Origin of the sequence: Streptomyces sp. NBC_01116, assembly GCF_041435495.1 — a bacterium.
Lineage (GTDB): Bacteria > Actinomycetota > Actinomycetes > Streptomycetales > Streptomycetaceae > Streptomyces.
The window spans coordinates 5,320,405-5,378,075 of sequence record NZ_CP108644.1 but is presented as its reverse complement, the minus strand read 5'-3'; the positions used below and the strand labels follow the sequence as shown (position 1 = coordinate 5,378,075).

At 72.5% G+C, this 57,671-nt stretch carries 48 protein-coding genes and 1 riboswitch (2 of these 49 only partly in view); of the genes, 21 read left to right on the top strand and 27 right to left on the bottom strand.

What is annotated here, in order from left to right; translation table 11 throughout:
* From OG245_RS23765 to OG245_RS23730, 8 genes are all read left to right on the top strand, one after another.
* Positions 1-73: the final stretch of a 2-oxo-4-hydroxy-4-carboxy-5-ureidoimidazoline decarboxylase gene (locus OG245_RS23765; RefSeq protein ID WP_371625475.1), read on the top strand. It extends 488 nt beyond the left edge of the window; 73 of the gene's 561 nt are visible here — the last part of the coding sequence; its start codon lies beyond the left edge, outside the window; its stop codon occupies positions 71-73.
* Between the two features lie 166 nt (positions 74-239).
* Entirely contained in the window at positions 240-620 is a 381-nt protein-coding gene (sdhC, locus tag OG245_RS23760; protein ID WP_371625474.1) for a succinate dehydrogenase, cytochrome b556 subunit, read from the top strand.
* Positions 621-625: 5 nt separating this feature from the next.
* A complete protein-coding gene (locus OG245_RS23755; protein WP_371625473.1) occupies positions 626-1,108 on the top strand; it encodes a succinate dehydrogenase hydrophobic membrane anchor subunit in 483 nt (160 codons plus the stop codon).
* A 30-nt stretch (positions 1,109-1,138) separates the two neighbouring features.
* Positions 1,139-2,893, top strand: a complete 1,755-nt coding sequence (sdhA, locus tag OG245_RS23750; protein ID WP_371625472.1) for a succinate dehydrogenase flavoprotein subunit — start codon at positions 1,139-1,141, stop codon at positions 2,891-2,893.
* A complete protein-coding gene (locus OG245_RS23745; RefSeq protein ID WP_371625471.1) occupies positions 2,893-3,660 on the top strand; it encodes a succinate dehydrogenase iron-sulfur subunit in 768 nt (255 codons plus the stop codon). The genes sdhA and OG245_RS23745 overlap by 1 nt, the downstream gene beginning before the upstream one ends.
* A 141-nt stretch (positions 3,661-3,801) precedes the next feature.
* Positions 3,802-4,404 (top strand): hypothetical protein, encoded by a 603-nt coding sequence (locus OG245_RS23740; RefSeq protein WP_371625470.1) that lies wholly within the window; start codon positions 3,802-3,804, stop codon positions 4,402-4,404.
* Positions 4,405-4,517: 113 nt separating this feature from the next.
* A complete protein-coding gene (locus OG245_RS23735) occupies positions 4,518-4,958 on the top strand; it encodes a hypothetical protein (RefSeq protein ID WP_371625469.1) in 441 nt (146 codons plus the stop codon).
* 100 nt (positions 4,959-5,058) lie between these two features.
* The gene (locus OG245_RS23730) at positions 5,059-5,805 is read left to right on the top strand and encodes a TetR family transcriptional regulator (RefSeq protein ID WP_371625468.1); all 747 of its coding nucleotides are present in this window, start codon (positions 5,059-5,061) and stop codon (positions 5,803-5,805) included.
* Between the two features lie 10 nt (positions 5,806-5,815).
* On the opposite strand, the gene OG245_RS23725 is transcribed toward OG245_RS23730, so the two are convergent.
* From OG245_RS23725 to OG245_RS23715, 3 genes are all read right to left on the bottom strand, one after another.
* Entirely contained in the window at positions 5,816-7,369 is a 1,554-nt protein-coding gene (locus OG245_RS23725) for an ABC transporter substrate-binding protein (RefSeq protein WP_371627971.1), read from the bottom strand.
* Positions 7,370-7,641: 272 nt separating this feature from the next.
* Positions 7,642-9,015, bottom strand: a complete 1,374-nt coding sequence (locus tag OG245_RS23720) for a metallophosphoesterase (protein WP_371627970.1) — start codon at positions 9,013-9,015, stop codon at positions 7,642-7,644.
* 33 nt (positions 9,016-9,048) lie between these two features.
* Entirely contained in the window at positions 9,049-9,294 is a 246-nt protein-coding gene (locus OG245_RS23715) for an SCO4848 family membrane protein (RefSeq protein ID WP_371625467.1), read from the bottom strand.
* Positions 9,295-9,427: 133 nt separating this feature from the next.
* Here OG245_RS23715 and OG245_RS23710 point away from each other — a divergent pair, with 133 nt between their 5' ends.
* Positions 9,428-10,798: a D-alanyl-D-alanine carboxypeptidase family protein gene (locus OG245_RS23710; RefSeq protein ID WP_371625466.1), complete on the top strand. Its 1,371-nt coding sequence runs from the start codon at positions 9,428-9,430 to the stop codon at positions 10,796-10,798.
* A gap of 428 nt (positions 10,799-11,226) precedes the next feature.
* Here the strand turns inward: OG245_RS23710 and OG245_RS23705 are convergent, their stop codons facing one another.
* Positions 11,227-12,174: a YihY/virulence factor BrkB family protein gene (locus OG245_RS23705; protein ID WP_371625465.1), complete on the bottom strand. Its 948-nt coding sequence runs from the start codon at positions 12,172-12,174 to the stop codon at positions 11,227-11,229.
* Between the two features lie 172 nt (positions 12,175-12,346).
* Here OG245_RS23705 and OG245_RS23700 point away from each other — a divergent pair, with 172 nt between their 5' ends.
* Together OG245_RS23700 and OG245_RS23695 are read left to right on the top strand one after the other, a co-directional pair.
* Complete coding sequence (locus OG245_RS23700; RefSeq protein WP_371625464.1) at positions 12,347-13,711, top strand: FAD-binding protein; 1,365 nt, start codon at positions 12,347-12,349, stop codon at positions 13,709-13,711.
* A gap of 50 nt (positions 13,712-13,761) precedes the next feature.
* Entirely contained in the window at positions 13,762-14,517 is a 756-nt protein-coding gene (locus OG245_RS23695) for a decaprenylphospho-beta-D-erythro-pentofuranosid-2-ulose 2-reductase (protein WP_371625463.1), read from the top strand.
* Between the two features lie 11 nt (positions 14,518-14,528).
* Here OG245_RS23695 and OG245_RS23690 read toward each other — a convergent pair whose 3' ends face one another.
* Positions 14,529-15,128: a 2'-5' RNA ligase family protein gene (locus tag OG245_RS23690; protein WP_371625462.1), complete on the bottom strand. Its 600-nt coding sequence runs from the start codon at positions 15,126-15,128 to the stop codon at positions 14,529-14,531.
* Positions 15,129-15,252: 124 nt separating this feature from the next.
* Positions 15,253-16,245, bottom strand: coding sequence for a tryptophan--tRNA ligase (trpS, locus tag OG245_RS23685; protein ID WP_371627969.1), 993 nt, complete (start codon positions 16,243-16,245; stop codon positions 15,253-15,255).
* A 311-nt stretch (positions 16,246-16,556) separates the two neighbouring features.
* Here trpS and rocD point away from each other — a divergent pair, with 311 nt between their 5' ends.
* Positions 16,557-17,762, top strand: coding sequence for an ornithine--oxo-acid transaminase (gene rocD / locus OG245_RS23680; RefSeq protein WP_371625461.1), 1,206 nt, complete (start codon positions 16,557-16,559; stop codon positions 17,760-17,762).
* Positions 17,763-17,802: 40 nt separating this feature from the next.
* Here the strand turns inward: rocD and OG245_RS23675 are convergent, their stop codons facing one another.
* The 3 genes from OG245_RS23675 to OG245_RS23665 all read right to left on the bottom strand — a co-directional run bounded on the left by OG245_RS23675 (position 17,803) and on the right by OG245_RS23665 (position 20,784).
* Complete coding sequence (locus OG245_RS23675; protein WP_371625460.1) at positions 17,803-18,990, bottom strand: glutathionylspermidine synthase family protein; 1,188 nt, start codon at positions 18,988-18,990, stop codon at positions 17,803-17,805.
* 5 nt (positions 18,991-18,995) lie between these two features.
* Positions 18,996-19,268 (bottom strand): hypothetical protein, encoded by a 273-nt coding sequence (locus OG245_RS23670; protein ID WP_371625459.1) that lies wholly within the window; start codon positions 19,266-19,268, stop codon positions 18,996-18,998.
* Between the two features lie 115 nt (positions 19,269-19,383).
* Positions 19,384-20,784 (bottom strand): PLP-dependent aminotransferase family protein, encoded by a 1,401-nt coding sequence (locus tag OG245_RS23665; RefSeq protein WP_371625458.1) that lies wholly within the window; start codon positions 20,782-20,784, stop codon positions 19,384-19,386.
* A 47-nt stretch (positions 20,785-20,831) separates the two neighbouring features.
* On the opposite strand from OG245_RS23665, the gene OG245_RS23660 reads away from it, so the two are divergent.
* The gene (locus OG245_RS23660; protein ID WP_371625457.1) at positions 20,832-21,347 is read left to right on the top strand and encodes a carboxymuconolactone decarboxylase family protein; all 516 of its coding nucleotides are present in this window, start codon (positions 20,832-20,834) and stop codon (positions 21,345-21,347) included.
* 83 nt (positions 21,348-21,430) lie between these two features.
* On the opposite strand, the gene OG245_RS23655 is transcribed toward OG245_RS23660, so the two are convergent.
* The 4 genes from OG245_RS23655 to OG245_RS23640 form a co-directional block, all read right to left on the bottom strand.
* Positions 21,431-22,420 carry a malate dehydrogenase gene (locus OG245_RS23655; protein WP_371625456.1) on the bottom strand — a complete coding sequence of 330 codons (990 nt, stop codon included), beginning with the start codon at positions 22,418-22,420 and terminating at the stop codon, positions 21,431-21,433.
* A gap of 407 nt (positions 22,421-22,827) precedes the next feature.
* Entirely contained in the window at positions 22,828-24,039 is a 1,212-nt protein-coding gene (locus OG245_RS23650) for a helix-turn-helix domain-containing protein (protein WP_371625455.1), read from the bottom strand.
* 522 nt (positions 24,040-24,561) lie between these two features.
* Complete coding sequence (locus OG245_RS23645) at positions 24,562-25,146, bottom strand: DUF3017 domain-containing protein (protein ID WP_371625454.1); 585 nt, start codon at positions 25,144-25,146, stop codon at positions 24,562-24,564.
* Between the two features lie 23 nt (positions 25,147-25,169).
* On the bottom strand, positions 25,170-26,051 hold the full coding sequence (locus OG245_RS23640) for a bifunctional methylenetetrahydrofolate dehydrogenase/methenyltetrahydrofolate cyclohydrolase (RefSeq protein ID WP_371625453.1): 882 nt from the start codon (positions 26,049-26,051) through the stop codon (positions 25,170-25,172).
* Positions 26,052-26,271: 220 nt separating this feature from the next.
* Here OG245_RS23640 and OG245_RS23635 point away from each other — a divergent pair, with 220 nt between their 5' ends.
* On the top strand, positions 26,272-26,874 hold the full coding sequence (locus OG245_RS23635) for an RDD family protein (protein ID WP_371625452.1): 603 nt from the start codon (positions 26,272-26,274) through the stop codon (positions 26,872-26,874).
* Positions 26,875-26,988: 114 nt separating this feature from the next.
* Here OG245_RS23635 and OG245_RS23630 read toward each other — a convergent pair whose 3' ends face one another.
* The 3 genes from OG245_RS23630 to purN form a co-directional block, all read right to left on the bottom strand.
* Positions 26,989-28,521, bottom strand: a complete 1,533-nt coding sequence (locus OG245_RS23630; RefSeq protein WP_371625451.1) for a DUF2079 domain-containing protein — start codon at positions 28,519-28,521, stop codon at positions 26,989-26,991.
* A 145-nt stretch (positions 28,522-28,666) separates the two neighbouring features.
* The gene (gene purH, locus OG245_RS23625) at positions 28,667-30,220 is read right to left on the bottom strand and encodes a bifunctional phosphoribosylaminoimidazolecarboxamide formyltransferase/IMP cyclohydrolase (protein WP_371625450.1); all 1,554 of its coding nucleotides are present in this window, start codon (positions 30,218-30,220) and stop codon (positions 28,667-28,669) included.
* Positions 30,207-30,863 (bottom strand): phosphoribosylglycinamide formyltransferase, encoded by a 657-nt coding sequence (gene purN / locus OG245_RS23620; RefSeq protein ID WP_371625449.1) that lies wholly within the window; start codon positions 30,861-30,863, stop codon positions 30,207-30,209. The genes purH and purN overlap by 14 nt, the downstream gene beginning before the upstream one ends.
* Positions 30,864-31,124: 261 nt before the next feature.
* Here purN and OG245_RS23615 point away from each other — a divergent pair, with 261 nt between their 5' ends.
* Entirely contained in the window at positions 31,125-32,144 is a 1,020-nt protein-coding gene (locus OG245_RS23615; protein ID WP_371625448.1) for a hypothetical protein, read from the top strand.
* Here the strand turns inward: OG245_RS23615 and OG245_RS23610 are convergent.
* Positions 32,134-34,011 carry a DUF6350 family protein gene (locus tag OG245_RS23610; protein WP_371627968.1) on the bottom strand — a complete coding sequence of 626 codons (1,878 nt, stop codon included), beginning with the start codon at positions 34,009-34,011 and terminating at the stop codon, positions 32,134-32,136. The genes OG245_RS23615 and OG245_RS23610 overlap by 11 nt on opposite strands.
* 126 nt (positions 34,012-34,137) lie before the next feature.
* Between OG245_RS23610 and OG245_RS23605 the strand changes: the two genes are divergently transcribed.
* Complete coding sequence (locus tag OG245_RS23605; RefSeq protein ID WP_371625447.1) at positions 34,138-35,454, top strand: helix-turn-helix domain-containing protein; 1,317 nt, start codon at positions 34,138-34,140, stop codon at positions 35,452-35,454.
* A gap of 128 nt (positions 35,455-35,582) precedes the next feature.
* On the opposite strand, the gene sucD is transcribed toward OG245_RS23605, so the two are convergent.
* From sucD to OG245_RS23565, 8 genes are all read right to left on the bottom strand, one after another.
* Positions 35,583-36,467: a succinate--CoA ligase subunit alpha gene (sucD, locus tag OG245_RS23600; protein WP_371625446.1), complete on the bottom strand. Its 885-nt coding sequence runs from the start codon at positions 36,465-36,467 to the stop codon at positions 35,583-35,585.
* A gap of 21 nt (positions 36,468-36,488) precedes the next feature.
* Positions 36,489-37,670 (bottom strand): ADP-forming succinate--CoA ligase subunit beta, encoded by a 1,182-nt coding sequence (gene sucC / locus OG245_RS23595; RefSeq protein WP_371625445.1) that lies wholly within the window; start codon positions 37,668-37,670, stop codon positions 36,489-36,491.
* A 429-nt stretch (positions 37,671-38,099) separates the two neighbouring features.
* Complete coding sequence (locus OG245_RS23590; protein WP_371625444.1) at positions 38,100-39,182, bottom strand: hypothetical protein; 1,083 nt, start codon at positions 39,180-39,182, stop codon at positions 38,100-38,102.
* 106 nt (positions 39,183-39,288) lie between these two features.
* Positions 39,289-40,362, bottom strand: a complete 1,074-nt coding sequence (locus tag OG245_RS23585) for a hypothetical protein (protein ID WP_371625443.1) — start codon at positions 40,360-40,362, stop codon at positions 39,289-39,291.
* Between the two features lie 170 nt (positions 40,363-40,532).
* Positions 40,533-41,879 carry a VWA domain-containing protein gene (locus OG245_RS23580; RefSeq protein WP_371625442.1) on the bottom strand — a complete coding sequence of 449 codons (1,347 nt, stop codon included), beginning with the start codon at positions 41,877-41,879 and terminating at the stop codon, positions 40,533-40,535.
* Positions 41,876-44,368: a DUF5682 family protein gene (locus OG245_RS23575; RefSeq protein ID WP_371627967.1), complete on the bottom strand. Its 2,493-nt coding sequence runs from the start codon at positions 44,366-44,368 to the stop codon at positions 41,876-41,878. The genes OG245_RS23580 and OG245_RS23575 overlap by 4 nt, the downstream gene beginning before the upstream one ends.
* A 95-nt stretch (positions 44,369-44,463) precedes the next feature.
* Positions 44,464-45,588: an AAA family ATPase gene (locus OG245_RS23570; RefSeq protein ID WP_371625441.1), complete on the bottom strand. Its 1,125-nt coding sequence runs from the start codon at positions 45,586-45,588 to the stop codon at positions 44,464-44,466.
* A gap of 254 nt (positions 45,589-45,842) precedes the next feature.
* Positions 45,843-46,370 (bottom strand): MmpS family transport accessory protein, encoded by a 528-nt coding sequence (locus OG245_RS23565; RefSeq protein WP_371625440.1) that lies wholly within the window; start codon positions 46,368-46,370, stop codon positions 45,843-45,845.
* A 154-nt stretch (positions 46,371-46,524) separates the two neighbouring features.
* On the opposite strand from OG245_RS23565, the gene OG245_RS23560 reads away from it, so the two are divergent.
* Positions 46,525-47,931: an SWIM zinc finger family protein gene (locus tag OG245_RS23560; protein ID WP_371625439.1), complete on the top strand. Its 1,407-nt coding sequence runs from the start codon at positions 46,525-46,527 to the stop codon at positions 47,929-47,931.
* A 237-nt stretch (positions 47,932-48,168) separates the two neighbouring features.
* Positions 48,169-49,884, top strand: coding sequence for a DUF5691 domain-containing protein (locus OG245_RS23555; RefSeq protein ID WP_371625438.1), 1,716 nt, complete (start codon positions 48,169-48,171; stop codon positions 49,882-49,884).
* 209 nt (positions 49,885-50,093) lie between these two features.
* Here the strand turns inward: OG245_RS23555 and OG245_RS23550 are convergent, their stop codons facing one another.
* Complete coding sequence (locus tag OG245_RS23550) at positions 50,094-50,507, bottom strand: cobalamin B12-binding domain-containing protein (RefSeq protein ID WP_371625437.1); 414 nt, start codon at positions 50,505-50,507, stop codon at positions 50,094-50,096.
* Between the two features lie 418 nt (positions 50,508-50,925).
* Between OG245_RS23550 and OG245_RS23545 the strand changes: the two genes are divergently transcribed.
* The gene (locus tag OG245_RS23545; RefSeq protein ID WP_371627966.1) at positions 50,926-51,843 is read left to right on the top strand and encodes a lipase family alpha/beta hydrolase; all 918 of its coding nucleotides are present in this window, start codon (positions 50,926-50,928) and stop codon (positions 51,841-51,843) included.
* A gap of 205 nt (positions 51,844-52,048) precedes the next feature.
* Entirely contained in the window at positions 52,049-53,884 is a 1,836-nt protein-coding gene (locus OG245_RS23540; RefSeq protein ID WP_371625436.1) for a M23 family metallopeptidase, read from the top strand.
* A 97-nt stretch (positions 53,885-53,981) separates the two neighbouring features.
* Here OG245_RS23540 and pcrA read toward each other — a convergent pair whose 3' ends face one another.
* Positions 53,982-56,423 (bottom strand): DNA helicase PcrA, encoded by a 2,442-nt coding sequence (gene pcrA / locus OG245_RS23535; RefSeq protein ID WP_371625435.1) that lies wholly within the window; start codon positions 56,421-56,423, stop codon positions 53,982-53,984.
* 269 nt (positions 56,424-56,692) lie between these two features.
* Positions 56,693-56,859, top strand: a riboswitch (cyclic di-AMP (ydaO/yuaA leader).
* Between pcrA and OG245_RS23530 the strand changes: the two genes are divergently transcribed.
* Positions 56,858-57,671 carry the 5' portion of an NlpC/P60 family protein gene (locus tag OG245_RS23530; RefSeq protein ID WP_371625434.1) on the top strand. 389 nt of this gene lie beyond the right edge of the window, so only the first 814 of its 1,203 coding nucleotides appear in the window; it begins with the start codon at positions 56,858-56,860; its stop codon lies off the right edge, out of view. Its footprint overlaps the riboswitch before it by 2 nt.

Genomic DNA, 57,671 nt, shown 5'->3' with positions numbered 1-57,671 from the left:
GCTGCGGCGGCTCGCCCGGAGCCGGATCGTCGAGCTGGTGACGCCGGACCCTCCGCGGCAGGGGTCGCTCTAGCCCGTCCGTGCCTGTTTGATTGCCACTTTGATCACACCAGAGGCCCCGGCGAACGCGAACCGACAAAGCGTCGCTACGATGGCCGGGGCCGGTGGACCGTACCCGGCCGGGTCAGACCGACAGTCAAGCCGGCCGACCCCAATCCCCGCTCCCGGAGGGTTCTTCCGTGCCGGCTGGAACGCTGTACCGCGGCCGGGAAGGCATGTGGTCGTGGGTGGCTCATCGAGTCACCGGTGTCCTCATTTTCTTCTTCCTGTTCGTACATGTCCTGGACACCGCTCTCGTCCGCGTTTCCCCCGAGGCCTACGACGACGTCGTGGCCACGTACAAGACGTGGCCTGTCGCGTTCCTCGAATACGGCCTGGTGGCCGCGATTCTCTTCCACGCGCTGAACGGTCTGAGGATCATCGCCGTGGACTTCTGGTCCAAGGGCCCGCGACTCCAGAAGCAGATGCTCTGGACCGTGGTGGGCATCTGGATCGTGCTGATGGTCGGGGCCCTGTACCCGATCCTCGGTCACGCCGTACGCGACGTCTTCGGGAGCTGAGGCCCATGTCCAGCGAGACTTCTTCCGCAGCCGCGATCGGCGACGTCGAGGGCGTGAGCCTGTTCGACGCCGACCACCCGGCCCCGGTCATCGAGCCCCCGCGCAAGCGCACGGGCAAGACGCCCAAGGCTTCGCGCACCAATTTCGAGATGTACGCCTGGCTCTTCATGCGCCTGTCGGGCATCGTCCTGGTCGTCCTCGTCATCGGCCACCTGCTGATCCAGCTGGTGCTCGACGGCGGCGTCTCCAAGATCGGCTTCGCCTTCGTGGCGGGCCGCTGGGCCTCGCCGTTCTGGCAGGCCTGGGACCTCATCATGCTGTGGCTCGCCATGCTCCACGGCGGCAACGGCCTGCGCACGGTCATCAACGACTACGCCGAACGGGACAACACCCGCTTCTGGCTGAAGATGCTCCTGTACACCGCCACGGTGTTCACCGTCCTGCTGGGCACGCTGGTGATCTTCACCTTCGACCCGAACATCCGCTAGGCGCCGGGACAGAGGGACCAGAGGAAAACCATGCAGATCCACAAGTACGACACCGTCATCGTCGGCGCCGGCGGCGCCGGCATGCGCGCGGCCATCGAGTCGACCAAGCGCAGCCGTACCGCCGTGCTGACGAAGCTCTACCCCACCCGCTCCCACACGGGCGCGGCGCAGGGCGGCATGGCCGCCGCGCTCGCCAACGTGGAGGAGGACAACTGGGAGTGGCACACCTTCGACACGGTCAAGGGCGGCGACTACCTGGTCGACCAGGACGCCGCCGAGATCCTGGCGAAGGAGGCCATCGACGCCGTCCTCGACCTGGAGAAGATGGGCCTGCCGTTCGGCCGCACGCCCGAGGGCAGGATCGACCAGCGCCGCTTCGGTGGTCACACCCGTGGCCATGGTGAGGCCCCGGTCCGTCGCGCCTGCTACTCGGGCGACCGCACCGGCCACATGATCCTCCAGACGCTGTACCAGAACTGCGTCAAGGAGGGTGTGGAGTTCTTCAACGAGTTCTACGTCCTGGACCAGCTGATCACCGAGGTCGACGGGGTCAAGAAGTCCGCCGGCGTCGTCGCCTACGAGCTGGCGACCGGCGAGATCCACGTCTTCCAGGCGAAGTCGGTCATCTACGCCTCGGGCGGCACCGGCAAGTTCTTCAAGGTGACGTCGAACGCGCACACCCTGACCGGTGACGGCCAGGCCGCCTGCTACCGGCGCGGCCTGCCGCTGGAGGACATGGAGTTCTTCCAGTTCCACCCGACGGGCATCTGGCGCATGGGCATCCTGCTGACGGAGGGCGCCCGCGGTGAGGGCGGCATCCTCCGCAACAAGGACGGCGAGCGCTTCATGGAGAAGTACGCGCCGGTCATGAAGGACCTCGCGTCCCGTGACGTCGTCTCGCGCTCCATCTACACGGAGATCCGTGAGGGCCGCGGCTGCGGTCCGGCCGGTGACCACGTGTACCTGGACCTCACGCACCTGCCGCCGGAGCAGCTGGACGCCAAGCTCCCGGACATCACCGAGTTCGCGCGGACGTACCTCGGCATCGAGCCCTACACGGACCCGATCCCGATCCAGCCGACCGCGCACTACGCCATGGGCGGCATCCCGACCAACGTCGAGGGCGAGGTGCTGGCCGACAACACCACCGTCGTCCCGGGCCTGTACGCCGCCGGCGAGGTCGCCTGTGTCTCCGTGCACGGCGCCAACCGCCTGGGCACCAACTCGCTGCTCGACATCAACGTCTTCGGCAAGCGCTCCGGCATCGCCGCCGCCGAGTACGCGGCGAGGACCGACTTCGTCGAGCTGCCCGAGAACCCCGCCCAGCTGGTCGCCGACCAGGTCGAGCGGCTGCGCAACTCCACCGGCACCGAGCGCGTCGCGACGCTGCGCCTGGAGCTCCAGGAGTGCATGGACGCCAACGTGATGGTGTTCCGCACCGAGCAGACGATCAAGACGGCGGTCGACAAGATCGCCGAGCTGCGCGCGCGGTACCTCAACGTGTCCATCCAGGACAAGGGCAAGCGGTTCAACACCGACCTGCTGGAGGCCATCGAGCTGGGCAACCTGCTCGACCTGGCCGAGGTCATGGCGGTCTCCGCGCTCGCCCGCAAGGAGTCCCGCGGCGGTCACTACCGCGAGGACTTCCCGAACCGCGACGACGTCAACTTCATGCGCCACACCATGGCGTACCGCGAGGTGGCCGCCGACGGCGCCGAGTCGATCCGGCTCGACTACAAGCCGGTCGTGACGACCCGCTACCAGCCGATGGAGCGTAAGTACTGATGGCTACCCCGACCCTGGACAAGACCGACAACGCCGAGGCCGGCTTCGCCGACTCGCCGTTCATCACGGCCACGTTCCGGATCCGCCGCTTCAACCCCGAGGTGTCGGACGAGGTCCAGTGGCAGGACTTCCAGATCGAGATCGACCCGAAGGAGCGTGTCCTCGACGCCCTTCACAAGATCAAGTGGGAGATCGACGGAACCCTGACGTTCCGCCGTTCCTGCGCGCACGGCATCTGCGGTTCCGACGCGATGCGGATCAACGGCAAGAACAGGCTCGCCTGCAAGACGCTGATCAAGGACATCAACCCGGACAAGCCGATCACGGTCGAGGCCATCAAGGGCCTCACGGTCCTCAAGGACCTCGTGGTCGACATGGACCCGTTCTTCCAGGCGTACCACGATGTCATGCCCTTCCTCATCACCAAGGGGAACGAGCCGACCCGCGAGCGCCTGCAGTCCCCCGAGGACCGCGAGCGGTTCGACGACACCACCAAGTGCATCCTGTGCGCCGCGTGCACGTCCTCGTGCCCGGTGTTCTGGAACGACGGCCAGTACTTCGGCCCGGCGGCGATCGTCAACGCGCACCGCTTCATCTTCGACTCGCGCGACGAGGGCGGCGAGCAGCGCCTGGAGATCCTCAACGACCGTGACGGCGTGTGGCGTTGCCGCACCACGTTCAACTGCACGGACGCCTGCCCGCGTGGCATCGAGGTCACCAAGGCGATCCAGGAGGTGAAGCGCGCGCTCATCACGCGTCGCTTCTGACCTTCGCGTAACACCCGTTACGTCGACAGGCCCCGTCCCCGCAGCCTCATCGCTGCCGGGGCGGGGCCTGTTGCTGCGCCGGGGGCCGCACGGGCGGTACGGTTCAGCGGAGCTGAAGACCGAAAGAGAACGGGGATCGTCGTGAGCGAGCCGAATCCGTACGCGGACGACGCGTACAAGTGGGGCCCGCCCCAGCAGCAGCCGGGCCACCAGCCCACCATCGCCGACGGCCAGGGGTACGGCTACCCGGCGACGGGCTCCCCGCCCGCGTACGGCTATCCGCAGCCGCTGCCGGACCACGCCGCCCAGCCCGGCCCCGGTTACGGGTACCCCCAGCACGCGCAGCCGACGATGCCCGGCCAGTACCTCCCGGTGCCGCAGGGAGCGCCAGGCCAGGGCGGCGTGCCGATGCTGTCGATCGGCGACATCACCGTGATGAGCGACGCGATCGTCACCCCGTCCGGGACGATGCCGCTCAAGGGCGCGGTCTGGACGGCCACGGACATGTCGCGCACGGAGGAGAAGATCCCGACGCACGCGGTCGTGCTGGCGATCATCTTCGCGCTGTTCTGCCTGATCGGCCTGCTGTTCCTGCTGATGAAGGAGAAGCGGACCACCGGATTCATCCAGGTCACGGTCGTCAGCGGCGGCCGGCACCACTCGACGATGATCCCGGCCATGGGTCCGCACACCTTCCCGGCCGTCATGGGCCAGCTCAACCAGGCCCGCTCCCTGAGCGCCTGACGCCCGGGGCGCTCTGCCCCACCTCTCCCCGGACCCCTTCTTGAACATGTTCAAGAAGGGGTCTATCGTCATGCCCGAAAGCATTTTTGAACGCGTTCAAGGGAGGGTGGGGCATGGACCTCACTGTTGTCGCGTACGTCATCTACCTGCTGATCACCGTGGCGCTCACCGTCTGGGTCGCGCGCACCCTCAGCCGCAACGGACGGGTCTTCCTCGCCGATGTGCTGCACGGGAACGAGAAGCTCGCCGACGCCGTCAACCACCTGCTGGTGGTCGGCTTCTACCTGGTCAACCTCGGGTTCGTCACGCTCTACCTGAAGAGCTCCGACCAGGTCGCCAACGCCCGCGAGCTGTTCGAGGCCCTCTCGGTGAAGGTGGGCGTGGTCCTGCTGGTGCTCGGCGTCATGCACCTGGGCAATGTGTGGGTGCTCAGCCGCATCCGCCGCCGCGGCGCCCTGGAGCGCGAGCAGACCCCGCCGGTGCCGCCGGGGGCCTGGACGCCTCCCGGGCCCCAGGGCCGGTGGGCCGCTCCCGCGCCGGCGCCGTGGCAGTGAGTCCGGTGACCGCCCCCTGGCCCTTCCGCCCTGCGCACCCGGGGCCGCGAGTGCGCCTCCCCGGCCGGAGCGCCGCGGGGTCCCCGATAACCTTGGACCCGTGGTGAAGGAAGAGAAGAACGCGCAGGCGAACAAACCGGCCAAGGCCGCGAAGAGCGAGCAGACCCGCACGCTGATTCTCGAGACGGCGCTCCGGCTCTTCGCGGAGCGCGGCTACGACCGGACGACCATGCGGGCCATCGCCCAGGAGGCGGGCGTCTCGGTCGGGAACGCCTACTACTACTTCTCCTCGAAGGAGCACCTGGTCCAGGGCTTCTACGACCGGATCGCCGACGAACACGCGGCGGCGGTCCGGCCCGTGCTGGAGGGCGACAGGGATCTGACCGTACGCGTCAGGGGCGTGCTGCTCGGCTGGCTGGACGTGGCGGAGCCGTACCACCGCTTCGCCGCCCAGTTCTTCAAGAACGCCGCCGATCCGGACAGCCCGCTCTCCCCGTTCTCCGAGGACTCGGTGGCCGCCCGTGACGCGGCGATCTCCATCCACGAGCGCTGCATCGCCGGGGCGGACGTCAAGAGCGACCCGGAACTGGCCCCGCTGCTGCCGCAGTTGATGTGGCTGATGCAGATGGGGCTGGTGCTGTTCTGGGTGTACGACCGCAGCGAGGGCGCCGAGCGCAGCCGCCGGCTGGTCGAGCGCACCGCGCCGATCGTCGCACGGGCCATCTCGCTCTCCCGGTTCCGGGTGCTGCGACCGCTGGTGCGGCAGATCCACGCGCTGCTGGTGGAGTTCCTGCCGGGTACGGCGACGGCCGGGGCGAAGCCCCGGCCGTCCGACCCGTCCGACTGACCCGTCCGGATCAGATCCAGCTGAGCTCCCACAGGCGCCAGGTGCCGGTGCCGTCGGAGAGGTACTGGGAGCCGGCGACCTCGGACTTGGCGACGACGTAGTCCTTCTTCTGCCACAGCGGCAGCAGCGGGACGTCCTCGCCGACCAGCGCCTGCATGTCCTTGAAGTCGTTCGAGGTCCGGCTGCGGTCGCTGAACTGCTGCGTGGCCGTGATCAGCTGGTCCATCTTCTTGCTGGAGTATCCGCTGTGCAGCACGTTCCCGGTGCCGACGAGCGGCTGGCCGAAGGTGTCGGGGTCCGGGAAGTCGGGGAACCAGCCGACGGTGTACATCTCGTACTTACCGGCCGCGTAGCCCTTCTGGTACTTCGTCCACTCCACGGCCTCGACCGAGACCTTGAACAGCCCGTCCTTCTCCATCTGACGGCGCAGCTCGGCGGTCTCCTTGGTGTACATGTCGCCCTCGCGGTAGGCGAACTTGACGGCGACCGGCGTCTCCACCCCGGCCTGCTCCAGCAGTTGCGCCGCGCGCTTGGGGTCGGAGGAGGGGTAGGCGTCGAAGAAGGGGGTGCTGTGCCCGATGTAGCCGGTGGGGATCAGCGAGTACAGCGGGTCGACCGTGCCCTGGTAGACCTTCCGGACCAGGGGGCCGCGGTCGAGGAGCGCGGCGACGGCCTGGCGGACCTTCTTCTCCCGGAACGGCGAGTCCTCGCGGACGTTGAAGATGATGTTGCGGATCTCGGCGCTGGCCGCCTCGGTCACCCGCACGTCGGGGTCGTTCACGTTCAGCTCGGCGAGCGTCTCGGACGGGAGCTGGCGGTGGGCGACGTCCACGTCTCCGGCGTCCCAGGACGTCTGAAGCTCCTCGGAGGTCTTGAAGTAGCGGATGTTCACCGCCTCGCCGGTCTTCTTGAGCGCGCCCCTGTACTTCAGGTTCGGCACCAGCTCGGCGCTCTTCCCCGACTCGTACGACTTCAGGACGTACGGTCCGGAGCCGTCGACCTGGTTGCCCTGGCGGAGCTTGTCCTTCGGGTACGTGGCCGGGTCGACGATCGCGGCGGCGCCGGTGGCGATCTTCTGCGGGAAGGTCGCGTCCCTGCCGGAGAGGTTGAACGTGATCGTGCTGCCCTCGGTCGAGACCGAGTCGAGCGTGGGGAAGAGACCCGCGGGACCGACGTCCGACTTGATCGTGAAGATCCGGTCGAAGGAGTGCTTGACGTCCTCGGCGGTGATCTTGCGGCCGTTGGAGAACGTCAGGTCGTCGCGGAGCTTGCACTGGTACGTCTGGAGCTTCTGCCCGACGAATCCGCAGCTCTCGGCGGCGTCCGGTTCCGGCGTGACCGCACCGGGCTTGAAGGTCAGCAGCGACTGGTAGATGTTGCTGTAGATCGCCCAGGAACCCGCGTCGTACGCGCCGGCCGGGTCGAGGGAGGTGACGACGTCCGATGTACCGACCGTGATCGCATCGGTCTTCGCCTCCCCCGACGGGAGCAGTTGCCAGGCACCGACGCCCGCTATCACCAATACCGCGAGAATCGCGAGAATCCGCACCCGGACCGACCGCATTGCCGTGCTCTCCCTTACCAGCCCCACCTCGGCGGTCGCGTTTGTGACGCGCACATCGCCGCATGTTCGCGCTTACCCAATCACACGATTTTCACATCTGGAAGAGTAAATGGGGCACTCACAGCCTTTTATTGGACACGCCCCCGAACCTCTGTCCGAAAAGGCTGTTTCGCGCTTCCTACCTGCGGGTTTCCGTAGCTGACGGTGACCCTTCGGTGTGGATTCCATGACGGTGGAACCGGAGCTTCCGGACCGTCGCACCCGCAACGCGGCTACGCCTGACGGGAGGCCAGCTCCACGACGGTGATGTCGGAGGGGGCGCCCACCCGGACCGGCGGACCCCAGGCGCCCGCGCCGCGCGAGACGAAGAGCTGGGTGTCGCCGTAGCGTTCGAGCCCGTCGACGGTGGGGTTGGCCAGCTCGGCGAGGAAGTTGCCGGGCCAGAGCTGTCCGCCGTGGGTGTGGCCGGAGAGCTGGAGGTCGACGCCGTGCTCGACGGCGTCGTGGATGACGACGGGCTGGTGGGCGAGGAGGACGGCGGCCCGGCCGCGGTCCCGGTCGCCCAGCGCACGGGCGAAGTCGGGCCCCTGGCCCTCGGTCTCGCCCGCGATGTCGTTGACGCCGGCGAGGTCGAAGCCCTCGATCTCGACCCGGGCGTTCTCCAGCGGGATCAGCCCGAGTTCGCGGACGTGGTCGACCCACTGCTCGGCGCCGGAGAAGTACTCGTGGTTGCCGGTGACGAAGAAGCTGCCGTGCCGGGCGCGCAGGGCGGCCAGCGGTTCGGCGGCGGAGCCCAGGTCCGCGACGGAGCCGTCGACGAGGTCGCCGACGACGGCGACCAGGTCGGGCGAGGTCGCGTTGATCGTGTCGACGATCCGGCGGGTGTGGGCGCGGCCGAGGATCGGCCCGATGTGGATGTCGCTGACCACGGCGATCCGGAAACCGTGGGCGGCACGGGGCAGTCGGGCCAGCGGGACGGTGATCCGCCGGACGCTGGGCCCGCGCAGCACGCCGTACGTGCCGTAGCCGACGGTGGCGAGTCCGGCGGCGGCCGCGGCGCCGCCGACGACCCGGGAGACGAAGAGCCGCCGGGAGGGGCCGGGGGCGAGGGTGGAAGCGGTGGTGGCAGGGGCGGCCGAGACGTCGGAAGCGGGTTCCGCTTCCGGTTCCGCCACGGGCTCCGGGGCCGTACCCGTCACGGCTTCCGAACCGGTGGGGACGCCGCCCGACCGGGACGGGACCAGCTCTTCGGTACGAGGACGGGTCTCGCCCCTGACGTCGGCGAGGACGTCGGGAGCCGTTCCGCTTTCCGCCGTGCCCGGCGTTCCGTCGCGCCGGGCGAGGACCCGAAGGAGAAGGGGGCGTACGACCTCGCCCACGAGCAGCGCCAGCGTCAGGTAGAGCAGACAGGCGAGCCACAGGAAGCCCGGCCAGGCCAGCACCTGCTGGAGCCAGAAGGGCGCTCCGGCCCGGCCGGACGTCATGGCGCCGACGCTCAGCAGCGGCAGGACGAAGGCCGCGACGGTGCCCGCCCGGCGCAGCGGACTGCCCGGCGCCGTCGTGTCACCGACGAAGCGGCGCCACAGATACCGGTGCACGGCGCCGAGCAGCGCCAGCACCACGACCCCCACCAGAGCGAAGAGCACTGCTGCCATGCGAGCTTCCCCATGTTCCCGTCGTCATGCGCGGTCGTCGCGCAAAGCCCTCACTCCGCGCAACCCGATCACGCCGACCGCCGTCCCCAGAAGAAAGGACGTGATGGCGAGCAGCAGGTGCACCCAGAAGTACCCGGTCGGCTCGCCCGCGTCGTCGAAGGCGAGCCCGCTGCCGTCCTGCCACAGGTTCTTGACGAAAGTGATCCAGATGAACCAGCTCCACACCCCGAACGCGAGCAGGAACCAGGACATGCGGCGGCTGAGCTTCATGGGTCCAGTATCGCCGCCGCCTCCCGGCCCTCTCCCCCGGGGTGGCGTCCGAACGGGGCCGTCCCGGCGTTCCCTGCGGCGGGTCAGCCGGTCCGGGTCCGCATCCACATCTCCGCCCTGTACGTTTCCGACCGTGCCTGCTCTGAAAAAGATCGCCATCACGGTCACCACCGCCGCCTTGTTGTCCGGTTTCGTCCTGAGTCCCGCCGCCGCGGCCGACAAGGACAAGAGCGACGACAAACAGCCGAAGCCGCCGAGCACGATGTCCAGCCTCGGCGGGGAGCAGCTGGCCAGGGCCGGCACCCAGGTCAACCTGGGCGCGGGCGCGCCGGTGCTGCCCAAGGAGCTGACCGGCCGGTCCTGGATCGTCGCGGACGCGGAGAACGGCGACGTCCTGGCGGCGCACAACTCGCACTGGCGGCTGCCCCCCGCCTCCACCCTGAAGATGCTCTTCGCGGACACCGTCCTGCCCGCGCTCCAGCCCACCACCCTGACCCACAAGGTGACGGAGGGCGAGCTGTCCGGGGTCGGCGAGGGCAGCAGCCTGGTCGGGATCAAGGAGGACCACACCTACACGGTCCACGACCTGTGGCTCGGGGTGTTCCTGCGGTCGGGCAACGACGCGGTGCACGTCCTGTCGGAGATGTACGGCGGCGTCCCCAAGACGGTGGCCGCGATGCAGAAGCACGCCGAGGAGCTCCAGGCCCTGGACACCCGGGTGGTCTCCCCGGACGGGTACGACGCACCGAGCCAGGTCTCCAGCGCCTACGACCTGACCCTGATCGCCCGCAGCGGTCTCCAGAAGAAGGACTTCCGCGAGTACGCGGCGACCGCGTCGGCCGACTTCCCCGGCGAGGAGAAGAAGGGGAAGAAGCGCGACTCCTTCGAGATCCAGAACACCAACCGGCTGATCACCGGGGACATCGGCGTGGACCCGTACCAGGGCATCGCGGGCGTCAAGAACGGCTACACCACCCACGCGGGCAACACCTTCACCGGCGTCGCCGAGCGCAATGGCAAGGTCCTGCTGGTCACGGTCATGAACCCGTCGGCGGAGGAGAGCCACGCCGTCTACAAGGAGGCCGCGCACCTGCTCGACTGGGGCTTCGCCGCGAGCGGCAAGGTGACCCCGGTCGGCGAGCTGGTGCCGCCGAAGTCCGTGGACACCGGGAGCGGCGGCAAGGGCGCGGCGAAGCCCGCCGCCGGAGCCGACCAGGGTTCGGGGGGCCAGGCGGAGGCCACGCACGCGTCGGCGGCCCGGGACCGTTCCAGCGGGGTCGGCACCGCCCTGGCGATCATCGGCGGTCTGCTGGTGCTCCTGGGCGGCGGGGTGTTCCTCGTCAACCGCCGCTGGCCGCTGGCCGGCCTGACCCGCCGCACACCGCCGGCGGCGGGCCCGGCGGAACCCGCCGACACGGACGGCCCCGTCGACACGGACAAGCCCGTCGAGCCGGCCGATCCTGTCGGGCCGACCGCCTCGGCCGCTCCGGGCGACAAGTCCTAGGTCCTGTCGTCGGACTGCCGTCGTCGCCCGGAGGGCGGCCCTGCGGGGTCAGGTGCGTGCTCCCGGTGTGCCGGGTGCGGGTCCTCGTACGGGACGTACTCGGGCCTGTGCCCGGTGCGGCGGGAGCACGTGCACGGCGCCGCGGGGCAGGCGGCGGCTCGACGGCAGGGCCTAAGGGTTGTCCCGCGATTCCCGGCGGGCGCGCGACGACAGCTACGGCACCTCGCCGCGTTGTCGGAACGTCCGCATACATCCAGTATGCGGACGTCCCTCCGCCTTGCGATGCACCGCATCTGACGCCGCGCGCCGATCCACCGGGAATTGCGGGACAGCCCTTAGGGCTTGCAGAACAATAAGTTGCGCACTCGCGCTCTTGACACCGCAGCTCATGCACGGTGTTCGACAGCAAGTTGATTCTCTGCAAGCCCTTAGGCGCGGGTGGAGCCGCCGTGCGTCACGGTCCCGGCGGCATCGTCCTCCGTACCCGTCTCCGGCGCGTCCTCCGACCCGTTCACGCCCTCCTCCTCCTTGCTGCCGGTCGCCGTCCAGGCGGCGCAGAACAGCAGCAGCTTCGCGGTGAAGTTGATCCACAGGAGCAGCGCGATCGGCACGCCGAACGCGCCGTACATGCTCTTGCCCGCGACCTCCCGCATATAGCTGCCGAGCAGCAGCTTCAGCAGTTCGAAGCCGACCGCCCCGAGCAGGGCCGCGACCACCAGCCGCCGGCGCGGCGGCTCCACCCCGGGCAGCAGCGTCAGCAGGTAGAGCAGCAGCAGGAAGTCGGCGACGACCGCGACCGCGAGGGCGGCCGCCCGCAGCAGGATGCCGCCGACCCCGTCCTCGGGAATGCCGATCAGGTCGGCGGTCCAGCCGACCGCCGTCGAGCCGACGGTGGAGACCGCCAGCGTGGCGAGCGCCGCGCCGCCGAGGCCGACGAGCAGCACGGCGTCCTTCACCTTGGCGACGACTGGGTTGGCCTCCTGGACCTCGTCCAGCTCCCAGACCGCGCGCAGGCACTCCCGCATCGAGCCGACCCAGCCGACACCGGTGAACAGCAGCAGCGCGCCGGCCACCAGGCCGACCGTGCCCGCGTTGGCGATCAGCCCGTCGATGCCCAACTGGTCGGAGATGCCCGGCACCTGGTCGGCGAGCTTGTCCTTGATGGTGTCGACCTGCTGGTCGCTCAGCAGGGCGGCGGCGACGGCCGCGCCGACCGCGATCAGGGGGAAGAGGGCCAGGAAGCTGATGAAGGTGATCGCCGCCGCGAGCCTGGCCCAGTGGACCCGGTCCAGCCGCTCGTAGGAACGCCACGCGTGCGTCTCCATCAGCCGGGCGACCAGGGGCCCGAGCACCGGGAGTTTCTTCAGCCAGTCCATGACGTCACGCGTACCCTCCTGGGCCAGGAACATCGACGGCCCGCCCCGGACTCTTCCGGACGCGTGCGGCGGAACCCCGTCACGCTCCGCTGACACTCACTCCATCACCCGTTCCGGTGAGCGAATTCACCAATGCCGCAAAGGGGATTTCCCGGGCGATACGGTCACCCTCATGTCCGTCGACCTGGTGTCCTTGACCGGCTGGGGCCGCACCGCCCCGACGACCGCCGTGCGGTTCCGCCCCCGTACCCACGAGGAGGCGGCCGCCGTCGTCCGGGGGCGCGGGCCCCGGGGTGTCATCGCGCGCGGGCTGGGGCGGTCGCCCGGGGACGCGGCGCAGAACGCGGGCGGCTCGGTGCTCGACCTGACGGGTCTGGCCCGGGTCGGCGGTGTCGACGCCGCCGCCGGCGTGGTGCGCTGCGACGCCGGGGTGAGTCTGGAGCGGCTGCTGCGGGTCCTGCTGCCGCTCGGCTGGCTCCCGCCGGTCGTGCCCGGGACCGGCGGGGTGACGGTCGGCGGGGCGATCGGCTCCGATCTGTCCGGCCTCGACCACCGCCGCTCGGGCTCGTTCGCCCGGCACGTGAGCGCCCTGGAACTGCTCACCGCCGACGGCGAGGTGCGTACGGTCCTGCCGGGCACCGCTCTCTTCGACGCGACCGCCGGTGGCCTGGGGCTGACCGGAGTGATCCTGGGCGCCACCCTGCGCCTGCGGCGCGTGGCGACCGGGCTGATGTCCGTCTCCACCGAGCGCGCCGGGGACCTGGACGATCTGCTGGCCCGCTTCACCGCGGGCGGCGACCGGCTGCCGTACGCCTCCGCCTGGATCGACCTGATGGCCCGGGGCCGGGCGACCGGACGCGGGATCCTCACCCGGGGGGAGCACGCGACCCCTGATATGCGCCCGGCGCACGCTGGGCGCACTCTGTTCTCCCCGCGGTCCGGAGGGCCCCGGGGGCGGTTCCGGCTCCCCGGCCTTCCGCCGGTGCCGGGCGGGCTGGTCGGCCCGGCATCGGCCGCCCTGTACAACGAGGTCCGCTACCGGGGCGCACCCCGTGCGCGGACCGGTGAGCTCCGGCCGGTCCCCGCCTTCTTCCACGCCGCGGACGCCTTCTGGGACGCGAACCTCCTGTACGGCCGGGGCGGCCTGGTGCGCTATCGGTTCGCCGTCGGGTACGGCCAGGAGGAGACCCTGCACCGGGTCGTGCGGCGGATCGCGGCGCGCCGGAGCCCCGCCGTGCGGGCCGTGCTCCAGCGGTTCGGGGCGGCGGACCCCGGAGGACTGTCGTTCGCCGCGCCCGGCTGGTCCCTGGCCCTGGACCTGCCCGCGGCCCTGCCCGGGCTGGCCCGCTTCCTCGACGACGTCGACGAGGAGGTGGCCGCCGCCGGGGGCCGGGTCTGCCTGGCGAAGGACTCCCGGATGCGGCCGGAGACAGCGGCCTCCATGTACCCGGGGCTGGCGGACTTCCGCGAGCTGAGGGCACGGCTGGACCCGACGGAGGCGTTCCGCTCCGACCTGTCGCGCCGCCTCGGCCTGTAGGACCCGCCCGTGCCTGCGTGATCCCCACCCCCTCTGATCAGGAGATTCCCGTGAAGGATGCCTTCGGTGCCCCGCAGTCCCTGCTCGTCCTCGGCGGCGCCTCCGAGATCGCCCTGGCCACCGCGCGCCGGCTGATCGCCCTGCGCACCCGCCGGGTCTGGCTGGCCGGGCGCCCCTCCCCGGCCCTGGAGTCGGCCGCCGCCGAGCTGCGCGGCCGGGGTGCGGACGTGCGGACCGTCGACTTCGACGCACTCGACTCCGCCTCCCACGAGGTCGTCCTCGGCAAGGTCTTCGCGGAGGGCGACATCGACGTGGTGCTGATGGCGTTCGGGGTCCTCGGCGACCAGGCACGGGACGAGGAGGAGCCGATGGCCGCGGTCCGGGTCGCCCAGACCAACTACACCGGGGCGGTCTCCGCCGGGCTGGTGTGCGCCGGCGCGCTACAGGCGCAGGGGCACGGTTCGCTGGTGGTGCTGTCCTCGGTGGCCGGGGAGCGCGCCCGGCGCGCGGACTTCATCTACGGCTCCAGCAAGGCGGGCCTCGACGCCTTCGCGCAGGGGCTCGGCGACGCGCTCCAGGGGACCGGGGTGCAGGTGATGGTCGTCCGCCCCGGCTTCGTCCGGACCCGGGCCACGGCGGGACGGCCGGAGCAGCCGTTCGCGACCGGCCCGGAGGAGGTCGCGGTGGCGATCGTCGCGGGGCTGCGGCGGCGCTCGGAGACCGTGTGGGTGCCCGGTTCGCTCCGGGTGGTGATGGCGGCGCTGCGGCACGTACCGCGCCCGCTGTTCCGTCGGCTGCCGGTCTAGGGCCTTTCGGCCTAGGGCCGCAGCGACGGGGCCGACGGTGCGTCGATCGTGTAGCCGCCCTGGGCCGGGACGGCGGGCGTGCCGCCGCCCGCTCCGAACGGGAAGTCCCGGAGCTTGCGCCAGACGGCGTCCGGGCCCTGCTCGTACAGCGAGAAGGATCCGCAGGTCCAGGCCGCCTCGTACTCCGCGAGCTCCTCGTAGGCCCGGTCCATGGCCTCCTCGGCGATGCCGTGGGCCACGGTGACGTGCGGGTGGTACGGGAACTGGAGCTCGCGCACCAGCGGGCCCGAGGCGTCCCGGACCCGCTTCTGGAGCCAGGAGCAGGCCGACGCGCCCTCGACGACCTGGACGAAGACGACCGGCGACAGCGGGCGGAAGGTCCCGGTGCCCGACAGCCGCATCGGGAAGGGCCGGCCGGCCGTGGCGATCCTGTCGAGGTGCGCCTCGATCGCCGGCAGGTCCGCCGACTGCGCCTCGGTCGGCGGCATGAGGGTGACGTGGGTGGGAATGCCGAAGGCGGCAGGGTCCCCGAAGCTCGCGCGGCGATCCTGGAGCAGGCTGCCGTAGGGCTCCGGGACCGCGATCGAAACGCCGAGCGTTACGGTCCCCACGTCGTTCTCCTCCACCGTCGATGGTCGATTTCCGGTCATGCCGCGTGGGCCGGGTTTCCGGCCCACGCGTTCCGTCGCCGCAAGTGTGACCCCTGCGGCCATGATCTCGCCAGGGTCCTTGGACTCAGTGCTTCGCGGGCAGGAGGCCCATCCGGTCGTACGTCTGCGCCAAGGTCTCCGCGGCGACGGCCCTGGCCTTCTCCGCTCCCTTGGCCAGGACGGCGTCCAGCGTCTCCGGGTCGTCCAGATACTGCTGGGTGCGGGCCCGGAAGGGAGTGACGAATTCCACCATGGCCTCGGCCAGATCCGTCTTCAGCGCACCGTAGCCCTTGCCCTCGTAACTCCGTTCCAGGTCCTCGACGGAGCTGCCGGAGAGGGTGGAGAGGATCGTGAGCAGGTTGCTGACGCCCGGCTTCTTCTCGGCGTCGAAGCGGATCACCGTGTCGGTGTCGGTGACCGCGCTCTTCACCTTCTTCGCCGTGGCCTTCGGGTCGTCGAGCAGGTTGATGAGGCCCTTCGGCGTGGAGGCCGACTTGCTCATCTTGACCGCCGGGTCCTGGAGGTCGAAGATCTTCGCCGTCTCCTTGAGGATGTACGGCGCGGGGACGGTGAACGTCCGGCCGTACCGGCCGTTGAACCGCTCGGCGAGGTCGCGGGTCAGCTCGATGTGCTGGCGCTGGTCCTCGCCCACCGGGACCTGGTTGGCCTGGTAGAGCAGGATGTCCGCGACCTGGAGCACCGGGTAGGTGAAGAGGCCGACGGTGGCCCGGTCGGCGCCCTGCTTGGCGGACTTGTCCTTGAACTGCGTCATCCGGGAGGCCTCGCCGAAGCCGGTGAGGCAGTTCATCACCCAGCCGAGCTGGGCGTGCTCGGGCACATGGCTCTGGACGAAGAGCGTGCAGCGCTCCGGGTCCACACCGGCCGCCAGCAGCTGCGCCACGGCGAGCCGGGTGTTGGCCCGCAGCTCGGCGGGGTCCTGCGGGATCGTGATCGCGTGCAGGTCCACGACCATGTAGAAGGCGTCGTGGCTCTCCTGCAACGCCACCCACTGGCGCACCGCGCCCAGGTAGTTGCCGAGGTGGAACGAGCCCGCGGTGGGCTGGATCCCGGAGAGCACGCGCGGACGGGCGGCCGCACCGGTGCGGCCCGTCTGCGGCTGGTCGGTGGGGAGCGAAGGGCGATCAGAGGCCATGGCCCCATTGTCTCAGGTACGGGGGCGATCTCCGGCAGCCGGTGCGGGGCGGAGAGGGCGCGTATCCGCAGGAGTCCGGAGCACGGGAGCGCACGCCTGAGACGAACCGCACATTTCGGCCGCCCGGCGTGCGACGGCGGGCGCGCCGGGCGGCGGAGGTTTCCCGGCGTGGGTTCCGACCGACGATACAAAGTGGGCACCACCCCCGCCCACGCCGCACGACGAACGGAGATCCCGTGTCGATCACGGAAACTGCCATCGCCTCCGCCGAGGCGCACAGCGCGCACAACTACCACCCGTTGCCGGTCGTCGTGGCCTCGGCGGAGGGCGCCTGGATGACCGATGTCGAGGGCCGCCGGTACCTCGATCTGCTCGCCGGGTACTCGGCACTCAATTTCGGCCACGGCAACCGCCGGCTCATCGACGCGGCCAAGGCCCAGCTGGACCGGGTGACGCTGACGTCCCGGGCCTTCCACCACGACCGGTTCGCCGACTTCTGCACGGAGCTGGCGGCGCTGTGCGGCATGGAGACGGTGCTGCCGATGAACACCGGGGCGGAGGCCGTGGAGACCGCGGTGAAGACCGCCCGCAAGTGGGGCTACCGGGTCAAGGGCGTGCCGGACGGCATGGCGAAGATCATCGTGGCCTCGGACAACTTCCACGGCCGCACGACCACGATCGTCAGCTTCTCCACCGACCCGGAGGCCCGGGCCGACTTCGGCCCGTACACCCCCGGCTTCGAGATCGTGCCGTACGGCGACCTCACCGCGATGCGGGAGGCGATGACCGAGAACACCGTGGCGGTGCTGATCGAGCCGATCCAGGGCGAGGCCGGGGTGCTGGTGCCGCCGGCCGGCTATCTCCCCGGCGTACGGGAGCTGACCCGCGAGCGGAACGTGCTGTTCGTCGCGGACGAGATCCAGTCGGGGCTGGGGCGGACCGGGAAGACGTTCGCGCTGGAGCACGAGGGCGTCGTGCCCGACGTGTACCTGCTGGGCAAGGCGCTGGGCGGCGGGGTGGTGCCGGTGTCGGCGGTGGTCTCCTCGGCGGACGTCCTCGGCGTGTTCCGGCCCGGTGAGCACGGCTCCACGTTCGGCGGGAACCCGCTGGCCTGCGCGGTGGCGCTGGAGGTGATCGCGATGCTGCGGACCGGCGAGTACCAGCAGCGGGCGGCCGAGCTCGGTGATCATCTGCACCGGGAGCTGGGCCTGTTGACGGGCGGCGGCGCGGTGGAGGCGGTGCGCGGCCGGGGGCTGTGGGCGGGCGTCGACATCGCTCCGGCGCTGGGCACCGGCCGGGAGATCTCCGAGAAGCTGATGGGGTTGGGGGTGCTGGTGAAGGACACCCACGGTTCCACGATCCGGATCGCCCCGCCGCTGGTGATCGGCAAGGAGGACCTGGACTGGGGCCTGGACCGGCTGCGGACGGTGCTGAGCGCCTGAGGACCTGAGACCGAGGGAGCCGGTCCCGGCTCCCTCGGTCTCAGAGGATGACGTGGGGCAGGAAGCGGGCGTACTCGTCCGTGACCGGCCCCGCCGACTCCCGGATGCCGAGCCCCGCCGCCTCGTCCTCGACGACCCACGCGCCGAGCACCACCCGGTTGCCGTCGAAGTCGGGCAGCGGGGCCACCTCCTGGTAGCAGCACGGCTCGTCGCGCGGCACGGGCGGCGAGCCCGGGCCGTGCAGCTCGACGCCCGCGCCCTCGCGGCCGAGCAGCGGCTTGGAGACGTATCCGGCCCCGCCGGGTCCGGCCAGCTCGCGTGGCCCGTCGAGGTAGGCGGGGAGCAGGTTGGGGTGGCCGGGGTACAGCTCCCAGAGGATCGCGAGGAGCGCCTTGTTGGAGAGGAGCATCTTCCAGGCGGGCTCGATCCAGCAGGTGGTGCCGGAGCCGCCGCCGTTGTCGAGGGTGTCCAGCACCTGCGGGCCGAAGCGGTCGGTGGCCAGCCACTCCCAGGGGTAGAGCTTGAAGCAGCTGCGGATGAACCGCAGCCGTTCGTCGACGAACCGGCCCGAGAGCCGGTCCCAGCCGATCTCCTCGACGGACAGGGCGTGGGTGTCGAGCCCGGCCTGCTGGGCGGTCTCGCGCAGATACGCGACCGTCATCAGGTCCTCGCCCAGCTCGTCGCCGTCGGAGTGGGCGAAGTGCAGCGGTCCGGGCGGCAGCAGGGGCGCCTGCCGCTTCCAGGCGTCGACCAGCCGCTCGTGCAGGGAGTTCCACTGGTCGGCCCCGGGGAACCGGTCCTCCATCCAGAACCACTGCGCGCTCGCGGCCTCCACCAGCGAGGTCGGGGTGTCGGCGTTGTACTCCAGCATCTTCGCCGGGCCGTCGCCGTCGTAGCGCAGGTCGAACCGCCCGTACACGGACGGCAGTTCGTCCCGCCGGCGCCAGGACTCGGCGACCAGCGCGGCGAGGCGGGGGTCGGTGATGCCGAGGTCGGCGAAACGGTCCCGCTCGACGATGTGCGCGGCGGCGGCCAGGCACATCGTGTGGAGCTCCTCGACGACGTCTTCCAGCGCCTCGACCTCGGGCAGCGAGAAGACGTAGTAGGCGCTCTCGTCCCAGTACGGGCGCAGCGAGTCGTCCGGGTAACGGGTCAGCGGGTAGACGACGCCCTGCGCCTCGACGGTCTCCTGCCAGCCGGGGCGCGGCTCGATCGTGCGGCGTTCCACGGCGGTCAGCCGCCGCCGGAGCCGGAGCAGCCGAAGCCGCCGCGGTCGACGGCCGACTTGTCGAAGCTGCCGCCCTGCACCTTGCCGCTGTCGCTCTTGCCGCCGTAGTAGTACGAGCCGTTGCCGCCGCTGCGGCACTCGGAGCTCGGCAGGGTCTTCTGCGTCGTGCGGTCGGCGCAGCGCTTGTCCGGCTCCGAGCCGCAGGACGTGATCGTCAGGGCGAGCAGCCCCATGCCGCCGAGCACGACCGTGCTCGACCTCAGCCTTCGTACGGCCATGTTCGGTTCTCCCCCGTGGTGCACGATCGGGTCCGGCGCCCCTCTTGCGTCACCGGACTTCTTGTCAGACTAGTTCGACGTAGGGCCGGTTCGAAACCTGTGTTCTACCGGGCTTTTACGGCAGCACCCGGCACAGGGCGTCGAGCGCGCCCGCCCAGGCGCTCTCCGACGGCGAGCCGTAGCCGATCACCAGGGCGTCGCGGGCGGCCGGGGCGTCCGGGTGGCGGTAGCGCGCGAGGCCGTCCAGCGCCAGGCCCTGGAACGCCGCCGCCTGGACCACCGAACGCTCGGCGCCCGGCGGGAGTTCGAGGACCGCGTGCAGCCCGGCCGCGATCCCGCTGACCTCGATGCCCGGCGCGCGCTCGGCGAGCGCCGCGACGAGCTGGTCGCGGCGGCGCCGGTAGCGCAGCCGCATGGAGCGCACGTGCCGGTCGTACGCCCCCGAGGCGATGAACTCCGCGAGCGTCAGCTGGTCGGGCGAGCCGGACATCCAGTCCGACACGCCCTTCGCCGCCACCACCTCGCCCACCAGGCTCCGGGGCAGCACCATCCAGCCGAGGCGCAGCCCCGGGGCCAGCGACTTGCTGGCGGTGCCGAGATGGACGACCCGCTCCGGGTCGAGGCTCTGGAGCGCCCCCACCGGCTGCCGGTCGTACCGGAACTCCCCGTCGTAGTCGTCCTCCAGGATCAGCCCGCCGGTGGACCTGGCCCAGTCGACGGCGGCGGCCCGCCGGTCCGGGTGCAGCGGTACGCCGGTGGGGAACTGGTGCGCCGGGGTCAGCAGGACCGCGCCCGCGCCGCGCAGCGCGGTCAGCTCGCCGGTCCGGGAGCCGTGCTCGTCCAGGGGCAGGCACGGGGTGCGCAGCCCGGCGTCGGTGAGGAGGCCGGTGTGGAGGTCGAGGTTGTAGGACTCGACGGCGATCTCCCGGACCCCGCGCCGGCGCAGCACCCGGCCCAGCAGCGTCAGCCCGTGCGCGAAGCCGGAGCAGATCACGATGCGCTCCGGATCGGCGTACACCCCGCGCGCCCGCGCCAGGTATTCGGCGAGCACGGTGCGCAGTTCGACGCGGCCGTGCGGGTCGCCGTAGCCGAAGGCCTCGTCGGGTGCGGCGGTGAGCGCCTTGCGGGCGGCCTTGAGCCAGGCGGTGCGCGGAAAGGCGGACAGGTCCGGCGAGCCGGGCCTCAGGTTGTACCCGGCCCGGGGCCGCACCGGCCGGGAGGGGGCCGCCGCGGGGTCGGTGCGGCGCGGCGCGGACCGCCGGGCGACCCGGGTCCCCGAGCCCTGCCGGGCGGTGAGCCAGCCCTCGGCGACCAGTTCGGCGTAGGCGTCGGCGACCGTGTTGCGGGCGACGCCCAGGTCGGCGGCGAGCACCCGGGAGGACGGCAGCCGGGTGCCGGGGGTCAGGCGGCCGGTGCGCACCGCCTCCCGCAGCGCCTCCATCAGCCCGCTGCGGAGCCCCTGGCCGACCGGTTCCAGATGCAGGTCCGCGCCGAAAGTGGCCCAGGAATCCGTCATGCCAATGGACCTTACCGGGGTGCCATCGGGGCCGTAGCGTCGTCCTCATGACCACGACGCACGAGCACCACCACGCCCCGGCCGACCTCGTCCCCGAGCACCCGCCCCGGCTCTCCGTCTCCCAGCTCCTCCCGGACGTCTACAAGGCGATGGTCCGGCTCGACATCGCCGCCCGCAAGGGCCTGGACCCGGTCCTGGTCGAGCTGGTGAAGATCCGGGCCTCGCAGCTCAACCAGTGCGCGTTCTGCCTGGACATGCACAGCAAGGACGCGCTCGCGGCGGGCGAGTCCGTCGAGCGGATCGTCCAGCTCAGCGCCTGGAAGGAGTCGCAGCACTTCTACACCGCGAAGGAGCTGGCGGCGCTCGCCCTGACCGAGGCCGTCACCGTCCTGACCGACGGGTTCGTCCCGGACGAGGTGTACGAGCAGGCGGCCGAGCACTTCGAGGAGACCGAGCTGGCCCAGCTGATCGCGGCCATCACCGTGATCAACGCCTGGAACCGCTTCGGCGTGTCCGGCCGGCTGACTCCCGGGCACTACACGCCCGGCGATTTCACGAGCTGACCACGTTCACGGCGGGGGAGGACGCGAAAGCGCCCCCGGCGGCACAGGCCGCCGGGGGCGCTTTCGCGTGGTGCGGGCGCGGGTCAGATGAGGCCGAGCTCGCGGACCGCGTCGCGCTCCTCGGTGAGCTCCTTGACCGACGCGTCGATGCGCGTACGGGAGAACTCGTTGATGTCCAGGCCCTGGACGATCTCGTACTTCCCGTCCTTCGTGGTGACCGGGAAGGAGGAGATGATGCCCTCGGGGACGCCGTAGGAGCCGTCCGACGGGATGCCCATCGAGGTCCAGTCGCCGGCGGCGGTGCCGTTGACCCAGGTGTGCACGTGGTCGATGGCGGCGTTGGCGGCCGATGCGGCCGAGGACGCGCCACGGGCCTCGATGATCGCGGCGCCGCGCTTGGCGACGGTCGGGATGAAGGTGTCGGCCAGCCACACCTCGTCGTCGACGACCTCGGCCGCGTTCTTGCCGGCGATCTCCGCGTGGAAGATGTCCGGGTACTGGGTGGCCGAGTGGTTGCCCCAGATCGTCAGCTTCTTGATGTCGGAGACGGCGGCGCCGGTCTTGGCCGCCAGCTGCGAGATCGCGCGGTTGTGGTCCAGACGGGTCATCGCGGTGAAGCGCTCCGCCGGTACGTCCGGGGCGGCGGCCTGCGCGATGAGCGCGTTGGTGTTGGCCGGGTTGCCGACGACGAGGACCTTGATGTCGTCCGCGGCGTTGTCGTTGATGGCCTTGCCCTGCGGCTTGAAGATGCCGCCGTTGGCGGCGAGCAGGTCACCGCGCTCCATGCCCTTGGTGCGCGGGCGGGCGCCGACGAGCAGGGCGACGTTCGCACCGGCGAAGCCGACGTTCGGGTCGTCGGTGATCTCGATGCCGCGCAGCAGCGGGAAGGCGCAGTCGTCGAGCTCCATCGCGGTGCCCTCGGCGGCCTTGAGGCCCTGCGGGATCTCCAGGAGGCGCAGGTTGACCGGCACGTCCGGGCCGAGCAGGTGGCCGGAGGCGATGCGGAAGAGCAGCGCGTAGCCGATCTGGCCGGCTGCGCCGGTCACGGTGACATTCACGGGAGTGCGGGTCATGGCGGTCTCCGTTTAGACAGCTGGCGGTGGGGGTCCCGGCCCCCCAGGGCCTGCCGTCAAACTGCCGCCTGCCGCGCGACGCCTGGCACGCACGCTCGCGGCGTTGCCGAAATGCCCTAGTAGCTCCGCTACAAGACCATCCCGGCGCCTTGCGATCGCACGCACCATGCGCCGCCCGGCCGCCCTTCGGGCGACGACGGCAGTTTGACGACAGGCCCTGGTGCCGGACCCTGGTGCTGGACACCCTCCCCGCCGCGACCAATCTTGACGTGAAGAGATATCCAGCGGTCAGGCTATCGGACCCGGCCGGGCCGGGCCGCCCGGCCCCCTGTGGCACCGCACACAACCGGTCACCCACCGCACGCGCGGGCGACGGGGCTCCTGGCTTCCCCGTCCCGGACCCGCCGTCACTCGCCCGGGTCGGTGCACCCCTTCGTGCCGGAGGTGAGCGTCGCGCAGGCCTTGGCGTCGGCCGCCTTCTTCACCGCGACCATCGGGGTGTACGCCTCGGAGTCCCCCATGACCTCGCCGCTCTGCGCGCCCTCGCCGACGGTGATCCGCACGGTGTCGCCGATGGCCGCCTCGGTGAGCCGGGCCCAGGAGGCGGAGCAGACCTCGCTGTAGCGGACCTCGATCTTGCTGCCGCCGACCACGGCGCCGGCCACCGTACGGGCGAACTCACCGCCGCAGCCCATCGCCTCGGGGTCCTGCCCGGCGCAGTCCGCGCCGCTGCACTCGACACCCACGGGCAGCTCCGTGGCGGCCTTCGTGGGGGCCGCTGACGGGGAGGGCGCGGCCTTGGCCGCGTCGTCGCCCGGTGCGAGCAGCACCGCGCCGACCACGACGATCAGGGCGCCGACGGCCCCGACGGCGAGCATGGCGGCGCCAGGCCCGTGGCCGCCGGTGGTCCTGCCCGGTCGGGTGCCGCGCCTGTCCCGGCCGGAGCCGGAGCCGCGGCCGGTGTTCTCCGCCGTGTTCCGCACCGGCCGCTGCCCGCCCCGGTCCCGCCCGCCGTCGTACGGTCGGTCCTGCCGGCGGTCGGGGTGCGGTGCGGTACCGCGCTGGGTGGGGACGAGGAGCCGGCGCGTGTCGTCGTCGGCGGGCTCGTGGGCCCCGCCGCCGTACGCGTCCCTGCCGTGGGCGTCGCGGGGCGGGGCGTCCGTGCCGGCCGGGCCCGCGGCGGCGGGAACCCGCGCACCGGCGCCGGACGCGCTGTGCCGGCCGCCGGCGGAGGACCGGCCGGACCGGCCGCCCGCGGGGGCGTCGGGAGACGTCGTGCCGAGCTCGCCGAGCGCGGCACGGGCCTGCGTGATGCGGATGGCCTCGATCGTCATGTCATGGCGCATCTCGGCGCGGCTCCAGGCCCGCTCCGCCAGCTCCCACATGGTCGTGAGGTGGTGCTGCGGGGTGCCTGTCACCTCGGCGAGGGCCAGGACGGCTCCGCGCGGGGGGAGCAGCCGCCCGTTGAGATACCGCTCCCAGGACGTCTTGCTGTAACCCGTGCGGTCGGCCACCGCGTTGATGTTCAGCCCGCTGCGGTCGACGAGCCTGCGCAGCTGGCTGGCGAACTCCCTGATCTGCGGGTCGAGCTCTTCGGGCAGTGCCTTCCAACGAGGCATCGCGTTCTCCCCACCTCATGTCCCCCGGACGTACTTGCTGAGCCCCGCTGCGGCCGGCCCCCGGCCCGTACATCCCCCGGTCCGTCCGCCGCCCGTCCGGTCCGGACCGTCGGCTGGACTACCCACGAGGATGCGCGGAGCCAGGGTGTCAGTTCCTGACGAGGAGGCGCACGGGGGCATTCGGTACGGGGTACGTGTCCTCACGCGCCCCGGACACCGCGCCCCGAACACTCGCCGGCCACCGCTCCGCCTGCTCCGTGCCGCTCTGTGCGCCGGACCAGTCTGCCATCGTTGCGCGGCGATCACACCGTGCCGGAATGGTCACTTCCGTGCCACAGGCCACAGTGAGCGCTTGTCCCGGCCTTCCGTGTCCATGACGCTGAGGTCGGGACGGGGCAGGGCCGCCCGTCCCACCGCGTACCGGGGCTCCTCGCCCGGTCGCCCCGTTCCGCCGTGGTGCCCGTCCCTCCTCGGGGGTAGGGACGGACACCACGGGCCGGATCGGGGCGGGACGCCCGCCCGCTAGCGGATCGTGAAGCGGACCGCGTCCTCCAGGATCGGGACGTCGAGCCAGGGCTCGGGCTGTGCGACCAGTGCGAGCAGCACGATCAGCGTGCCCATCAGCCCGTACGTGACCAGATCGGTGAAGCGGGACCGCACCGCCAGCATCCCGACCGACGGCACCACCCAGCGCAGCACGGCCCCGGCGATCAGCGCGCCGCCGATCAGGATCGTGCCGACGCGGAACGCCTGCTCGAACGGGTCGAGCACCACGATCAGCAGTCCGAGGCCCGCCGCGCCGAGCACGGTGAGCAGCGGCCACTGCCGCGCCGGGGCGGGCGCGTCGCCGGACGCCGCCCTGCCGCCGCCCTCGGGGCGCGCGGTGTCCCGCGTGAACCGCGGGAACCGCCGCGACCGACGGGGCCGTCCGCCGGTCGCGGCTCCGTCCGTGCCGGTGTCCGTGGCCGGGTCCCGTCCGGTGGACCCGGTGGGCTCCGCGGACCCGTCGGGCTCTGCGGCCCCGTCCCGCTCGTCCGGTTCGCGCGGCTCGTCCGCCGCCGCCCGGCCGGCCGGTGCGGGGTCGGCCGGACTCTTACCAGCACCCATGAGGTTCCCTCCGGATCCGGCCGTCAGCCCGTTGCGGCGGCGTCGGCGGCCTCGGCGGCGGCCCGCTCGGCGGCCTCGACCACGTTGACCAGCAACTGCGCGCGGGTCATCGGGCCGACGCCCCCGGGGTTGGGGGCGACCCAGGCGGCCACCTCGCGGACGCCCGGGTGCACATCGCCGACGATCTTGCCGTCCGCGTCCCGGCTGACGCCGACGTCGAGCACGGCGGCGCCCGGCTTCACGTCCTCCGGCTTGATCAGGTGCTGCACCCCGGCGGCGGCGACGATGATGTCGGCCTGCCGCAGGTGGAAGGAGAGGTCCCGGGTGCCGGTGTGGCACTGGGTCACCGTGGCGTTCTCCGACTTGCGGGTCAGCAGCAGCGGGATCGACCGGCCGATGGTGACGCCGCGTCCGACGACCACGACGTGCGCCCCGTTGATCTCCACGCCGTGCGCGCGCAGCAGCTGGACGACGCCCTGCGGGGTGCAGGGCAGCGGGCCGCTCTCGTTGAGGACGAGGCGGCCGAGGCTCATCGGGTGCAGCCCGTCGGCGTCCTTCGCCGGGTCCATCAGCTCCAGGACGCGGTTGGTGTCGATGCCCTTGGGCAGCGGCAACTGGACGATGTAACCGGTGCACTCGGGATTGTCGTTGAGCTCCCGGACGACGTCCTCGATCTCCTCCTGCGTGGCGGTGTCGGGGAGTTCGCGCTGGATGGAGCCGATGCCGACCTGGGCGCAGTCACGGTGCTTGCCGTTGACGTACCACCGGCTGCCCGGGTCGTCCCCGACGAGCAGGGTTCCGAGGCCGGGAGTGATCCCCTGGGCCTTGAGGGCCGCCACACGGACGGTCAGATCGGATTTGATCGCGGCAGCGGTGGCCTTGCCATCGAGAATCTGGGCAGTCATGCGCCCATCCTCGCGGATGACCCCGCCCGCATACCAATTGCCGGTGCCACCCCCGTACCGCACATTGCACTTGCACAACATCCGGGACCCCGGACTGGACAAACATATGTTCCGCTTATAACGATGAGGGCCGCGGTTGTACGGGGGGCGGGCCGCTGATCGATGTCCTTCCTCCGTGTGGCCATTTCGTCCCCACACGTCTGTTGAAGGAACACCCCTTATGAGCTTCGGCGACCCGAACAACCCGTACGGGCAGCAGCCCGGCCAGCCGCCCCAGGGCCCGCCGCAGGGGCAGCCCGGTTACGGCTACCCGCAGCAGGCTCCGCAGGGTGTCCCGCCGCAGGGCTACGGCTACCCGCAGCAGCCCGGCCAGCCCTACGGCGGCGGTTACCCGCAGCAGCCCGGGCACGGCGGCGGCATGCCGGAGCTGGCCCACTGGGGCCTGCGCTTCGGCGGACTGATCGTCGACGGGCTCGTCATGATGGTCCCGTACATCCTGGTCATCATCGGCGGCGCGGTCGGCGACTCGTTCGGCGCGATCCTCGGCGTCATCGGCTTCATCGGCCTCCTCGCCGTGGCCATCTGGCAGCTGTACCAGGAGGGCACCACCGGCCAGACGATCGGCAAGAAGGCCGTGGGCATCCGCCTGCTGCGCGAGGCGGACGGCCGCCCGCTGGGCTTCGGCATGGCCTTCGTCCGCCGCCTGGCCCACTTCCTGGACAGCCTCGCCTGCTACATCGGCTGGCTGTGGCCGCTGTGGGACGCGAAGAAGCAGACGTTCGCGGACAAGGTCTGCTCGTCGGTGGTCGTCAAGGCCAACTGACCCACCCGTTCCACCTGATCGATCCGCTGCACCGCAGCACCTCGCACGTACGAAGGCCGCACCCGCTCGACGGGCGCGGCCTTCGCGCGTACGGGCCCGGGGCCGGGGCCGCTGTCAGCCGTCGCGGACGCCCGGGATCTCCGCCGGCTCCGGTGACGTGCGCTCCATCACCACGAAGCTGCCGCCCCGGTGCTTGAGCCGGTAGGACGCCTCGGGGTGCAGCTGCTCGGCGTAGGCCACCGGGTCCTGGATCGGGCGGGACCAGCCGAAGTCCAGGTTGATGGCGACGATGTCGGGTGCGGTGCCCGGGGCTCCGCCGACCCAGTAGACGGTGCGGTCGGAGGTGAGGTGGGCCATCAGCGTGATGTCGGTCTCGACCCGCGCCCCGGCCGGGATGGCGTCGAGCGCCGCCCGGGCCGCCTGGCTGCGGGCGTCGTCGGTGCGGTAGGTCTCCGGGCGCAGCAGGTCGCGCAGCGGCAGGTGCTGCGTCATCGCGACGGCGATCGCGGCGGCGACGGGCACGGCGACCTTCGCGTACGAGGCGAGCCAGGGCCGGTGCGAGTCGCGGCTGCGGCGGACGCCGTCGGCGAGCGCGAGGAAGAGCACCGGCATGAGGATCGCGCTGTAGTGCCAGACCATGCCCCAGTGGTTGCTGTCCTGCGAGAGCAGCCGCCAGCCGAGCGTGGGCACGATCAGCAGCGTCAGCGGGGAGCGCAGCGCCATGAACGCGGTGATGCCGATCAGGAAGACCAGCATCTCGATCTTGACGGAGGAGTTGAGGACGCCGAGGACGGAGTCCAGCATCGAGACGTCCTGCTCACCGTTCTTGTCGATCTTCTGCCAGTAGTCGTAGGTGCCCGCGCTGCTGGCCGCCGGGATGAGGACCATGAGCGTGACGACGAAGGCGGCGACCCCGAAGGCGGCGAGCAGCGCGCCCTGGAGGCGGCGGCCGTACACGAAGAGCAGGAAGCCGACGACGGCCACGGTGGCGCCCAGGTCCTCCTTGACCAGGACCAGGGGGAGCGACCACAGGAGCGCGGCCGTGTACCGCTCCAGGAGCAGGGCACGGCAGACGAGGGCGAGCAGGGGCACCGCGAACGCGATCTCGTGGAAGTCGGCCTTCACCGCTTCCTGGATGCCCCAGGAGAGTCCGTACGCGACGGTGACGCAGAGTCCGGAGCGCCCGCCGAGGAGCTGCTGGGTGGTGCGGCCGACGATGACCGCGCCCAGCGCGAACAGTGCGGCCTGCGCGAACAGCAGGGATTCGGCCGACGGCCAGAGCCAGTACAGCGGGGCCAGCAGCGCCACGACCGGCGAGAAGTGGTCGCCGAGGATCAGGTAGCCGGGGCCCTTGATGTCGACGACCGGGGCGTCGAACCCGGCGTACGCCCGGACCTCCTGCTCGAAGATGCCCAGGTCCCAGGAGGGCGAGCCGAAGCGGCTGTACTGGAAGTACGCGTAGAGGAAGTAGAGGGCGCACAGGATCGCGCCGGCGACGAGGTACGGGCGCAGAGGTACGCGTTCGACGGCGGCGGCCCCGCCCGTTCCCGGCGCGGCCTCGGCCGGACGGGCGTCCGGCCCCGGGCCCTGGGCGGGCAGGCGTCCCGGTCCCGACCGGTCCGTTCCACTCTTGTTCAGCTCAAGCACGGTGACTGCCCCCGCTAGGGATTTCCACGGCCGTTCATTAGAACAGAGCGGCGAGCCGATTCCGTACGACGGACCGGCCGGGGCCGCACCCGTGTCGGGGTGCGGCCTCGGGCCGGGTCGGTGAACTCCGCGGGAGAGGTCCCGGTCAGTGGAAGAAGTGGCGCGTGCCCGTGAAGTACATGGTCACGCCGGCCTTCTTCGCGGCCTCGATCACCAGCTCGTCGCGGACGGACCCGCCGGGCTGGGCGACGGCCTTGACGCCGGCGGCCGTGAGGATCTCCAGGCCGTCGGGGAACGGGAAGAAGGCGTCGGAGGCGGCGTAGGCCCCGCGCGCCCGCTCCTCGCCCGCCCGCTCGACGGCGAGCTTCGCGGAGTCGACCCGGTTGACCTGGCCCATGCCGACGCCGACCGAGGCGCCGCCCTTGGCGAGCAGGATCGCGTTGGACTTGACGGCGCGGCTCGCCTTCCAGGCGAAGGCCAGCTCCTTCAGCTCGGCCTCGGAGAGCGCGTCGCCGGTGGCGAGCGTCCAGTTGGCCGGGTCGTCGCCGTCGGCCTGGAGGCGGTCGGCGGCCTGGAGCAGCGCGCCGCCGTCGATCGGCTTCACCTCGAACGCGGAGGCCGGGGCCTCGGGGGCGCGCAGCACGCGGATGTTCTTCTTGCGGGTCAGCACCTCGACGGCGCCGTCCTCGTAGGCCGGGGCGACGATGACCTCGGTGAAGATCTCCGCGACCTGCTCGGCCATCTCGACGGTCACCGGACGGTTGACGGCGATGACGCCGCCGAACGCGGAGAGCGGGTCGCAGGCGTGCGCGTTGCGGTGCGCGGTCGCGACGTCGTCGGCGATGGCGATGCCGCACGGGTTGGCGTGCTTGATGATCGCGACACAGGGCTCGGCGTGGTCGTAGGCGGCGCGGCGGGCGGCGTCGGTGTCCGTGTAGTTGTTGTAGGACATCTCCTTGCCGTGCAGCTGCTCGGCCTCGGCGAGACCCCCGTCGCCGGAGGTGTAGAGCGCGGCGGGCTGGTGCGGGTTCTCGCCGTAGCGCAGGACGTTCTTGCGCGTGAAGGTGTCGCCGAGGAACTCGGGGAGGCCCGAGTCGTCGGCGGCGGCGTAGTCGGCAGCGAACCAGGAGGCCACGGCCACGTCGTACGCGGCGGTGTGCTGGAACGCTTCGGCGGCGAGCCGCTTGCGGGCGGTGAGGTCGAAGCCGCCGGTCGTGACGGCCGCGAGGACGTCGGCGTACCGCTCGGGGCTCGTGACGACGGCGACGGAGGGGTGGTTCTTGGCGGCGGCGCGGACCATCGAGGGGCCGCCGATGTCGATCTGTTCGACGCACTCGTCGTCGGAGGCGCCCGAGGCGACCGTCTCCTTGAACGGGTAGAGGTTCACCACGACCAGGTCGAAGGGCTCGACGCCGAGCTCGGCGAGCTGCTCGCGGTGGGCGTCGAGACGCAGATCGGCGAGGATGCCGGCGTGGACGCGGGGGTGCAGCGTCTTGACCCGGCCGTCCAGGCACTCGGGGAAGCCGGTGAGCTCCTCGACCTTGGTGACCGGCACTCCGGCGGCGGCGATCCTCCCGGCGGTGGAGCCGGTGGAGACGAGTTCGACGCCCGCCTCGTGCAGGCCGCGGGCGAGGTCTTCGAGCCCCGTCTTGTCGTAGACACTGACCAGGGCGCGGCGGATGGGCTTATTCACCGACATGACCGAGATGAACCTTTCGTCCCTCAATGCGATAGCCGTCGCGGGCGATCCGCCCCACGGCCTCGACGAGCAGCGAGCGCTCGACTTCCTTGATCCGTTCATGGAGGGCGGCTTCACCCTCCGGGGTGTCCTCCTCGGTCACCTCGACCACGCCCTGCGCGATGATCGGACCGGTGTCGACGCCGTCGTCGACGAAGTGGACGGTGCAGCCGGTGACCTTCACGCCGTACGCGAGTGCGTCACGCACGCCGTGGGCACCGGGAAAGCTGGGGAGCAGGGCGGGGTGGGTGTTGACGGTCCGGCCGCCGAACGCGGCGAGGAACGCCGGGCCGACGATCTTCATGAAACCGGCGGAGACCACGAGGTCCGGGCGGTGTGCGGCGACCTGCGCGGCGAGCGCCTCGTCCCACTCCGCGCGGGTCGGGTGGTCCTTGAGCTTGCACACGAACGTGGGGATTCCGGCCCGTTCCGCGCGCTCCACGCCGCCGGTGCCGTCACGGTCCGCGCCGACCGCGACGATCCGCGCCCCGTACACCGCCGGGTCGTCGCCGATGGCGTCGAGCAGCGCCTGGAGATTCGTCCCTGATCCGGAGACCAGCACGACCAGCCGGGCAGGAGAGGCGGAGGGGGGCGGGGAGGCCACGTCGGGGCCCTTTCTCACGTGATGACCGCATGATGACGCAGGCGCGGCATGCTCTTTGTAGGGTCGTACGAAAGAATCGCTTCGCCCGATACGGGGAACCCTACGAACGGGCCGACCGTCAGCAACGATACCGGCACACCCGACGGCCCCCACGGGACGGGGGCGTGACCGGGAGGTAGCGTCAGGGGACAGCGTGCCGTCCACCGGGCGGACGAACCGTCCTACGGGCGGACATGACGAGATGGGGAAGACGTTCACCACATGCCGGACCGACGCCGTCGCACCGCCTTCCGCCTCCCTCTGACCGAGCGGCCCGCTCCGCTGATGCGGGAACGCCAGTCCTCTTCGCCGGACCCCTCCTCGCCGGGCTCCTCGTCTCCGGAACCCACGTCTGCGGAACCCTCTTCCTCAGGTTCCTCTTCCGCGGGTTCCTCATCGGGTTCCACTCCGGGATCCGGCTCCGCCGGGAAGCCGCCGGAGGACAACCCGTTCGCCGCGCCGCCCGCGGACCGTCCGGACCGGCCGTGGCAGCCGCGCCGCCCCGCCGGGTCGGACGGGTCGGACCGGTCGCAGGGGTCGAACGGTTCGGACGGGAACGGTGGGTCCGACGGGAACGGCTCCGGGGACCGCCCGTCGTGGGGCAGCCAGTGGAGCAGCAAGCAGCCCGGCCGGGGCAACGGCGGCTTCGGCGGCCGCCCCGGCGGGAACGGCTCCGGCGGCCCGGGCGGCAAGGGCGGTTCCGATCGCGGCGGTCCGGGCGGACTCCGCTGGGACCCCACCGACCCCGCACAGCGGCGCGCCCGCTACGCGGTGCTCGGCGGCATGTGGGCCTTCTTCTTCGCCCTCTTCGACCTCTCCGAGCTCGCGCTGCTGCTGGGCGCGCTCTCGACGTACTGGGCGATCAGCGCGCTCCGCACCCCGATGAAGGGCGCCTCCTCGACGGACCGCGCCTCGGCGGGCGACACCGGGGCGGCCGGGACCGCCACGGGGTCCGGGACCGGCACGGGAGCCACGGCGGGCGACGTCTCCGGAGCCTCGCCCACCGCGCCCGCGCCCGCCGCGGCGCCGAGCGTCAGCAGCAGGCAGCAGACCACGGCGGCGGTGAGCGGCCTGGTGACCGGCCTGCTGGCGCTGCTCATCGTGGCGACCACGTTCACCGTGCAGCTCGTCTACCGCGACTACTACACCTGCGTCAACGACGCCCTGACCAAGACCGGCGCGCTGGCCTGCAACGAGCAGTTGCCGAAGCCGCTGGAGCCGTTCTTCGGCGTCAAGGAGTAGGCAGCGGGCGGTCCGGCTCCGGCGCGGGGCGGCCCGCGGCGAAATCGACGGGATCGGCGGGATCGGCAGGATCGGCGCGATCAGTGGGGGCAGCGCGGCCGACGGGGTCAGTGGGGGCGGTGCGGTCGGTGCGCTCCGTGCGCTCGGCGGCGGGTTCCGCGGGGAAGTCGGCCATCAGCCCGCCGGAGTTCCGCTTCAGGGAGGCCCAACGGGCCTCCCTGAAGTCCTTCCCGTGCCACGGGTCGGTCGTCCCGTGCCACGGGTCGGTCGGCAGGAAGTCGTACGGCTCGAACCCCGCGTCGCCCCGCCCCGCCGCCGCGCCGGCCGGAGCGCCGGGGCCCGGTTCGGGGGCCGCCCCCGGGCCCGGAACGGAGGAAGCGGCCCGCGCCGCGTCGCCGGACGCGTCCGCCGCCCGGCCCCGGCCACGCCACGGCGCCCACCAGCGGCGCGGACGCCCGATGCCGGCCTCCGTCCCCGTCGCTGCCTCTGCCCCGTCCCCGGACGCCGTCGCTCTCGCCGGCGTCGGGGTCGGCGCCGGCGCTGTCACCGGGGGCGCGTCCGCTCCCGGCACGTCCGCTCCCGGCACGTCCCTGCGCCAGGCCCAGCCCGGCGTGCGCAGGCGCCACAGACGCAGCAGCAGGACCGCGGGGACGCCGACGCCCGCGGTCCACGCCAGTGCCGCCGGACCGGCCAGCCACCACACCGGGCCGAACTCCCTCAGCGCCCCGGTGCCGAGCGGCCCCCCGGCCACCGCCGTGAGCAGCCCCGTCACGGCACCGCACGCCAGCGCGGCGAGCAGCGTCACCCGCACCGTCTCGCGCCGGCTCCACACCTGAGCGCGGGGCGCGTCGGCGGGCGCGGCCCTGCGGGCGGTGAACCAGGCGACCGCCAGCGCCGCCGTCACCGGCACCGCCAGGGCCGCCCAGTTCAGCGGGGAGCCCGGCCCCTGGTCCGGCACGGCCGCCAGCAGGGGGAAGTGGGGCACCGACGGGGTCCCGTGGAGGCCCAGCGGCGTGGCGGTGGCTCCCGTACCGAGCGAGAAGCCCGGCCCGAGCCCGTACGACGCGCCCCACAGCGCGGCGTTCGGCGCGAGCGAGGCGGCCAGCAGGAGTACGGCGAACCGTCCCGACCAGTCGCCCGCGAGCCCCAGGAAGGCGTCCTGCGCCGCCCCCGCGTTCCGGCCGAGCGCCACCGCGACCAGCAGCGCACCGCCTCCGAGCAGCACGGTCACGCCCACCGCCGCCGACCGGCACGCCGCCTCGGCCCGGTCGCGGAACAGCGTCCGGGCGATCGCCTCGTGCAGCGCCAGCGGCGACCAGGACGGCAGGGGCCCGAGGGGCCGCCCGGCCGCCGTCCACACCCCGGCCGCCGCCGCACCGGCCACCACCAGCGCCACCGGGAACACCAGCGTGTCCGGGTCCGGGCGCAGCGAACCGCCCCGGGCACAGGCCGCCGCCCCGGCCACGACCAGCAGGTATCCCGCGGTCACCGCGCAGAACGCGCCCGCCCGCGAAGGGCTGGGCCGCCCCTCCTCCGGCTCCGCCGCGTCGCGCGCCGCGCGGTGCGCCAGCCAGACCGGACCCACCACGAGCAGCAGCGGCACCACACCGACGGGTGCGGGAACGCCGCTCAGGGTTTCGGGCCGCACGAGTCCCGCGCCGTGCGCGAGCAGCCAGACCCCGGCGGCCGTACGCAGCGCCCCGCCCGGTCCGCTGTCGGGGTACGGGGAGCTGATCCACACCACCATGACCAGCACCGTCAGGGACCCGAGGCCGAGCCCGGCGGCGACGGCACCTCGCACCAGGGCGGAGGCCAGGGCGAGCGTGCGGTTCCGCTCGGCCGCCGCCTTCGGGTTGCGTTGCGTCATCTGGGTCACGCGGCCCATGCTGCCAACGACACGCGCTTATTTCGCGTAACGCGCGAACAGCCGTTGTGTCGCTCAATATACGTTTATGTACTTTTTCACCCAGTGCGGCGCTGCCGGGAGTCACCCATGACCCGGAGCGCGACCGACGAGGCCGCCGCGCCGCAGCTGCCCTCCCCCAAGGAGCGCCGCAGACTGCGCGAGGCGAAATCGCTGAGCGAGGAGCAGGTGGCGGCGGCCGTCGGCGTCACGCGCGCCACCGTGCGCTCCTGGGAGACGGGGCGCACAAGCCCGCGCGGGCGCAAGCGCGCGCTGTACGCGAAGCTCATCGCCCCCGAACCGGAGGCGCTCACCACGACGGCGCCCACAGCCGTGACGGCGGTGGCAGATCCGCCGGCTCCCGCGACGCCGGTGAAACCGGCGACTCCATCAGCTCCGGCGACTCCGTCAGCTCCGCCGGCTCCGGAACCCATCCCGGAAACCGCTGGGGCAGCCGCTCCGGAAGCGATTCCCGTGGCCGCTCCGGAGCTGAAAGCAGTGGTGGCGAAGGCCCCGGCGAGGGCGACGGTGGTGGTGGCGGCGGACTCGGGCACCGGCACCGGCACCGAGGCGGCCGACGAGCGGCCTTCCTCACCCGCCGAGGCATTCGACGAGCTGTACACCCGCACCGCCCCCGGCCTCGTCCGGCAGACCTATCTGCTGACCGGACGCCGCGCCCTGGCCCGCGAGTCGGTCGAGCGAGCCTTCCAGCTGGCCTGGCATCGCTGGCCCGAGGTGGCCGTCGACCGCGACCCGGCGGGCTGGGTGCGCGCGGCGGCGTACGAGTACGCGATGTCCCCCTGGCAACGGCTGCGCCGTGCGCACCGGCACCCCGACGCCCCGCCCACGGAGCCGGGGAAGCAGGCGCTGTTCGACGCGCTGCTGGAGCTGCCCCCGGCCTACCGGCGCACCCTGCTCCTGTACGACGGGGTCGGCCTGGACCTCCCGGAGACCGCAGCCGAGACCGAGGCCAGCACGCCGGCGGCGGCGGGCCGTCTGATGACCGCCCGCGCCGCCGTCGTCGAGCGGCTCCCCGAACTGGCGGCCGTCGACTCGCCCGCCGAGCAGTCGGCCCTGCTGCACGACCGGCTCGGCGGGCTCGCGCGCGCCGAGCACGTCCCCGTACCGCGGCCGGCCCGTGCCGTGCGCACCGGCAGCGAGGACAGGGCCAGGATGTGGACCCGGGCCGCCATCGCGGGCGTCGCGCTCCTCATCGCCGTGACCGGGCTGACCCTCCACACCGCGCCCACCCACTACGAGCAGCCGATCTCCCCCGCCGAGCGGGTCGGGGGCGTACCGCCGCGCGGTGGTCCGCAGAAGCTCACCGCGCAGGACCTGAAGCTCCAGAAGTCGCTGCGCGAGCAGCTGGCGCACGGCCCGGAGCGGCTGATCCCGCAGCTCCGGTGAGCCGTCGGGCACTCGTCGGCCACCGGCTGGCGGCCGCGTACACGAACGGCGCGGGCCCGCACCCCCTGTGATGCAGAGGTGCGGGCCCGCGCCGTTCGCAGCGTGTCTCCGCCGCCTGACCGACTGCGTCAGGCGCCGAGGATCTCGCGCGCCAGCTTGGCGGTCTCGGTCGGCGTCTTGCCGACCTTGACGCCGGCGGCCTCGAGGGCCTCCTTCTTCGCCTGGGCGGTGCCCGAGGAGCCGGAGACGATGGCGCCGGCGTGGCCCATGGTCTTGCCCTCCGGGGCGGTGAAGCCCGCGACGTAACCGACGACCGGCTTCGTGACGTTCTTCGCGATGAAGTCGGCGGCACGCTCCTCGGCGTCGCCGCCGATCTCGCCGATCATCACGATGAGGTCGGTCTCCGGGTCCGCCTCGAACGCCGCGAGGGCGTCGATGTGCGTGGTGCCGATGACCGGGTCGCCACCGATGCCGACGGCGGACGAGAAGCCGATGTCACGGAGCTCGTACATCATCTGGTAGGTCAGCGTGCCGGACTTCGACACGAGACCGATGCGGCCGGGCTTGGTGATGTCGCCCGGGATGATGCCGGCGTTGGACTGGCCGGGGGTGATGAGACCCGGGCAGTTCGGGCCGATGATCCGGGTCTTGTTGCCCTTAGCGCCGGCGTACGCCCAGAAGGCGGCCGAGTCGTGAACGGCGATGCCCTCGGTGATCACGACGGCGAGCGAGATCTCGGCGTCGATCGCCTCGACGACGGCGGCCTTGGAGAAGGCCGGCGGCACGAAGAGGACGGACACGTTCGCGCCGGTCTTCTCCATCGCCTCGGCGACGGAGCCGAAGACCGGTACCTCGGTGCCGTCGAAGTCGACGGAGGTGCCGGCCTTGCGCGGGTTCACGCCGCCGACGATGTTGGTGCCGTCGGCGAGCATGAGCTTGGTGTGCTTCATGCCCGTCGCGCCGGTCATCCCCTGGACGATGACCTTGCTGTCCTTGGTGAGGAAGATAGCCATGGTGGTCTGAGTCCCTCTTCCTTACTTCGCAGCCGCGGCGAGCTCGGCGGCCTTGTCGGCCGCGCCGTCCATGGTGTCCACACGCTGCACGAGCGGGTGGTTGGCGTCGGAAAGGATCTTGCGACCCAGCTCCGCGTTGTTGCCGTCGAGACGCACGACCAGCGGCTTCTCGACCTTCTCGCCCTTGGACTCGAGCAGCGCGAGCGCCTGCACGATGCCGTTGGCGACCTCGTCGCAGGCGGTGATGCCACCGAAGACGTTGACGAAGACGGACTTGACGTCCGGGTCGCCGAGGATGATCTCCAGGCCGTTCGCCATGACCTCGGCGGAGGCGCCGCCACCGATGTCGAGGAAGTTGGCGGGCTTCACGTTGCCGTGGTTCTCACCGGCGTACGCGACGACGTCCAGGGTCGACATGACCAGACCGGCGCCGTTGCCGATGATGCCGACCTCGCCGTCGAGCTTGACGTAGTTGAGGTTCTTGGCCTTGGCGGCAGCCTCGAGCGGGTTGGCTGCGTCCTTGTCCTCGAGAGCCTCGTGGTCCGGCTGGCGGAAGTCGGCGTTCTCGTCGAGAGACACCTTGCCGTCCAGGGCCAGGATCCGGCCGTCCTTGGTCTTGACCAGCGGGTTGACCTCGACGAGGAGCGCGTCCTCGGCGACGAAGGTGTCCCACAGGGTCACCAGGGCCTCGGCGACACCCTCGGCCACGTCGGCCGGGAACTTCGCCTGGGCCACGATCTCGCGGGCCTTGACGATGTCGACGCCGTCGACGGCGTTGACCGGGACCTTCGCGAGGGCCTCGGGGGTCTTCTCCGCGACCTCCTCGATGTCCATGCCGCCCTGCACCGAGGCCATGGCCAGGAAGGTGCGGTTGGTGCGGTCGAGGAGGTACGAGACGTAGTACTCCGCCTCGATCTCCGGCGACAGCTCGGCGATCATCACCTTGTGGACCGTGTGGCCCTTGATGTCCATGCCGAGAATGTCGGTCGCCCGGGCGACCGCCTCGTCGGGGTCGGCCGCCAGCTTGACGCCGCCGGCCTTGCCGCGGCCTCCGACCTTCACCTGCGCCTTGACGACAGACTTGCCGCCCAGCTTCTCGGTCGCCTCGCGGGCTGCCTCAGGCGTGTCGATGACTTCACCGGCCAGCACCGGTACACCGTGCTTGGCGAAGAGGTCCCTCGCCTGGTACTCGAACAGGTCCACGCGCGTCCGTCCCTTTTAGTGGTATCGCGGTTCGTTCTTCTGCGTGGGCGTGCCGCGATGGGCAACGTGACTGCGCTGTCACTAGGGAGGCGTACACGGTGTCCGAGTACGCGGCATGTCCATCCGGCAGGTTATCCCCGCGCTCGGCGTGACCCTAAATCGCAGATCCCACCTGAGCGGTGATAACGGTCACAGAGGGTGGCCCCTCCGGCTCCCGGGCGGGGCTCGCCGGGAGCCGGAAGAGGCTGGTCGGGCCCGGAGTACCCGGCCCGGGTCCCCCTGGGCCGGGTACTCCGATGCGGTGAACCGCGCCGCCTCTCGGCCTGCGCGGCCCGTCCGGATCAGGGCACGAGCGCCGCGTCCGGCTTCCGGTCCGGCTCACGGCGCGAGCACCACGTCCGGGCTCGGGGCGCGAGCGCGTCGCTCTTCTCAGAGCGTCGGCAGCGCGTCCGTCGCGAAGGACGGGGCGACCGAGGTGGCGTCCTGGACGCCGACGCCCGCGTGGGCGACGGCGGGACGGGCGTCCTCGCGGACCGTGTCCGCCAGACCGCCCGCGAACGGCCGGGCCTGCGCTCCGACGCCCTCGGCCAGCGGCTGCACCCGGGTGGCGACCCCCTGGGCGAACGGCGCGACCGCGTCGCCGGTCAGCCCCTCGGCGAGCGGCGGCACCTCGGACACGACGCCCCCGGCGAACGGCACGGCCGCACCCGTGACGCCCGCCGCCAGCGGCTGGACCTCGGTCGTGACGCCCTGCACGAACGGGGCGGCGGCGTCGCCGACGACTCCCCGGGCGAACGGCGTGACCTCGGCGACGGCTCCCCGGGCGAGCGTGCCGACGTCGCCGACCGCCTGCCCGACGACCGGGACGGCGACGTCGACCGCGCCCGCGGCGAGCGGCGGCAGCACGGAGTCGGACGTCCGCCCGACCACGGGCCCGGCCTCCGCCAGCGTCCCCTGGACGGCGGTGGGCGCCTCGTTCTGCGCGTAGCCGGGGATCTGTTCGATCGGCCCGAAGAGGTAGTCGATCTCGTCGACCGCCGGCGCAGCGGGAAGCTGCACGGCCCCGGGCGCCTGCTGTACGTCGCCGAGGTCCGGGACCTCCGCGACCGCCGGGGCCCACGGCGCACGCACCTGTGACGGGAGGCCGTCCGACGGGAGGCCGTCCCGTACGTCGGCTGCACCGGCGACCTTGCTCCCGACCTCGGTCAGCGTGTCCTTGGCACCGTCGATGCCGTCGGTGCCCCTGGTCTCCTCGAGGACCTTGGCGTCCCTGACCTCCTTGAGGCCCTTGGCTTCGGTGACGTCATCGACGGCCTTCACGTCCGTGACGTCCTTGACATCCCTGACGTCCTTGACGGTCTCGGTCGCGTCGGAGGCCTCGGCCGCGAGGTCCGGGGTGGAGAGCGGTACGGACACGGGCAGTTCGTCCGCGCTCGCCGCGGCGGTGCCGAGCGCCCACATACCGGTGGCGGTGGCGGCGACGGCTATGGATCGGCGCATGTTCTTGTGCATGGGTGTGTCAGATCCTTCGAAGATGTTCGGCAGTCCGGAGAGCTCCGGACGCGGGCAGACCTGTTCCGCCCCCGCGCGGCAGGTCGAGGCGGGGGAACGGCCTGCCCTAGCCGGGGAATTCGAGGATCTCGCCGGATCTGCCGGGTACCGGGGCCGAGGTCGCCGGGAGGCCCGCTCCCCGGACGAGCGCGGTGTGCGGACCGCCCGGGGACCGGACCGCGTACAGGTCGCCGCCGCGCGGCCCCTGGACGTCGGCCACCGTCGTACGCGCGAGGTCGCCGCAGGGGCCGAACGGCGCGCGACCAGGCGCCGGCGTGGGCTCGGAGCCCTGTGCGTGCCCGGCGTCCGGCGGTCCGGAACCGTCCGGCGCGACCGACGCGGAGCCCGGTGCTCCCCTGCTTCGGTCATGGCCGACCGTCGGCTCGGCAGAGGTGTCAGCCCCGGCATCGCCCGGCACCGCCGGCCCGGTTCCGGCGTCACGGCCGGTGTCCGGCACGGAAGGTGACGGAGCACCGGGTACGTCCGGCTCGCCACCGGGCCCACCCGGCGAGGGGAGCACGGAGAGAAGAGGGGGCAGCCCCGGCACGGACGGCGCCAACGGCCGCACCACCCCGGCGACCCGGTCCACGGTGTCTCCCGCACCCACGACCACGGCATCGCGGACGCGAGCGGGCGTGGAGGCGGTGGGAGCCATGGAAGCGGTGGAAGTCGTGGGAGCCGCGGAGGCAAGAGCGTCGGCAGGGGCTGCGGGTTCGGCGGTCAGTTCCGCGGCGGATTCGACGCCGGGTTCCGCAGGGCCTTTCTGTACGGCCCGCTGCTGTGCGGCCGGTTGCCGAGCGGCAGGGTCGATCTGCCCGACCACCGGCTGGACCACCGGCTGGACCACCGGCTCGGTGTCCCGCGCCGGGACCCGCCGGGCCGAAGGCTCGACTGCCGTGCGGGCGGCGGCCCCGGTGACTGCGCCTTCCGACGCGGTGTCCGCCACGGAGACGGAGAGCCGGCCCGGATCGGGACGCTCCCGTGCTTCCGCGCTTCCGCCCGCGAGGAGGCCCAGAGCCAGCAGGCCGCCGAGGAACAGCACCGCCTGTACCGCGCGACGCCCCGCCGTACCCCGCGCCGGGCGCGGGTCGACGGCTGCGCGGGCAGCGGCGGTTGCGCGGGCAGCGGCGGTTGCGGTCACCTCGGTGGCTCCTCCCTGGCGCACGGACCTCTGGCGTTTGGATCCCGGGCGCATGGATCCTGGTGCACGAATCCCTGGTGCATGGATCCCTCACGGATGGCGGAATGCGCCCCTCCGTGAACGACGGGTCGATGCTTGCACGAGCCCGTGGGGGTCACGCAAGTCCCTGGCTACTCTTGGGCCTCCATGTCCTGTATGGGCAGTGGCCTCTTCTCGATCGCCGCAGCCATGACGTCCGGGAAGAGATCCGGAGTACAGGCGAACGCGGGTGCTCCCAGCGCCCCGAGCGCCGCCGCGTGCTCGTGGTCGTACGCGGGCGCGCCCTCGTCGGAGAGCGCGAGCAGCGTCACGAACTGCACGCCGGAGGCTTTCATCGCGGCGACCCGCTTGAGCATCTCGTCGCGTATGCCGCCCTCGTAGAGGTCGCTGATGAGGACGACGACGGTGTCCGCGGGACGGGTGATCTTCGACTGGCAGTAGGCGAGCGCCCGGTTGATGTCGGTGCCGCCGCCGAGCTGGGTGCCGAAGAGGACGTCGACCGGGTCGTCGAGCTGGTCCGTGAGGTCGACGACCGCCGTGTCGAAGACGACGAGCCGGGTCGAGAGGGTGCGCATGGAGGCGAGGACCGCACCGAAGACCGAGGCGTAGACGACCGACGCGGCCATCGAGCCCGACTGGTCGATGCACAGGACGATGTCCTTCCTGGCGGACCGGGAGGCGCGCCCGTAGCCGATGAGGCGCTCGGGGACGATCGTGCCCCTCGGCGGCGCGCTGTCGCCCCCCGGGACGGGGAGGTGGTTCTTGAGGTTGGCCCGGATGGTGCGGTTCCAGTCGATGTCCCGGTGGCGGGGCCGGCTGATGCGCGCCGAGCGGTCCAGGGCACCGGTCAGGGTGGCTCTGGTGCGGTTCTCCAGCCGCTTCTCCAGGTCCTCGACGACCTTGCGGACCACGGCGCGTGCGGTCTCCTTCGTCGTCTCGGGCATCGCCTTGTTGAGGGAGAGCAGGGTGCCGACGAGGTGGACGTCCGCCTCGACCGCCTCCAGCATCTCCGGTTCGAGGAGCAGGGCCGCGAGGCCGAGCCGGTCGATCGCGTCGCGCTGCATGACCTGGACCACGGAGCTGGGGAAGTAGGTCCGGATGTCGCCGAGCCAGCGGGCGACGGAGGGCGCCGACGCGCCGAGGCCCGCCGAACGGCCACCGGAGCCCCGGCCGCCGGGCTTCTTCCCCGCGCCCCCGCCGTACAGCGCGTCCAAGGCACTGTCCATGGCCGCGTCCTGGCCGGTGAGGGTGCGCCCGGTGCTGTCGGCGCTGTCCGCGCCGAGCACCATCCGCCAGCGCCGCAGCCGTTCGGCGTCGGGCACGTGCGGGGCATGTGGCCGCGCGGCGCCCGAGACCTGTGCCGTCGTCCGTTCCATCGTCTCCGTCTCCCCTGCCGGGTCCGTCGTGCCCATGTCTCTCGCGCCCGGGTCCGTCGTGCCCGGGCCGGTCGTGCTTGGGCCGGTCGTGGCCCTCGTCATCCGGCTGCCTCCTCGGGCTCCGACCGGCGGCCGAGCAGCAGGCTCACCACCGACTCCACGGCGTCGGCCCTGGCCCGGTCGAGGCCGGGTCCGAAGCCCCCGGGCACCCGGCCTGCGTCGCCCCGGCGGGCGCCCCCGGTCACGGGCCCGCGCCGGACCAGCTCGCCCAGAGTGCGCCGTACGCCCGGCTCGTACGCGGAGAACGTGCGGCGCAGCAGCGGCAGCACATCGGTGAACATCTCGGCGGGAACGCCGGTCAGCCAGGCGTCGACCAGCCCGAGCAGCCGCTCGTCGTGGACCAGCAGCATGCCGCCGCCCGACGCGCCGCCGACGAACCCCTCGATCCAGGCGGCGGCGTCGGCGGGCGGGGTCCCGGGCGAGAGCGCCAGGCCCATCAGCCGGGCCGCCTCGTCCACCGCCAGCCGCCCCTCGTCCAGGAGCAGCCGGGTGGCCCGGCCCCGGATGATGCCGGCGACCGTGCCCCGGGCCGCCAGCTTGTGCAGGACGGCGTCCCAGCGCTCCCGCAGCCCTTCGGCCGGGGCCGCTCCGGCGAGCAGGAGCCCGATCGCACCGTGCACGGCCTCCATCTGACGGCGCAGCGCCTCGGCCCCGTCCCCGTCGAGGCCGGTGCAGGCGGGCGGCAGGCCGACACAGATCCGCTCGGCGAGTCCGGCGGCGACCTCCGCGAGCGCCGCCGTGTCCGTGGAGCGCACGTCCCCGTACCGCAGGGAGCGGGCCAGGGCGGGCAGCGCGTCCGCGAGGTGGCCGACGTCCGCGTCGAGTGCGGCCCGGTCGGCGAGGGCCCTCATCACGACGGGCAGCGCCTCGGGCAGCCCTGCGAGGAGGCAGTGTTCGGCGAGTGCGGTGACGTCGGCCAGCGCGGTCGCCGCCACGGCCCCCGACTCGGCCTTCGCGGTGGCGGCGGTGAGGACGGTGGTGCCCCACACACCCGCTTCCGCGACCCGGACGTGCAGTTCCGGTTCCCAGCTCAGCCGCCAGCTCTCCCGGAAGGTGCCGGTGCTGCCCCGGCCCGCGACCGGTTCGCCCCAGCCGATGTCGAGGAGGCGCAGCCGGTGCAGGAGGCGGCTGCGGGCGGCGTCGGTCTCCTTGCGCAGGTCGAGGTCCATCTCGCGTTCCGACGCCTCCGGCTTGAGCCGGAGGGTGCGCTGGCTGCGGGTCAGGTCCCGTTGCAGCGGGACGGCCGGGGCGGCGTCCGGCACCTCGCCGAGGGTCTCGCCGACGATCAGCCGGTCCCGGACGAGGGCGAGCGGGACATCGGATCCCTCGCACATGACGGCCCGCACCGCGTCGGTCGTCTCGCCGAGACCGGCCAGCGGGCGACCCCGGAGTGCGGCGAGGGTCTCGGCGAGCCGCACGGCCTCGATGACATGGGCGGTGGAGACGAACCGGTCCTCCTCGCGCAGGAGTCCGGCGACCTTGGTCATCCATCGCTCGATCGGCCGGTCGGCGGCGTCGAAGAGGTGCCCGTACCAGCCGGGCGAGTCGATCCCCGCCCCGTATCCGCTGTGCCGGGCGAGCCGGCGGTGGGTCCACGGCACCCAGGTCAGATCGGCCTTGACCTTCGGGAGCCCCTTGAGCAGGGCGCGGTCGGCGGCGAGAGTGGTCCGCGCGGCGAGGGCCGGAACGTGCCAGGCCCCGCACACGACGGCGACGCCGTCACCGAATTCCTTGCGCGCGGTACGAAGTTGGATCCGCATGTACGCCTCGCGCACCGCGTCCCGGGGCTGCCCGCCGTCGCCGTACGCCTCGCGGAGCGCGCTCATGGCCTCCGCGAGCGCGACGAACGGCGCGAGCGCATCGCCCCCGTGGCGCTCGTCGCCACCCTGGCTCCCGTCGCTCCCGTCGCTCCCGTCGCCTCCGCCGTTCCCGTCGTCCGTGGTCCCGGGTGGGACGTCGGTGGGTGTCGCTCCGGTGGTCGAGCGGTGCTCGACGACGTCCTCCCACCAGCGTTCGGGATCGTCGTATCCGGCGGTCTCGGCGAGCACCCGGATCGGGTCGACGACCGGTGTGGCCTCTTCTCCGGCTCCCTCCCCCGCCGCCGCCTCCTCACTCCCCACGCCCGGCGCGGGTTCCTTGAGTGCGAGGGAGTGGGCGGCGGGCAGATCGATGAAGCGGACCGGGACGTCGTGGTCGAGAGCCCAGCGGATGGCCACCCACTCGGGCGAGAACGCGGCCATCGGCCAGAAGGAGGCAAGGCCCGGGTCGTCCACGGCGTGGGCGAGCAGTGCGACGGGGGGACGCATCCGCGGGTCGGCGGCGAGGTGCAGCAGCGCGTCGCCCTCGGGCGGTCCTTCGATGAGGACAGCGGCCGGGCGGGCCGCCGCGAGCGCGGCGAGGACCGCGCGGGCCGACCCGGGGCCGTGGTGCCGCACCCCCAGGAGCCAGGGTCCGGCACCCGCGCGGGGCCCCGGCCCGGCGGCTCCGCGCCTCTCCGTCGCCGTCCCGGTCGCCGTCGCCGTGCCGGTCATCGAGGCCGGGCCGCTCGTACCCGCTGTCCGGATCGTGGCCGCTGACCCGGTCGCCACTGCCGTCCCGGCGGGGCCCGTCGTCCCGGCGGGGCCCGTCATGCGGATACCTCGCGGCAGGCGCGGTAGAAGTCCTTCCAGCCGTCCCGCTCCCGGACAACGGTCTCCAGATACTCCTGCCAGACCACCCGGTCCGCCGCCGGGTCCCGGACGACCGCGCCGAGGATGCCGGCCGCGACGTCGCCGGGGCGCAGGACACCGTCGCCGAAGTGGGCGGCGAGCGCGAGGCCGTTCGTGACGACGGAGATCGCCTCCGCGGTGGAGAGCGTGCCGGAGGGCGACTTGAGCTTGGTGCGCCCGTCGGTGGTCATCCCGTCGCGCAGTTCGCGGAAGACCGTCACCACGCGCCGGATCTCGGTCAGGCCCTCCGGCGCCGCGGGCAGGTCGAGCGAGCGGCCGATCTGGTCGACCCGCCGGGACACGATGTCGACCTCGGCTTCCGGGGTGGCGGGCAGGGGCAGCACGACGGTGTTGAACCGGCGGCGCAGCGCGCTGGACAGCTCGTTGACGCCGCGGTCCCGGTCGTTGGCCGTGGCGATGAGGTTGAAGCCGCGGACGGCCTGGACCTCCTGCCCCAGCTCGGGAACGGGGAGCGTCTTCTCGGACAGGATCGTGATGAGCGAGTCCTGCACGTCGGCCGGAATGCGGGTCAGCTCCTCGACCCGGGCGGTCATGCCCTCGGACATCGCCCGCATCAGCGGACTGGGCACCAGGGCGTCGCGGCTGGGGCCGTGGGCGAGCAGCTGGGCGTAGTTCCACCCGTAGCGGACGGCTTCCTCGGGCGTCCCCGCCGTGCCCTGCACGAGCAGCGTCGAGTCACCGCTGACGGCGGCGGCGAGATGCTCGGACACCCAGGTCTTGGCCGTGCCGGGGACGCCGAGCAGGAGCAGGGCCCGGTCGGTGGCAAGCGTGGTCACGGCCACTTCGACCAGGCGGCGCGGGCCCACGTACTTCGGTGTGATCACCGTGCCGTCCGGCAGGGTCCCGCCCTGCAGATACGTGGCGACGGCCCAGGGCGAAAGCCGCCAACGGGCGGGCCTCGGGCGGTCGTCGGCGGCTTCGAGCGCCTTCAGCTCGTCGGCGAACGCGTCCTCGGCGTGCGGGCGCAGCACCTCGGCGCCCGCCTCCGGCGCGACGGCGGCGTTGGTTTCGGACACGGTCATGGGTCCCCCTCCAGATCGGTCGACCTGATGTGGTTCCCACCGTGCACCATGCCACTGACAACGGGCCCTGACCCCAGGTCAGGGCCCGTTGTCGGCGCTCGGCACCGGGCTCGGCAGCCCCCGCCGGACCTCGCTCGGCCGGTCGGCCGGTCGGCCGGTCGGCCGGTCAGCCGGTCAGCCGGTCAGCCGGTCAGCCGGTCAGCCGGTCAGCCGGTCAGCCGGTCAGCCGGTCGGCCGGTCAGCCGGTCGGCCGGTCAGCCCACGATCGGCGATACCGCGACGCAGCCGCCTGCCGTGAGCATGCCCTCCCCCTTCGCCTCCTTGATGACCTTGCCCTTGTACGTGATGGTGCAGGTGACGTCGGCGCCGCCCGCGTCCACGGCCAACGGCATGACGGCGGGCGGCATGATGCCGCGCAGTTCGACGGTCTTCTTCCACGGCAGGGTCGGCGAGGTGACGGTCTCCAGCTTGGGCTCCATGGCCTCCCCGCCGCCCCCGTGGTAGCTGATCTCGTCGACGCTCTTGCCGGTGACCTCGTACGTGACCTCGTACTTCTCGTCCACGGCCGTGTCGACCGCCTTGCCGACCGCGTCGTCGACCGACTCCGCCGAGCAGGCGCCGAGACCGAGCACGAGACCGGCGACGGCGAGGGCGTGGGCAGCGGCGCGTACGGGGCGGGTGGCTCTGGTGGTGGTGCGTGCGGTGCGGGTGGCTCTGGTGGTGGTGCGTGCGGTGCGGGTGGCTCTGGTGGTGGTGCGTGCGGTGCGGATGGTGCGGTTCATTCCGGGATCCCCCCTGGATCGGACCGGGCACGGATCTGTTCCGTACGCGGAGATCGCAGGGAAACGTAAGGGAATGGCAAAGTCAAATCCCGCTCGGAGCGACTGCTTCGCAGGTCGGAGGGGATTGTCAGTGGTGCCCCCTACCGTCGGGGACATGCTGCTATCTCACGGGGGAGAGCCCTCGCCCACCGGTGGACCGGTGGCGCGCTGGTCGGTGGAACAGGTGCTGGCGCTGGCTCCTGACGATGCTTCACGCAAGGCGGGTACGCGGCTCGGCGCGGCCGGCCCGTGGACGGGCACGGGCCGCGATGCCGCGGGCGCGCTGTGGGGCCTGTGCAAGGGGAGCGGGAGCACGCCGTACCGGACGGTGGTCGACACCACCGGCCCGGCCTACTCCTGTAGTTGCCCGAGCCGGAAGTTCCCGTGCAAGCACGCGCTGGGGCTGTTGCTGTTCCGGGCGTCCGACGACGCCGCGTTCCGGCCGGGCGAGCCTGCCGACTGGGCCGCGGCGTGGATCGAGGCCCGGCGCGGACGGGCGGCGGAGAAGGGCGGGACCGCCGCGGGCGGCGACACCGCACGGGCCCCCGCCGACACCGCCGCCGCACTGAAGCGGGCGGAGCGCCGGGCCGAGCGCGTCACGGGCGGGGCCCAGGAGCTGGAACAGCGACTGGCCGACCTGCTGCGCGGCGGACTCGCCGCGACCGACCGCTCGGGGTACGGCCTGTGGGAGGAGACCGCCGCCCGCATGGTCGACGCCCAGGCCCCCGGGCTAGCGGCCCGGGTGAGGGAGCTGGGCGCGATCAGCGGATCCGGTCCGGGCTGGCCGGTCCGCCTGCTGGAGGAGTGTGCTCTGCTCCACCTGCTGGACACCGCCTGGCTCGGCCGGGAGCGGCTGCCGGACCCGCTGGCCGCGACCGTGCGCACGAGGATGGGGCTGCCCGTGTCCGCCGAGGGCCCCCCGGTCCGTGACCACTGGCTGGTCCTCGCGCAGTACGACACCCCGGACGGCAAGATCGTCACCCGCCGGATCTGGCTGTACGGGCGGGAGTCGGGCCGTACGGCTCTGCTGCTCTCGTTCGGCGCGGCGGGCCGGGCCCCGGCGCAGGCGCTGCCGGTGGGCGCGACGGTCGATGCGGAGCTGACGCCGTATCCGGGCGGCGGGCAGCTCCGTGCGGAGCTGGGCGAGCAGTTCAGTGCCCTGGCCCCGGCCGGACCTCCGCCGGGAATCGCCGCGGCGTCCGCGCCGGCCGTCTACGGCGACGCCCTGCGGGAGGACCCCTGGCTGGACGCCTGGCCGGTCACCCTGCGCGACGTCATACCCGCGCCGTCCGAGGACGGCTGGCAGGTGGTGGACGCGCACACCGACTCAGCCCTGCCGATCGCCCCGGCAGCGCTGTCCCGGCCGGGTCTGTGGAAGCTCGTCGCCCTGTCCGGCGGCGGCCCGGTCACCGTGTTCGGCGAGATCGGCCACCGCGGCTTCGACCCGCTCGCGGCCTGGGACCCGAGCGAGGCGGAGGAGGACGGACGCACCACGGACGGCTCGGTCGTCCAACTGGTCTGACCCGCGCGACCGGCCGACCCGCCCGGCGCACCCCGGCACCCCGGCGCCCCGCTCCACCTGCCCGTACGTCCGCCCAACTGCCCGTACGTCCGCCCGCCCGCCGGTACGTCAGCCCGCCCGCAGCGAACTCCGGCCCGTCGCCCGCTCACTGCCGCCGCCACCTCAGCACCGTCCTGCCCGCCCCCAGTCCGCTGTCCCCGTACGACATCCGCGCATTTCTGCCGCTGGAGGGGAAAGATGCCTCGCACGACCAGTCCCACCGCCGTCACCACCGGTACCGCCATCACCAATGCCACTGCCACTGCCACTGCCAGCAACGGGACCGGTACCGGTAGCACCGCTGCCACCGCTCGCGCCTCCGCAGGCTGCCACCCCTGGGAGGAGCTGGTCACCTCGGCGCTCCTGGGCACCGACCGCCGCCCCCCGACACCACGCGGCGGCCCCGCGCCGGCCGATGCTCCCGCGGCCCTGCTGGACGCCGCCGCGCTGCACACCGTGCGGCAGCGGGCCGGACTGCTGCCGGCCGTGCCGGCGGCCCGGCCCGAGCCGGCCGCCCCGGATCCCCGCCCGGCGCTCCCCGACGCCGCCCGGCACCGGCTCGCCCACCTGCTGGCCGACCGTGCCGCGCCCTCGGGCGGCGGTCGGCGCGGGGCCGCCCCCGACCTCACCGAGCTGATCCCGCAGTGGCTGGCCACCGCCAACCGGCAGGGCTTCCGCGCCCCGGCGGCCCTGCTGCCGCCGCTGCTGGACGCCGCCCGCGCCCGTACGGACCTGCGCCCGCAGGCGCTCGCGTTCGCGGGGCCGCGCGGGCTGTGGCTGGCCGGGCTGAATCCCGACTGGAAGTTCGCCCTGCGGGGCGCGGCCAGCGGCGCGCCCCACCTCGACATCACGGACCCGGAAGCGGTGGGCCGGTTGTGGGAGGAGGGGCTGTTCGCGGAGCGGGTCGCGTTGCTCGACTCCGTACGGGCGCAGGACCCGCCCGCCGGTCTCACGCTGCTCGCCACCACCTGGTCGGCCGAGCGGGCCGAGGACCGGCTGATGTTCCTGGACTCCCTGAGGTCCGGGCTCGGGGCCGACGACGAGCCGTTCCTGGAGCAGGCCCTGTCCGACCGCAGCCGCAACGTCCGCGCCACCGCCGCCGAACTGCTGTCCGCGCTGCCCGAGTCGGCGCTCGCCGGACGGATGGCGGCCCGCGCGGCTTCCTGCGTGAACCCGGACCGTACGGGGGACGTCGCCTCCATCGCCGTGGAGGCTCCGCACGAGTGCGACGCGGCGATGCAGCGCGACGGCGTCGCGGCGATCCCGCCGGCCGGCCGAGGTGAACGCTCGTGGTGGCTCGGCCAGTTGGTGGAGGCCGCCCCGCTGGGCGTCTGGGAGGAGCGGTTCGGCGGCCGGTCGGCCGAGGAGATCGTGGCCCTGCCGGTCGCCGACGACTGGGCCGGCGAGCTGCACGCCGCCTGGTGCCGGGCGGCCGTGCGGCAGCGGAATCCGCAGTGGGCCCGGGCCCTGCTCGGACGCCCCTCGGCACCCCCGGCGAGCGGCCCCGGGACGGCCTCGATCGCCGAGCGCTCGAAGCTCCTCGCCATCCTGGACCAGGCGGAACGCGCCTCCTGGGTGGCCGAGTTCATAGCAGCGCACGGCCTCTCGGAGGCGTTCCAGCTGCTCGGGGTCTGCACGGTTCCCTGGGCCGGACCACTCGGGCGCGCAGTGGTCGACGCTCTCGACATCGCGCGGGACGGCGGGAGCTATCCGTGGAGCTTCAGCGGAGTGATGGGCCTCGCGGAACGCTGTCTGGATCCGGCCGAGGCGGACCGGCTGGAAGTCCTGACGGCCGCACAGGACGAGCAGGAGGGAGCGTCACCCGGAGCGGGTGGCTACTGGTCGGAGGCCTTCCAGCGCCTGGTCTCCACCCTGCGGCTGCGCGCCGCCATGGAGGCGGAACTGATGCCCTGATGCCGCGACGAAGGCGGAGCCGACGCCCTGGAGGCGAAGCCGACGTCATAACGGCGGAGTCGAACTCCTGACGGCGCCGTTCGGGGAGACGGCAGCCGGTCTGTCCGCCGCTACGGGGGCAAGGCGAGGCCGCCGCGGCCCGCGGCGACGCCGGAATCACCGCCGCCCGCGCGGGCCCCGTGCACAGCGGGCCCGCTCCGGGGCCGGTGTCAGGCCTGGGCGGCCTGCCGGACGTTGGCGTTGACCCACGTGACGATCTCGGTCGTCGTCGCCCCCGGGGTGAACAGCTCCGCGACGCCCAGTTCCTTCAGCGGTGCGATGTCGTCCTCCGGGATGATGCCGCCGCCGAACACCTTGATGTCCTCCGCGTCCCGGTCCTTCAGCAGCTCGATCACCTTGGCGAACAGCGTGTTGTGCGCCCCGGAGAGGATCGAGAGGCCGATGGCGTCGGCGTCCTCCTGGATCGCCGTGTCGACGATCTGCTCGGGCGTCTGGTGGAGCCCCGTGTAGATCACCTCCATGCCGGCGTCCCGCAACGCCCGCGCGATGACTTTGGCCCCGCGGTCGTGGCCGTCGAGTCCCGGCTTGGCCACCACCACACGGATCGGACCGGTCACACCCATCACTGCCTCCACCTGGTCTCCCGCGCCTGAAGGGCCGGGGATGTGAACGAACGTTATCCACAGCATCCCGCAAGGCGCTGTTTCGCGGCAGGCGGGGAGGGGGAAATCACATGTGGGACATGTTCGCCAGGCGTCGTCCCCCGTTCCACGCGGTGTTCCGGCCGCGCGGGGTCCGGCGCAAGGGGAGCCGCTACGAGGTTGCCGTACCACCGCGCCGCCAGCCGCACGGCACGGTGGTACGGCTCCCGGCGCCGCCCGGGACGCCACCGGCCGCGCGACCTCGTGCCGACGCCCCGTGAGGGCGTACGGGGACGGGAGCCGCCTCCCCGTACGCCAGTGCAGGAGGCCGGCCGTGAAGCTCGCCCTCACCCTTCCCCTTCTCCCACTGCCCCGCCTCCCCCGGCTGCCGGGCCCCCGGATGTCCTCCGCACTGCTCGCCGCCACCGCGCTGGAGCTGGCCGTCCTCGCCGGGCACCTGATCGCCTACCCCTTCGGCCTCACCCCGGAGCGCCCGGAGCGCCGCCCACCGCCCCGCTCCCCCGCCCCACCGGGGGGCGCCGGCGCCGACGGGCCGGACGAGAGCGAGGCGGCCGTCCACGCGGCCACCGCCCGGGGCGAGGCGCATCCGGCCACCGCGCTGCCGGTCGCGACCGCCGTCGCGCCGCCGGTCGTCCTGCTGCACGGCTTCATCGACAACCGTTCCGTGTTCGTCGTCCTGCGGCGCGCGCTGACCCGGCGCGGCCATCGCCACCTGGAATCCCTCAACTACTCACCGCTGACACGCGACATCCGCACGGCCGCCGAGCTGTTCGGGCTGCATGTGGAGGAGATCTGCGCGCGCACCGGGCACAGCCGGGTCGACGTCGTCGGGCACAGCCTGGGCGGCCTGATCGCCCGGTACTACGTCCAGCGACTCGGCGGCGACCGGCGGGTGCGCACCCTGGTGACGCTCGGAACCCCGCACGGGGGAACCGCCGTCGCCCCCGGGGCGGGCATTCACCCCATCGTGCGTCAGATGCGCGGCGGTTCCTCCGTGATCGAGGAACTGCGCGGCCCCGCTCCCGGCTGTCGGACCCGGTTCGTGAGCTTCTGGAGCGAGTGGGACCAGGTGATGGTCCCCGTCGGAACCGCGTGCGTCGATCATCCCGATCTCGACGCGGTGAACGTGCGCGTCACCGGCATCGGACACCTCGCCCTGCCCGTGCACCCGACGGTGGCCGCAGCGATCCGTGAGGCCCTTGAGGCGCCGGAAGCCACAGAGGACACCCCGGAGGACACGGCAGAGCACACCGCCAACGCCGCCGGATCCTCCCCCGGAGCGACTTCCGCGGCCTGAAATAGAACACCACTCGAACGTAGAGCCAAGGCTGCGTCTGCCGTCCACCGAAAGACGGCCGATTGCCCGTTTCCTGCGAACGTAAAACCTGTCGAAGATTGTCGTCCTCACATACTGCCGGGTACAGTCGCGGCCACTGCTTCCCCCTGGGACTCCCCTGACCGGGACCCCGAACAGTCCTGCTGCCGAGGCGAGAGAGAAGTTGGTGAACGACCAGCACCCCCACGCCGGGCATGTCGGGTACGACGACCGATCGACCGGCGGCTTCGACACCGACCCGCTCTTCGGCTCCCTTTCGGGCGGCCACGAAACCGGCTACGACGCGGGGCACCCCGCCACCGGATACGGCGACAGCGCCTACGGCGCCGGCTACGACACGACCTACGCGACCGGGCAGCCGGACCACAGCGGCCCGTACGACTCCTCCGCGTGGAACACCGACACCGGTGCGCACCAGACGCCCGCCTACGACGGCTACGCCGCCCAGGAGCAGTCCCCGCAGCAGTGGGACACCTCCGGTGCCTGGCAACAGATCGCCGAGCAGGACCTGACCGGCCAGTGGGCGACCGCCGACACCGGCGCGTTCCCCACCACCGGCTTCCCCGCCGCCCCGTACGGCACGGACACCGCGTACGCCACGGAGGCCTACGGCACCGGGGCGTACGGGACGGCCGCCTACGAGACCGGTTCGTACCCGGCGGACACCGGTTCGTACCCGGCCGGCACCGCGTACGGAACCGGCGGCGCCCACGGCGCCGACGCCTACGAGACCGGTTCGTATCCGACCGGCGCGTACGGCACGGCGGCCGCCGCCGCCGACACCGGGACGTACGCCACCACCGCGTTCACCACCGGGACGTTCGACACGGGCGCACATGACACCGGGGTGCACGGCACCGGCTCGCATGACACCGGGGCGTACGACCTCGGCACCTACGACCTCGGCGCCCACGAAACCGGCGCCTACAGCGCGGTCGCGTACGGCACGGGCGCGTACGACACGGGCGCCTACGACGCCACCGCGTGGAACTCCGGCGCCACGCCCGGGGACACCGCGTACGAACCCGAACAGACGTCGCACTCGCTGTACGAACAGCAGCCGGCCGACGCCGCCACGCCCGGGGCGACGGCCGAGCAGGACGGGACGGCGGACGAGCAGGACACCGGCCTCTCCTCCACCGCCGCGTTCGCCGCCCTCGCACCGGACGCCGCGCCGGAGCCGGACGCCGGGGACGACTCCCCCGCCCCGTACTCCGTGAACCGCACCGCCGTCCGTCCTCCCGCGCCCCGCAACCGCGCCCGTCGGCGTACCCCCGCCAAGCGTTCCGCCCTGCTCACCGTCGCGGTGCCCTCCGCCTGCGTGATGAGCGTCGCGGGCATCGCCGCCGCCTCGGTCGGCGGGATGCCCGGTGGCGAGGAGAAGCCGGAGGAGACGACCACCTCGCTGGCGGTCGCCGACCCCAGCACGGTCAAGCCGGTCGCCGCGAACAACCGGCTCGACAGCCAGCTGGAGCAGCTCTCCGAGGGCAGCGACGACTTCCGTGAGCGCGCGAGCCGCACCCAGGAGCGCATCGACCTGCGGGAGCGGCAGGCGGCGGAGAAGAAGAAGCGCGAGGAGGAGGCCGCACGCCGCGAGGCGCTGCGCCCCAAGTTCGTCCTGCCGGTCAAGCAGCACGGGCTCAGCGCCTACTACGGTCAGGCGGGCGTCAACTGGATGTCCGTGCACTCGGGCATCGACTTCCCCGTCTCGTACGGCACTCCGGTGATGGCCGCGACCGACGGCACCGTGCGCACCCAGCTGAACAGCGCCTACGGGGTCATGGCGATCGTGACCGCGGCCGACGGCACCGAGACCTGGTACTGCCACCTCAGCAGCACCAAGATCCGCTCGGGCCCGGTGAAGGCCGGCGACGTCATCGCGTACGCCGGGAACTCGGGCAACTCCACCGGTCCGCACCTGCACTTCGAGGTCCGGCCCGCCGGCGGCGCGGCGATCGACCCGCTGGCGTGGCTGCGCGGCAAGGGCCTCGACCCGAGCTGAGACGGAACCACGGGAACACCGGGCGGAAAGCGAAGCGGGAGGAGGGCCGAGGCCCTCCTCCCGCTTCCGTCCGTCCGGCCCTGTCCCGCCCGACCGACTACAGCTTCTCGACCGGCGCGTACCGCAGCAGCAGCTTCTTCGGGCGTTCGTCGCCGAAGTCGACCGTCGCCTTGGCCTGGTCGCCGAAGCCCTCGACGGCCGTCACCGTGCCGAGCCCGAACTGGTCGTGCGTGACCCGGTCCCCGGCCACCAGGGTGACCGTCGGCTTCTCCGCGCCGCCTCGCCGGGTCGCGAACCCCGAAGGGCCGGAGCGGGAACGGGACGAGGACAGCGAGGACGTGATGCCGGAGGTGGGCCCGGCGGGGGCGGCCATCGGGCCCTTGCGCCGCCAGTCCAGGTGCGCTTCCGGGATCTCCTCCAGGAACCGCGAGGGCGGGTTGTACGAGGGCTGGCCCCAGGCGCTGCGCATCGCGGCCCGGGTCAGATAGAGCCGTTCGCGGGCGCGGGTGATGCCGACGTACGCGAGGCGGCGCTCCTCCTCCAGCTCCTTGGTCTGGCCGAGGGCCCGCATGTGCGGGAAGACGCCGTCCTCCATGCCCGTGAGGAAGACGACCGGGAACTCCAGGCCCTTCGCCGTGTGCAGGGTCATCAGCGTGATGACGCCGGAGCCGTCCTCGTCCTCGTCGGGGATCTGGTCGGAGTCGGCGACGAGCGCGACCTTCTCCAGGAACTCCGCGAGCGTGCCCGCGCCTTCCTCGTCGCCGCGCTCCTGCTCGAATTCGAGGGCGACGGCGGCGAGTTCCTGGAGGTTCTCGATGCGGGTCTCGTCCTGCGGGTCGGTGGAGGCCTGGAGCTCGGCGAGATAGCCCGTGCGCTCCAGGACCGCCTCCAGCACGACGGCGGGCCCGGCGCCGGACTCGACGATCGTGCGCAGCTCCTCCATCAGCGTGTTGAAGCGCTTGACGGCGTTGGACGAGCGGGCGGCCATGCCGTACGCCTCGTCGACGCGGCGCAGCGCCTGCGGGAAGGAGATCTTCTCGCGCATCGACAGGGCGTCGATCATCGCTTCGGCACGGTCGCCGATGCCGCGCTTGGGGACGTTGAGGATGCGGCGCAGCGGAACGGTGTCCTCGGGGTTGGCGAGGACCCGGAGGTAGGCCAGGACGTCCCGGACCTCCTTGCGCTCGTAGAAGCGCACACCGCCGACGACCTTGTAGGGCAGGCCGACGCGGATGAAGATCTCTTCGAAGACGCGGGACTGGGCGTTGGTCCGGTAGAAGACGGCGACGTCGCCCGCCCTGGCGTCGCCCGCGTCGGTGAGCCGGTCGATCTCGTCGGCGACGAACTGCGCCTCGTCGTGCTCGGTGTCGGCGACGTAGCCGGTGATGCGGGCGCCGCTGCCGGCGTTGGTCCAGAGGTTCTTGGGGCGGCGGCTCTCGTTGCGCTCGATGACGGCGTTGGCGGCGGAGAGGATCGTCTGCGTGGAGCGGTAGTTCTGCTCCAGCAGGATCGTCGTCGCGCTCGGGTAGTCCTCCTCGAACTGGAGGATGTTGCGGATGGTCGCGCCCCGGAAGGCGTAGATCGACTGGTCCGCGTCGCCCACCACGCACAGCTCGGCGGGGGCGTCGGCCTCCCCGGCCGGGCCGACCAGCTCCCGTACCAGCGTGTACTGGGCGTGGTTGGTGTCCTGGTACTCGTCGACGAGGACGTGCCGGAAGCGGCGGCGGTAGTGCTCGGCGACGTCCGGGAAGGCCTGGAGCAGGTGGACCGTCGTCATGATGATGTCGTCGAAGTCCAGGGCGTTGGCCTCGCGCAGGCGGGCCTGGTAGAGCGCGTACGCCTGGGCCAGGGTCTTCTCGAAACCGTCCGTCGCCTGCCCGGCGAAGGTCTCCTCGTCGATGAGCTCGTTCTTGAGGTTGGAGACCTTGGCGGTGAAGGACTTCGGCGGGAACTGCTTCGGGTCCAGGTCGAGGTCGCGGCAGACCAGGGCCATCAGGCGCTTGGAGTCGGCGGCGTCGTAGATCGAGAACGACGAGGTGAAGCCGAGCTTCTTCGACTCGCGGCGCAGGATGCGGACGCACGCACTGTGGAAGGTCATGACCCACATGGCGTTGGCGCGGGGGCCGACGAGCTGCTCGACGCGCTCCTTCATCTCGCCCGCGGCCTTGTTGGTGAAGGTGATCGCGAGGATCTGCCCGGGGTGCGTCCCGCGCTCGGCCAGCAGATGGGCGATGCGGTGGGTGAGGACCCGGGTCTTGCCGGAGCCTGCCCCGGCGACGATGAGCAGCGGGGAACCGGCGTGCACGACGGCGGCGCGCTGCTCGGTGTTCAGCCCGTCGAGCAGCGCGGCGGAGTCGATCGCCGGGCGCGGGTGGCCGTCCCGGTAATACCCGTCCCGGGGCGGCGGGGGCGCGTCGTAGACGCCCTCGAAGAGGTCCTCCGGCACCGCTTCGGGCGCGTGGTCCTCGGGAGGCGGCGGGGGGCCGTCCTCCGCGGGCTGGAGGCCGGTCAGGAAACTGTCGTCAAAGAGGCTGCTCATCGCCTCCCGAGTCTAGGCGGCCGGACTGACAACTCTCCGCCGAAGGCGGGAAGGGGCCGCCCGCACCCCACCGTCACCCGTACGCACGGGGACCGGACGTCGACGTTCCGTGAAGGATCGCCCGGTCGGAGGGGGTGCCGGAGCCCCGATCCGGAAAGGTCACGAAAATGTATCGGGCATATCGCTCATCGTCCTTCCCAGCGGCGGGGCCGGTTGGCTAGCGTGCTCGGTCAGGTGACCCGTACCTCCCTGGGGCGAACCACGCCCGACGGGCGCCTCCGCCGAATCCGTCCTGCCACCCGGGCAGTCCGGAACCGGGGACCCACACGCAGCACCGGGGTGAATCGGTCCGTGCCCTCGCATCCGGACCGTAGGACAGCCTTCCGTTCCGTCCGAACCCGACAGCTAACCCGGTAGGCGGTCCACGGAAGGAGATGCCGGTCTTGGCATCGCATCGCAAGCCGCGCACGAAGGTGCGCACCACCACCCCCGCCGTCGGTCTGACGACGGCCGCGCTGGCCTCCGTGACGCTGCTCTCCACGCAGAGCGCCACGGCCGCGCCCGCGGAGCCGAAGCCCGCCATCGAGGAAGTCCAGCAGAAGGTCGACGCCCTGTACCGGCAGGCGGGCACCGCGACCCAGGAGTACAACCGGGCCAAGGCCGCCTCCGCGTCCCAGCGGACGAAGGTCGACACGCTGCTCTCCGACGTGGCGAAGCGGACCGAGAAGATCAACGAGGCACGCAGGGCGCTGGGCTCCTACGCGGCGGCCCAGTACCGCAGCGGCGGCATCGCGCCCACGGCGACGTTCTTCCTGGCGGACGACCCGCAGGGGTACTTCGACCAGAGCCGGCTGATGGACCGGGCGACGGAGCGGCAGCAGAAGGCCGTCTCCGATTTCCGTACGCAGCAGGCCTCGGCGGCGAAGAAGCGCGCGGAGGCGGTGAAGAGCCTGGAGACCCTCACCGAGACGCAGGCCACGCTCGCCTCCAGCAAGAAGGACGTGCAGACCAAGCTCACCGAGGCCCGGGGCCTGCTGTCGAGGCTGACCGCCGAGGAGAAGGCGCGGCTGGCGGAGCTGGAGCGCCGGCAGGAGGCCGAGGCGAAGGAGAAGGCGGCCAGGCTGGCCGCCCGGCAGGCCGCCGAGGCGAAGGAGAGGGCCGAGGCCGAGGAGAAGGCCCGCGAGGAGGCCGCGAAGGAGCCCGGCGGCGGCTCGGGCACGGGTTCCGGTTCCGGTACGGGCACGGACC

Bases quoted from the DNA above. Each gene is read 5' to 3' on its own strand.
- OG245_RS23755 (WP_371625473.1), top strand. From the start codon at position 626: ATGTCCAGCGAGACTTCTTCCGCAGCCGCGATCGGCGACGTCGAGGGC.
- sdhA (WP_371625472.1), top strand. From the start codon at position 1,139: ATGCAGATCCACAAGTACGACACCGTCATCGTCGGCGCCGGCGGCGCC.
- OG245_RS23745 (WP_371625471.1), top strand. From the start codon at position 2,893: ATGGCTACCCCGACCCTGGACAAGACCGACAACGCCGAGGCCGGCTTC.
- OG245_RS23735 (WP_371625469.1), top strand. From the start codon at position 4,518: ATGGACCTCACTGTTGTCGCGTACGTCATCTACCTGCTGATCACCGTG.
- OG245_RS23725 (WP_371627971.1), bottom strand. From the start codon at position 7,369: ATGCGGTCGGTCCGGGTGCGGATTCTCGCGATTCTCGCGGTATTGGTG.
- OG245_RS23715 (WP_371625467.1), bottom strand. From the start codon at position 9,294: ATGAAGCTCAGCCGCCGCATGTCCTGGTTCCTGCTCGCGTTCGGGGTG.
- OG245_RS23705 (WP_371625465.1), bottom strand. From the start codon at position 12,174: ATGGACTGGCTGAAGAAACTCCCGGTGCTCGGGCCCCTGGTCGCCCGG.
- OG245_RS23700 (WP_371625464.1), top strand. From the start codon at position 12,347: ATGTCCGTCGACCTGGTGTCCTTGACCGGCTGGGGCCGCACCGCCCCG.
- OG245_RS23670 (WP_371625459.1), bottom strand. From the start codon at position 19,268: ATGGCCGTACGAAGGCTGAGGTCGAGCACGGTCGTGCTCGGCGGCATG.
- OG245_RS23665 (WP_371625458.1), bottom strand. From the start codon at position 20,784: ATGACGGATTCCTGGGCCACTTTCGGCGCGGACCTGCATCTGGAACCG.
- OG245_RS23660 (WP_371625457.1), top strand. From the start codon at position 20,832: ATGACCACGACGCACGAGCACCACCACGCCCCGGCCGACCTCGTCCCC.
- OG245_RS23655 (WP_371625456.1), bottom strand. From the start codon at position 22,420: ATGACCCGCACTCCCGTGAATGTCACCGTGACCGGCGCAGCCGGCCAG.
- OG245_RS23650 (WP_371625455.1), bottom strand. From the start codon at position 24,039: ATGCCTCGTTGGAAGGCACTGCCCGAAGAGCTCGACCCGCAGATCAGG.
- OG245_RS23645 (WP_371625454.1), bottom strand. From the start codon at position 25,146: ATGGGTGCTGGTAAGAGTCCGGCCGACCCCGCACCGGCCGGCCGGGCG.
- OG245_RS23640 (WP_371625453.1), bottom strand. From the start codon at position 26,051: ATGACTGCCCAGATTCTCGATGGCAAGGCCACCGCTGCCGCGATCAAA.
- OG245_RS23635 (WP_371625452.1), top strand. From the start codon at position 26,272: ATGAGCTTCGGCGACCCGAACAACCCGTACGGGCAGCAGCCCGGCCAG.
- purH (WP_371625450.1), bottom strand. From the start codon at position 30,220: ATGTCGGTGAATAAGCCCATCCGCCGCGCCCTGGTCAGTGTCTACGAC.
- OG245_RS23615 (WP_371625448.1), top strand. From the start codon at position 31,125: ATGCCGGACCGACGCCGTCGCACCGCCTTCCGCCTCCCTCTGACCGAG.
- OG245_RS23610 (WP_371627968.1), bottom strand. From the start codon at position 34,011: ATGACGCAACGCAACCCGAAGGCGGCGGCCGAGCGGAACCGCACGCTC.
- OG245_RS23605 (WP_371625447.1), top strand. From the start codon at position 34,138: ATGACCCGGAGCGCGACCGACGAGGCCGCCGCGCCGCAGCTGCCCTCC.
- sucD (WP_371625446.1), bottom strand. From the start codon at position 36,467: ATGGCTATCTTCCTCACCAAGGACAGCAAGGTCATCGTCCAGGGGATG.
- OG245_RS23590 (WP_371625444.1), bottom strand. From the start codon at position 39,182: ATGCACAAGAACATGCGCCGATCCATAGCCGTCGCCGCCACCGCCACC.
- OG245_RS23580 (WP_371625442.1), bottom strand. From the start codon at position 41,879: ATGACGAGGGCCACGACCGGCCCAAGCACGACCGGCCCGGGCACGACG.
- OG245_RS23575 (WP_371627967.1), bottom strand. From the start codon at position 44,368: ATGACCGGCACGGCGACGGCGACCGGGACGGCGACGGAGAGGCGCGGA.
- OG245_RS23570 (WP_371625441.1), bottom strand. From the start codon at position 45,588: ATGACCGTGTCCGAAACCAACGCCGCCGTCGCGCCGGAGGCGGGCGCC.
- OG245_RS23565 (WP_371625440.1), bottom strand. From the start codon at position 46,370: ATGAACCGCACCATCCGCACCGCACGCACCACCACCAGAGCCACCCGC.
- OG245_RS23560 (WP_371625439.1), top strand. From the start codon at position 46,525: ATGCTGCTATCTCACGGGGGAGAGCCCTCGCCCACCGGTGGACCGGTG.
- OG245_RS23555 (WP_371625438.1), top strand. From the start codon at position 48,169: ATGCCTCGCACGACCAGTCCCACCGCCGTCACCACCGGTACCGCCATC.
- OG245_RS23550 (WP_371625437.1), bottom strand. From the start codon at position 50,507: ATGGGTGTGACCGGTCCGATCCGTGTGGTGGTGGCCAAGCCGGGACTC.
- OG245_RS23545 (WP_371627966.1), top strand. From the start codon at position 50,926: ATGTCCTCCGCACTGCTCGCCGCCACCGCGCTGGAGCTGGCCGTCCTC.
- pcrA (WP_371625435.1), bottom strand. From the start codon at position 56,423: ATGAGCAGCCTCTTTGACGACAGTTTCCTGACCGGCCTCCAGCCCGCG.